Source organism: Streptomyces sp. NPDC051822 (assembly GCF_044452745.1).
In the GTDB taxonomy this organism is placed as follows: Bacteria; Actinomycetota; Actinomycetes; order Streptomycetales; family Streptomycetaceae; genus Streptomyces.
In genome coordinates this window covers 235696-292064 of sequence record NZ_JBITBZ010000001.1, presented here as the reverse complement: position 1 = coordinate 292064, position 56369 = coordinate 235696, and the positions used below count along the sequence as shown (strand labels likewise).

General features: G+C 73.1%; 56 protein-coding genes (2 of these 56 only partly in view). 40 read left to right on the top strand and 16 right to left on the bottom strand.

Features of this window, described 5'->3' with window-relative positions:
* Positions 1–1822 carry the 3' portion of a DNA polymerase III subunit alpha gene (dnaE, locus tag ACIA8N_RS01340; protein WP_030211573.1) on the top strand. It extends 1718 nt beyond the left edge of the window, so the window shows 1822 of its 3540 coding nt (coding positions 1719–3540); the start codon falls outside the window, past its left edge; it ends in the stop codon at positions 1820–1822.
* Positions 1823–1910: 88 nt separating this feature from the next.
* Here dnaE and ACIA8N_RS01335 read toward each other — a convergent pair whose 3' ends face one another.
* A complete protein-coding gene (locus tag ACIA8N_RS01335; RefSeq protein WP_365776928.1) occupies positions 1911–2084 on the bottom strand; it encodes a hypothetical protein in 174 nt (57 codons plus the stop codon).
* A gap of 251 nt (positions 2085–2335) precedes the next feature.
* Between ACIA8N_RS01335 and ACIA8N_RS01330 the strand changes: the two genes are divergently transcribed.
* From ACIA8N_RS01330 to ACIA8N_RS01315, 4 genes are all read left to right on the top strand, one after another.
* Positions 2336–3691, top strand: coding sequence for an NYN domain-containing protein (locus ACIA8N_RS01330; protein ID WP_365776926.1), 1356 nt, complete (start codon positions 2336–2338; stop codon positions 3689–3691).
* A gap of 11 nt (positions 3692–3702) precedes the next feature.
* Positions 3703–4683 (top strand): ABC transporter ATP-binding protein, encoded by a 981-nt coding sequence (locus ACIA8N_RS01325; protein ID WP_365776924.1) that lies wholly within the window; start codon positions 3703–3705, stop codon positions 4681–4683.
* A 103-nt stretch (positions 4684–4786) separates the two neighbouring features.
* Entirely contained in the window at positions 4787–5605 is an 819-nt protein-coding gene (locus ACIA8N_RS01320; protein ID WP_399415743.1) for an ABC transporter permease, read from the top strand.
* 34 nt (positions 5606–5639) lie between these two features.
* Positions 5640–6281 carry a DUF2567 domain-containing protein gene (locus ACIA8N_RS01315; RefSeq protein ID WP_365776922.1) on the top strand — a complete coding sequence of 214 codons (642 nt, stop codon included), beginning with the start codon at positions 5640–5642 and terminating at the stop codon, positions 6279–6281.
* Between the two features lie 34 nt (positions 6282–6315).
* Here the strand turns inward: ACIA8N_RS01315 and ybaK are convergent, their stop codons facing one another.
* From ybaK to ACIA8N_RS01295, 4 genes are all read right to left on the bottom strand, one after another.
* On the bottom strand, positions 6316–6813 hold the full coding sequence (gene ybaK / locus ACIA8N_RS01310) for a Cys-tRNA(Pro) deacylase (RefSeq protein ID WP_030211583.1): 498 nt from the start codon (positions 6811–6813) through the stop codon (positions 6316–6318).
* A gap of 44 nt (positions 6814–6857) precedes the next feature.
* Positions 6858–7595, bottom strand: a complete 738-nt coding sequence (locus ACIA8N_RS01305; RefSeq protein WP_365776919.1) for an LON peptidase substrate-binding domain-containing protein — start codon at positions 7593–7595, stop codon at positions 6858–6860.
* 10 nt (positions 7596–7605) lie between these two features.
* Positions 7606–8658: a hypothetical protein gene (locus ACIA8N_RS01300; protein ID WP_365776917.1), complete on the bottom strand. Its 1053-nt coding sequence runs from the start codon at positions 8656–8658 to the stop codon at positions 7606–7608.
* Positions 8659–8733: 75 nt separating this feature from the next.
* The gene (locus ACIA8N_RS01295; protein WP_365776915.1) at positions 8734–10347 is read right to left on the bottom strand and encodes an oxidoreductase; all 1614 of its coding nucleotides are present in this window, start codon (positions 10345–10347) and stop codon (positions 8734–8736) included.
* 229 nt (positions 10348–10576) lie between these two features.
* Between ACIA8N_RS01295 and hisD the strand changes: the two genes are divergently transcribed.
* The 10 genes from hisD (at position 10577) to ACIA8N_RS01245 (ending at position 18252) form a co-directional block, all read left to right on the top strand.
* On the top strand, positions 10577–11920 hold the full coding sequence (gene hisD / locus ACIA8N_RS01290) for a histidinol dehydrogenase (RefSeq protein WP_365776913.1): 1344 nt from the start codon (positions 10577–10579) through the stop codon (positions 11918–11920).
* A complete protein-coding gene (locus tag ACIA8N_RS01285) occupies positions 11917–13038 on the top strand; it encodes a histidinol-phosphate transaminase (protein WP_365776911.1) in 1122 nt (373 codons plus the stop codon). The genes hisD and ACIA8N_RS01285 overlap by 4 nt, the downstream gene beginning before the upstream one ends.
* The gene (gene hisB / locus ACIA8N_RS01280) at positions 13035–13628 is read left to right on the top strand and encodes an imidazoleglycerol-phosphate dehydratase HisB (RefSeq protein ID WP_030211590.1); all 594 of its coding nucleotides are present in this window, start codon (positions 13035–13037) and stop codon (positions 13626–13628) included. Before ACIA8N_RS01285 ends, hisB begins: the two co-directional genes overlap by 4 nt.
* Before the next feature lie 2 nt (positions 13629–13630).
* On the top strand, positions 13631–13795 hold the full coding sequence (locus tag ACIA8N_RS01275) for a hypothetical protein (protein WP_365776909.1): 165 nt from the start codon (positions 13631–13633) through the stop codon (positions 13793–13795).
* A 2-nt stretch (positions 13796–13797) separates the two neighbouring features.
* Positions 13798–14445 (top strand): imidazole glycerol phosphate synthase subunit HisH, encoded by a 648-nt coding sequence (gene hisH / locus ACIA8N_RS01270; RefSeq protein ID WP_365777631.1) that lies wholly within the window; start codon positions 13798–13800, stop codon positions 14443–14445.
* A gap of 2 nt (positions 14446–14447) precedes the next feature.
* The gene (priA, locus tag ACIA8N_RS01265; RefSeq protein WP_365776907.1) at positions 14448–15176 is read left to right on the top strand and encodes a bifunctional 1-(5-phosphoribosyl)-5-((5-phosphoribosylamino)methylideneamino)imidazole-4-carboxamide isomerase/phosphoribosylanthranilate isomerase PriA; all 729 of its coding nucleotides are present in this window, start codon (positions 14448–14450) and stop codon (positions 15174–15176) included.
* Positions 15173–15571: a RidA family protein gene (locus ACIA8N_RS01260; protein ID WP_365776905.1), complete on the top strand. Its 399-nt coding sequence runs from the start codon at positions 15173–15175 to the stop codon at positions 15569–15571. The genes priA and ACIA8N_RS01260 overlap by 4 nt, the downstream gene beginning before the upstream one ends.
* Positions 15568–16323 carry an imidazole glycerol phosphate synthase subunit HisF gene (gene hisF / locus ACIA8N_RS01255; protein ID WP_365776903.1) on the top strand — a complete coding sequence of 252 codons (756 nt, stop codon included), beginning with the start codon at positions 15568–15570 and terminating at the stop codon, positions 16321–16323. The genes ACIA8N_RS01260 and hisF overlap by 4 nt, the downstream gene beginning before the upstream one ends.
* A gap of 109 nt (positions 16324–16432) precedes the next feature.
* Positions 16433–17020, top strand: coding sequence for a helix-turn-helix domain-containing protein (locus tag ACIA8N_RS01250; RefSeq protein WP_365776901.1), 588 nt, complete (start codon positions 16433–16435; stop codon positions 17018–17020).
* Positions 17017–18252, top strand: coding sequence for an MFS transporter (locus ACIA8N_RS01245; protein WP_365776899.1), 1236 nt, complete (start codon positions 17017–17019; stop codon positions 18250–18252). Before ACIA8N_RS01250 ends, ACIA8N_RS01245 begins: the two co-directional genes overlap by 4 nt.
* 14 nt (positions 18253–18266) lie before the next feature.
* On the opposite strand, the gene ACIA8N_RS01240 is transcribed toward ACIA8N_RS01245, so the two are convergent.
* Positions 18267–18902: a TIGR03085 family metal-binding protein gene (locus tag ACIA8N_RS01240; RefSeq protein WP_365776897.1), complete on the bottom strand. Its 636-nt coding sequence runs from the start codon at positions 18900–18902 to the stop codon at positions 18267–18269.
* Positions 18903–18986: 84 nt separating this feature from the next.
* Between ACIA8N_RS01240 and hisI the strand changes: the two genes are divergently transcribed.
* From hisI to lgt, 11 genes are all read left to right on the top strand, one after another.
* Positions 18987–19337 carry a phosphoribosyl-AMP cyclohydrolase gene (hisI, locus tag ACIA8N_RS01235; protein WP_030547280.1) on the top strand — a complete coding sequence of 117 codons (351 nt, stop codon included), beginning with the start codon at positions 18987–18989 and terminating at the stop codon, positions 19335–19337.
* A gap of 11 nt (positions 19338–19348) precedes the next feature.
* Positions 19349–20839 carry an anthranilate synthase component I gene (locus ACIA8N_RS01230; RefSeq protein ID WP_365776894.1) on the top strand — a complete coding sequence of 497 codons (1491 nt, stop codon included), beginning with the start codon at positions 19349–19351 and terminating at the stop codon, positions 20837–20839.
* Positions 20840–20853: 14 nt separating this feature from the next.
* Positions 20854–21504: a TIGR02234 family membrane protein gene (locus ACIA8N_RS01225; protein WP_365776892.1), complete on the top strand. Its 651-nt coding sequence runs from the start codon at positions 20854–20856 to the stop codon at positions 21502–21504.
* Positions 21505–21640: 136 nt separating this feature from the next.
* The gene (locus ACIA8N_RS01220; protein WP_365776890.1) at positions 21641–21895 is read left to right on the top strand and encodes an HGxxPAAW family protein; all 255 of its coding nucleotides are present in this window, start codon (positions 21641–21643) and stop codon (positions 21893–21895) included.
* Positions 21896–22113: 218 nt separating this feature from the next.
* A complete protein-coding gene (locus ACIA8N_RS01215) occupies positions 22114–22566 on the top strand; it encodes a DUF2752 domain-containing protein (RefSeq protein WP_365776888.1) in 453 nt (150 codons plus the stop codon).
* A 155-nt stretch (positions 22567–22721) separates the two neighbouring features.
* Positions 22722–23531, top strand: a complete 810-nt coding sequence (trpC, locus tag ACIA8N_RS01210) for an indole-3-glycerol phosphate synthase TrpC (RefSeq protein WP_030547270.1) — start codon at positions 22722–22724, stop codon at positions 23529–23531.
* A 64-nt stretch (positions 23532–23595) separates the two neighbouring features.
* On the top strand, positions 23596–23829 hold the full coding sequence (trpM, locus tag ACIA8N_RS01205; RefSeq protein ID WP_365777629.1) for a tryptophan biosynthesis modulator TrpM: 234 nt from the start codon (positions 23596–23598) through the stop codon (positions 23827–23829).
* A 378-nt stretch (positions 23830–24207) separates the two neighbouring features.
* On the top strand, positions 24208–25446 hold the full coding sequence (gene trpB / locus ACIA8N_RS01200) for a tryptophan synthase subunit beta (protein WP_365776886.1): 1239 nt from the start codon (positions 24208–24210) through the stop codon (positions 25444–25446).
* Complete coding sequence (gene trpA / locus ACIA8N_RS01195; RefSeq protein WP_365776884.1) at positions 25443–26264, top strand: tryptophan synthase subunit alpha; 822 nt, start codon at positions 25443–25445, stop codon at positions 26262–26264. Before trpB ends, trpA begins: the two co-directional genes overlap by 4 nt.
* Positions 26265–26327: 63 nt before the next feature.
* Positions 26328–27164 (top strand): thioredoxin domain-containing protein, encoded by an 837-nt coding sequence (locus tag ACIA8N_RS01190; protein ID WP_365776882.1) that lies wholly within the window; start codon positions 26328–26330, stop codon positions 27162–27164.
* Between the two features lie 64 nt (positions 27165–27228).
* Positions 27229–28215, top strand: a complete 987-nt coding sequence (gene lgt, locus ACIA8N_RS01185; RefSeq protein ID WP_365776880.1) for a prolipoprotein diacylglyceryl transferase — start codon at positions 27229–27231, stop codon at positions 28213–28215.
* Between the two features lie 62 nt (positions 28216–28277).
* On the opposite strand, the gene ACIA8N_RS01180 is transcribed toward lgt, so the two are convergent.
* The 7 genes from ACIA8N_RS01180 to ACIA8N_RS01150 are packed head-to-tail and all read right to left on the bottom strand — an operon-like array spanning position 28278 to position 36391.
* Entirely contained in the window at positions 28278–29111 is an 834-nt protein-coding gene (locus ACIA8N_RS01180; protein WP_365776878.1) for a CoA ester lyase, read from the bottom strand.
* Complete coding sequence (locus ACIA8N_RS01175) at positions 29108–30355, bottom strand: CoA transferase (protein ID WP_365776876.1); 1248 nt, start codon at positions 30353–30355, stop codon at positions 29108–29110. The genes ACIA8N_RS01180 and ACIA8N_RS01175 overlap by 4 nt, the downstream gene beginning before the upstream one ends.
* A complete protein-coding gene (gene rbsK, locus ACIA8N_RS01170; protein WP_365776874.1) occupies positions 30352–31272 on the bottom strand; it encodes a ribokinase in 921 nt (306 codons plus the stop codon). Before rbsK ends, ACIA8N_RS01175 begins: the two co-directional genes overlap by 4 nt.
* A complete protein-coding gene (locus tag ACIA8N_RS01165; protein WP_365776872.1) occupies positions 31269–32783 on the bottom strand; it encodes an ADP-ribosylglycohydrolase family protein in 1515 nt (504 codons plus the stop codon). Before ACIA8N_RS01165 ends, rbsK begins: the two co-directional genes overlap by 4 nt.
* On the bottom strand, positions 32780–33946 hold the full coding sequence (locus ACIA8N_RS01160) for an ADP-ribosylglycohydrolase family protein (protein ID WP_365776870.1): 1167 nt from the start codon (positions 33944–33946) through the stop codon (positions 32780–32782). Before ACIA8N_RS01160 ends, ACIA8N_RS01165 begins: the two co-directional genes overlap by 4 nt.
* Positions 33912–35396: an ADP-ribosylglycohydrolase family protein gene (locus tag ACIA8N_RS01155; RefSeq protein ID WP_365776868.1), complete on the bottom strand. Its 1485-nt coding sequence runs from the start codon at positions 35394–35396 to the stop codon at positions 33912–33914. The genes ACIA8N_RS01160 and ACIA8N_RS01155 overlap by 35 nt, the downstream gene beginning before the upstream one ends.
* A complete protein-coding gene (locus tag ACIA8N_RS01150) occupies positions 35396–36391 on the bottom strand; it encodes an ADP-ribosylglycohydrolase family protein (protein ID WP_030547245.1) in 996 nt (331 codons plus the stop codon). Before ACIA8N_RS01150 ends, ACIA8N_RS01155 begins: the two co-directional genes overlap by 1 nt.
* Before the next feature lie 252 nt (positions 36392–36643).
* Here ACIA8N_RS01150 and ACIA8N_RS01145 point away from each other — a divergent pair, with 252 nt between their 5' ends.
* The 10 genes from ACIA8N_RS01145 (at position 36644) to ACIA8N_RS01100 (ending at position 49468) form a co-directional block, all read left to right on the top strand.
* The gene (locus ACIA8N_RS01145) at positions 36644–37372 is read left to right on the top strand and encodes a VIT1/CCC1 transporter family protein (RefSeq protein ID WP_365776866.1); all 729 of its coding nucleotides are present in this window, start codon (positions 36644–36646) and stop codon (positions 37370–37372) included.
* 530 nt (positions 37373–37902) lie between these two features.
* Positions 37903–42468, top strand: coding sequence for a glutamate synthase large subunit (gltB, locus tag ACIA8N_RS01140; RefSeq protein ID WP_365776864.1), 4566 nt, complete (start codon positions 37903–37905; stop codon positions 42466–42468).
* The gene (locus ACIA8N_RS01135) at positions 42461–43921 is read left to right on the top strand and encodes a glutamate synthase subunit beta (protein ID WP_365776862.1); all 1461 of its coding nucleotides are present in this window, start codon (positions 42461–42463) and stop codon (positions 43919–43921) included. Before gltB ends, ACIA8N_RS01135 begins: the two co-directional genes overlap by 8 nt.
* Before the next feature lie 154 nt (positions 43922–44075).
* Positions 44076–44795 (top strand): VWA domain-containing protein, encoded by a 720-nt coding sequence (locus tag ACIA8N_RS01130; protein ID WP_365776860.1) that lies wholly within the window; start codon positions 44076–44078, stop codon positions 44793–44795.
* A gap of 37 nt (positions 44796–44832) precedes the next feature.
* Positions 44833–45267 carry a MerR family transcriptional regulator gene (locus ACIA8N_RS01125; RefSeq protein WP_365776858.1) on the top strand — a complete coding sequence of 145 codons (435 nt, stop codon included), beginning with the start codon at positions 44833–44835 and terminating at the stop codon, positions 45265–45267.
* 5 nt (positions 45268–45272) lie between these two features.
* On the top strand, positions 45273–45647 hold the full coding sequence (locus ACIA8N_RS01120) for a VOC family protein (protein ID WP_365776856.1): 375 nt from the start codon (positions 45273–45275) through the stop codon (positions 45645–45647).
* A 90-nt stretch (positions 45648–45737) separates the two neighbouring features.
* On the top strand, positions 45738–46253 hold the full coding sequence (locus ACIA8N_RS01115) for a pyridoxamine 5'-phosphate oxidase family protein (protein WP_365776854.1): 516 nt from the start codon (positions 45738–45740) through the stop codon (positions 46251–46253).
* Positions 46254–46268: 15 nt separating this feature from the next.
* The gene (locus ACIA8N_RS01110) at positions 46269–46913 is read left to right on the top strand and encodes a TetR/AcrR family transcriptional regulator (RefSeq protein ID WP_365776852.1); all 645 of its coding nucleotides are present in this window, start codon (positions 46269–46271) and stop codon (positions 46911–46913) included.
* Between the two features lie 233 nt (positions 46914–47146).
* Positions 47147–48874 (top strand): DEAD/DEAH box helicase, encoded by a 1728-nt coding sequence (locus ACIA8N_RS01105; protein WP_365776850.1) that lies wholly within the window; start codon positions 47147–47149, stop codon positions 48872–48874.
* A 162-nt stretch (positions 48875–49036) separates the two neighbouring features.
* A complete protein-coding gene (locus tag ACIA8N_RS01100; protein WP_365776848.1) occupies positions 49037–49468 on the top strand; it encodes a ribonuclease domain-containing protein in 432 nt (143 codons plus the stop codon).
* A 62-nt stretch (positions 49469–49530) separates the two neighbouring features.
* Here the strand turns inward: ACIA8N_RS01100 and ACIA8N_RS01095 are convergent, their stop codons facing one another.
* Positions 49531–51057, bottom strand: coding sequence for a HEAT repeat domain-containing protein (locus ACIA8N_RS01095; protein ID WP_365776847.1), 1527 nt, complete (start codon positions 51055–51057; stop codon positions 49531–49533).
* Positions 51058–51174: 117 nt separating this feature from the next.
* Here ACIA8N_RS01095 and ACIA8N_RS01090 point away from each other — a divergent pair, with 117 nt between their 5' ends.
* Positions 51175–51636 (top strand): GNAT family N-acetyltransferase, encoded by a 462-nt coding sequence (locus ACIA8N_RS01090; RefSeq protein ID WP_365776845.1) that lies wholly within the window; start codon positions 51175–51177, stop codon positions 51634–51636.
* Between the two features lie 39 nt (positions 51637–51675).
* Here ACIA8N_RS01090 and ACIA8N_RS01085 read toward each other — a convergent pair whose 3' ends face one another.
* Positions 51676–52560 (bottom strand): hypothetical protein, encoded by an 885-nt coding sequence (locus ACIA8N_RS01085; RefSeq protein WP_365776843.1) that lies wholly within the window; start codon positions 52558–52560, stop codon positions 51676–51678.
* Positions 52561–52737: 177 nt separating this feature from the next.
* Between ACIA8N_RS01085 and ACIA8N_RS01080 the strand changes: the two genes are divergently transcribed.
* The gene (locus tag ACIA8N_RS01080; RefSeq protein ID WP_365777627.1) at positions 52738–53508 is read left to right on the top strand and encodes a serine protease; all 771 of its coding nucleotides are present in this window, start codon (positions 52738–52740) and stop codon (positions 53506–53508) included.
* Positions 53509–53578: 70 nt separating this feature from the next.
* Here the strand turns inward: ACIA8N_RS01080 and ACIA8N_RS01075 are convergent, their stop codons facing one another.
* Complete coding sequence (locus ACIA8N_RS01075; RefSeq protein ID WP_365776841.1) at positions 53579–55372, bottom strand: beta-galactosidase; 1794 nt, start codon at positions 55370–55372, stop codon at positions 53579–53581.
* Between the two features lie 79 nt (positions 55373–55451).
* Between ACIA8N_RS01075 and ACIA8N_RS01070 the strand changes: the two genes are divergently transcribed.
* Together ACIA8N_RS01070 and ACIA8N_RS01065 are read left to right on the top strand one after the other, a co-directional pair.
* Positions 55452–56339, top strand: coding sequence for an AraC family transcriptional regulator (locus ACIA8N_RS01070; RefSeq protein WP_030211669.1), 888 nt, complete (start codon positions 55452–55454; stop codon positions 56337–56339).
* Between the two features lie 11 nt (positions 56340–56350).
* Positions 56351–56369 carry the start of a chorismate mutase gene (locus ACIA8N_RS01065; RefSeq protein WP_365776838.1) on the top strand. The gene runs 323 nt beyond the window's last position, so 19 of the gene's 342 nt are visible here — the first part of the coding sequence; the start codon lies at positions 56351–56353; the stop codon falls past the right edge of the window.

Here is a 56369-nt window from a genome sequence, read left to right as displayed (position 1 = left end):
GTCGCTCGGCCTGCTCAAGATGGACTTCCTGGGCCTGCGCAACCTCACCATCATGGACGACGCCGTCAAGATGGTGAAGGCCAACAAGGGCATCGACCTCGACCTGCTGGCCCTGCCGCTGGACGACCCGGCCACCTTCGAACTGCTCCAGCGCGGTGAGACCCTCGGCGTCTTCCAGTTCGACGGCGGTCCCATGCGCTCGCTGCTCCGGCTGATGAAGCCCGACAACTTCGAAGACATCTCCGCCGTGTCCGCCCTGTACAGGCCGGGCCCGATGGGCATGAACTCGCACACGAACTACGCCCTGCGCAAGAACAAGCAGCAGGAGATCACCCCGATCCACCCCGAGCTGGAGAAGCCGCTCGAAGAGGTGCTCGCGGTCACCTACGGCCTGATCGTGTACCAGGAGCAGGTGCAGAAGGCCGCCCAGATCATCGCCGGCTACTCGCTCGGCGAGGCCGACATCCTCCGCCGCGTGATGGGCAAGAAGAAGCCCGAGGAGCTGGCGAAGAACTTCACCATCTTCCAGGCCGGAGCCAAGAAGAACGGCTACAGCGACGAGGCCATCAAGGCCCTCTGGGACGTCCTGGTACCCTTCGCCGGCTACGCCTTCAACAAGGCCCACTCGGCCGCGTACGGCCTGGTCTCCTACTGGACCGCCTACCTCAAGGCCAACCACCCCGCCGAGTACATGGCGGGACTGCTCACCTCGGTCAAGGACGACAAGGACAAGTCCGCGGTCTACCTGAACGAGTGCCGCCGCATGGGCATCAAGGTCCTGCCGCCCAACGTGAACGAGTCCGAGTCGAACTTCGCCGCCCAGGGCGACGACGTGATCCTCTTCGGCCTGTCCGCCGTCCGCAACGTCGGCACCAACGTCGTCGAGTCGATCATCAAGTCGCGCAAGGCGAAGGGGAAGTACTCCTCCTTCCCCGACTTCCTCGACAAGGTCGAGGCCGTCGTCTGCAACAAGCGGACCATCGAGTCGCTGATCAAGGCCGGCGCCTTCGACGAGATGGGCCACACCCGCAAGGGCCTGGTCGCCCACCACGAACCGATGATCGACAACGTGGTGGCGGTCAAGCGCAAGGAGGCCGAGGGACAGTTCGACCTCTTCGGCGGCATGGGCGACGAGGCGACCGACGAGCCCGGCTTCGGCCTTGACGTCGAGTTCTCCGACGTCGAGTGGGAGAAGTCGTACCTGCTCGCCCAGGAGCGCGAGATGCTCGGCCTGTACGTCTCCGACCACCCGCTGTTCGGCATCGAGCACGTCCTGTCCGACAAGACGGACGCGGCGATCTCCCAGCTCACCGGCGGCGAGCACTCCGACGGCGCGGTCGTCACCATCGGCGGCATCATCTCCGGCCTCCAGCGCAAGATGACCAAGCAGGGCAACGCCTGGGCGATCGCCACCGTCGAGGACCTGGCCGGCTCCATCGAGTGCATGTTCTTCCCGGCCACCTACCAGCTGGTCTCCACCCAGCTCGTCGAGGACACGGTCGTCTTCGTCAAGGGACGGCTCGACAAGCGCGAGGACGTCCCCCGGCTGGTCGCCATGGAGCTGATGGTCCCCGACCTGTCGAACGCCGGGACCAACGCACCGGTCATCCTCACCATCCCGACCGTCAAGGTGACCCCGCCCATGGTCACCCGGCTCGGCGAGATCCTCGGCCACCACAAGGGCAACACCGAGGTGCGGATCAAGCTCCAGGGCCCCCGCAAGACGACGGTGCTCCGGCTCGACCGGCACCGGGTGCAGGCCGACCCGGCGCTGTTCGGCGACCTGAAGGTGCTGCTCGGCCCGTCCTGCCTGGCCGGATAGCGGCCTCCTCCGCCCACGCGCGGCCTCCTCCGCCCACGCGCAAGGGGCGCGCCCGTCGTCACGGGCGCGCCCCTTTGCCGTGGGTGCGTCAGTTGTGGCCGAAGCGCTTCTGACGGCCCTTGCGTGCCATGTCACCCGGCGTGACCTGGCTGGCGCGCTGCTCGGCCTGGGACTCCATCGACGACTGCTGCGCCTGCTGCGTTCCGCGCTCGGCCGGCGACTGCTGCTTCTGGCTGCGGTTCTGACTGCGGTTCTTGGCCATGGGGATGCCTCCTCAAAGGGACCTAGGGCCTGTCCGGCGGATCATGGCCGGGCCCGCGACGGGCCAGGGCCGCTGTCAGACTCACATACGGCATGAACCGGCGCATGTTGGATCATTACGGAACGTGAGCATCCGGCCGAACGTGACTTCCGCCACGCCGATGATCCAGTTCCGACCGTCGAGCCCCCGCGCTTCGGGCAGACTCGAAGCGAAATCCGAAGCAACTCCGATCCCGAGGTTCCCGAAAGAGGGTGGAACACGTGGACCGCTGCGTCGTCCTGGTGGACGCCGGCTACCTGCTGGGTGCCGCCGCCAGTCTGCTCGCCGGGGAACCGGCCCGCTCCCGGATCACCGTCGACCACGCCGGGCTCATCCAGCAGCTGCGCCAGCGCGCAGAGGCCGAGACCGCGCTGCCCCTCCTGCGGATCTACTGGTTCGACGGTGCCCCCGACCGGGTGCCCCAGCCCGAGCACCGCAGACTGCGGGTGATGCCCCGGGTCACCGTCCGGCTCGGCGCGCTGACCCGGAGCGACGGACGCTGGGCCCAGAAGGGCGTCGACGCGGCCATGCACACCGAGCTGACGGAGCTGGCCAGGAACCGGGCCTGCTCCGACATCGTGCTCGTCACCGGCGACGGCGACCTGCTGCCCGGCCTGATGTCCGCCAAGGAACACGGCGTCGCCGTCCACCTCTGGGCCGTCCAGGCCGCCGACGGCGACTACAACCAGTCCGAGGACCTGGTCGCCGAGGCCGACGAGCGCCGGGTCCTCGACCGGGTCTGGATCACCCGCGCCGTCCGCGCAAAGGACCTCACCGGTATCTGCGCGCCCCCGCCCGCCCCGCGCCCCGAGATCGCCGCCATCCTCTCCGCGCCGCTGCCCGAGGCGGCCCTCGCCGCCTCCGCCGAACGCGCGGCCGAAGCGGCCGCCTCGCCCGCCCGGACCGCGGGGGAGGGCTCCGCGCCCCACGGCGACGGACACGTCCGCCCCAACGGCCACGGGCACGTCCACCCCGACGGCCACGTCGGGGACGACGAGCACACGCACGGCGCAGACGCCCCCGCCCCCACCCCGGGCAAGGGCGTCCCCACCCCCAAGGACCTGGCCGGACTGCGCGGCCCCGCCGCCGCCCCCGGCGCCCCGGGCGGCCCCGTGCCGCAGGGCGCGAGCGCGCTCCGCTGGTCCTCCGACCGGGGCTGGGTTGAGCGCCCCGCCCCCGCGCTCGGCGAACCCGCCGAGACCGCGTCCCTGCCCACCCTCGCCACCCTCACCAGCGCCGAGCAGCGCTGGGCGGACCGCGAGGAGGACATCACCACCGTCGGCGGCGACCCGTTCGAGGTCGGCCAGGTGTTCGCCCGCCGGTGGATGGAACGGCTCCCCGAGCAGAGCCACGTCCAGAAGCTCTCCACCCTCTACCCCCGCATCCCGCACCGCATCGACGGCGAACTCCTCCGCTACGCGGCACGGTTCGGCCTGCTCGCCCACAAGGACGACCAGATCGACGAGCACGACCGCTACGCCATCCGGGCCGGCTTCTGGCGCGAGATCGACGTCCGGGCCGCCGCCGAACACGCCCCCGCGCCCGGAGCGGGCCCGGCGACCCCGTAGGCTCTTCCCCCGTGAGTACGGTGTGCGTGGTGCGGGAACTGGTCAAGACGTACCCCGCCACGCGCGGCAGGCGCGGTGCGCCCGCGACACCCGAGGTGCGGGCCACCGACGGGATCAGTCTCGACGTGCGCGGCGGCGAGATCTTCGGGCTGCTCGGACCCAACGGAGCCGGCAAGTCCACCCTGGTCCGCCAGCTCACCGGACTCCTGCGCCCCGACTCCGGCGCCGTCCGGCTCCTCGGCCACGACCTCGTACGCCACCCGGAGCGGGCCTCCCGGCTCCTCGCGTACCTCGGCCAGGAGTCCACCGCCCTCGACGAGCTGACCGTCGCCCTCGCCGCCGAGACCACCGGACGGCTGCGCGGCCTCACCGCCCACGACGCACGCGCCGAGCGCGACGCCGTCCTCGACGAACTCGGCCTCGGCCCGCTCGCCTCCCGGCCCCTCAGGAGGCTCTCCGGCGGTCAGCGGCGGCTCGCCTGCTTCGCCGCCGCGCTCGTCGGCCGGCGGCCCGTCCTCGTCCTCGACGAGCCCACCACCGGCATGGACCCCGTCGCCCGCCGCGCCGTCTGGGCGGCCGTCGACCGGCGGCGCGCCGAACACGGCGCCACCGTGCTGCTCGTCACCCACAACGTCATCGAGGCCGAGACCGTGCTCGACCGGGTCGCCGTCCTCGAACACGGCAAGGTCATCGCCTGCGACACCCCGGCCGGGCTCAAGGAACGCGTCGCGGGCGAGATCCGCGTCGAGCTGGTCTGGCGCGACGCCGCACCCCTCCACCTCCCCGAGGTCGCCGCGCTGCGCGGACGCGCCCAGGAGACGGGCCGGCGCTGGATCCTCCGCCTCGCCCCCGACGCGGCCCGCGCCGCGGTCGCCACCGTCACCGGCGGGGCCGCCTTCGCCGCCCTCGACGACTTCACCCTGGCCACGCCCAGCCTGGAGGACGTGTACCTGGCGCTGGGCGGCGCGACCGACGGGCTGGTGAAGGCATGACCCTCCGCGGTCCCGGGGCCGTCGGCCCCGACCCCCGAAGCCCCCGCGTCCCGTCCGTGACCGTCAGGAGCTGTACGCAGTGAGCACCCTGCCCGCCGAGATCCTGCCGACCGGCCCGCCCTCCCTCCGGACCCGCGACGACGAGACCCACGAGGGCGAGGCCGCCGCGGCGCCCCTCGCCCCGCGCGCCCGCCTGCTGCCCTCCCTGGCCGCCGTGTACCGCGCACAGCTGTCCCGTGCCCGGGTCGCCCGCATCCCGCTGCTCTTCGTCGCGACCTTCCAGTCCGTCGGGATCATGGTCCTGATGCGCGGGGTCGTCGACGGCGGCTCCGAGGCACGCGCGGTCGTGGCCGGCTCCACCGTCCTCGTCGTCGCCTTCGTCGCGCTCAACCTGCTCGCCCAGTACTTCGGGCAGCTGCGGGCGACCGGCGGCCTCGACCACTACGCCACCCTGCCGGTGCCGCCCGCCGCCGTGGTGCTCGGCGCCGCCGGGGCGTACGCCTCCTTCACCCTGCCCGGCACCGCCGTGACCGCCGTCGCCGGCTCCGTGCTCTTCGGACTGCCGCTCGGCCACCTCTGGATCCTCGCCGCCGTCGTCCCGCTCGCCGGGGCGGCCCTCGCCGGGCTCGGCGCGGCCCTCGGACTCCTCGCACCCCGCCAGGAACTGGCCACCCTCCTCGGCCAGCTCGGCATGTCGGCGGCGCTGCTGCTCGGCGTCCTGCCGGCGGAACGGCTTCCGGAGCCCATCGGCCTGGCACGGGACCTGCTGCCGTCGACGTACGGGGTGGAGGCCCTGGCCCGCACCTTCGACCCGCACCCCGACTGGGCGGCCGTCGGCCTCGACCTCGCCGTGTGCGGGGCGGTCGGCGTGGTCTCCCTCGCGCTCGCCACCTGGGCCTACCGGCGGGCCGCCGTCCGCTGAGGCGGGCCACAGGCACACCTGGCACGATGGCTGGGTGACCGCACCTCTGACTCCGCCTCACCAGCCGCCGCCGCACGACCCCGACTGGCCGCCGCCGCCCCCGCCGATGCTCGGCCCGGCAGGGGACCCGATCACGGGCGCCGAAGTCGTGCAGGGCGTTCTGGTCACCCTCGTCTCGGCGGTCGCGGGCGCGCTCCTCGGAGTGCTCTGGCTGAACCTGGCCCCGCGCGTCCTGCTCATCTCGGACGGCGAGGGGGTCTACCTCCGCAACTCCGAGGGGGAGGCGGCGATCGGCTCCGACGGAACGTTCGTCCTCCTCGCCCTGGCCTTCGGCGTGGTCGCCGGGCTCGTCGTCTTCCTGCTGCGCCGCAAGGGCGGCGTGCCGCTGGTGCTCGGTCTCGCCGTCGGCGGCGTGCTGGGCTCCCTGCTCGCCTGGGGATTCGGGACGTACTTCGGCCCGGCGCGGGACGTGGTCGCCCACGCGAAGTCCGTCGGCCCCAACGTCGCCTTCGAGGCACCGCTCGAACTGCAGCTGGGCGCCGCCGCCATGCTGGCCTGGCCGCTCGCGGCGACGCTCGTGCACCTCGCGCTGACCGCCCTCTTCGGGCCGCGCGACCCGGAACCGGAACCGTGGGACCAGCCGAAGCCGTACGCCCAGGGCCCCGGCCCGAGCTGACGCGGCCGTACGGACGGCCGCGCCGGCGGGAACGTCAGGCGCGGCCGATCGGGGCCACGACCGCCGAGGTGAGGGCCGCCAGGTCGGCGGGGGAGAGCTCGACCTCGAGGCCGCGGCGGCCCGCCGAGACACAGATGGACGCGTGGTCCGAGGCCGAGGAGTCGAGGACCGTGCGGAGCCGCTTGCGCTGGCCGAGCGGGGAGATGCCGCCCCGGACGTAGCCCGTCGTACGCTCCGCCGCCGCCGGGTCCGCCATCGCCGCGCGCTTGCCGCCGACCGCCGAGGCCAGCGCCTTCAGGTCGAGCTGGCCCGCCACCGGGACCACCGCGACCGTCAGCTCGCCGTCGACGTCCGCCACCAGCGTCTTGAAGACCCGGTCGGGGGAGACGCCGAGGGCCTCCGCCGCCTCCTCGCCGTACGACGGGGAGGCCGGGTCGTGCTCGTAGGCGTGCACGGTGAACGCGGTACCGGCCGCCGTCAGGGCGACCGTCGCAGGGGTGCCGCCGCTGTTCTTCTTCTGCTTCTTCGCCACGCGTTCTTCCTCGGCTCAGCCCGTTGCGATGGGCCCGGATCGGCTCAGTTCGGGTAGGTCGGGCCCTGCGTCAGGTCGACCACCGGCAGCGAGGGCAGATGCCGCAGCACCGCCGTCTCCGCGCGCAGCAGCGTCAGCTCCTCACGCAGCCGGGTCGCCGTGTCGGGGGCCTGGAGCAGCCGCTGCTTGGACGGGGTGTCGAGCACCGCCGCGGCCGCGACCAGGTACGACACCACCGAGGGGTCGTCCGGCAGCTCGCTCGACGTCAGCGAGCGCTCCCGTGCCCCCGCGAGCCGCTTCTGGTAGCTCCGGAAGGCCCGCAGCACCCCCTCGGAGAGGTGGCCGGCCTCCTCGCCCTGCTCCTCGGGGATCTCCTCGGTCTCGGCGACCAGGAACGGCCCGCTCGCGTCGACCGAGAGCAGCCGGACCCGGGTCGTGCCGGTGGCCATCACCTCGAAGCTGCCGTCCGCGCGCTCACGGATCGACGCCGCGTCCGCGATGCAGCCGACCCGGTGGAAGGCCTGGATGGGGTCGGAGCCGAAGCCCGCCGCCGGGCCCTTCTCGGGCAGCGCCGTCTGGTCCGGCATGCCGGGTGCGGTCGGGGCGACCTCGCGGCCGTCCCGGATGGCGACGACGGCGAAGCGGCGCGGCTCCGAGTCGTCGATCGTGAGCAGCTCGCGCATCATGGCGCGATATCGCTCCTCGAAGACGTTGAGCGGCAGCACGAGGCCCGGGAACAGCACCGCGTTGAGCGGGAAGAGTGGCAGGCGAGCGGTGGTCACAGCGGTCAGCCTAATGGCCGCCGGGCCCGCTCCGTCCGGCCTGTCCACGTCCGGCGTCCCGGAAGGCCGACCGGCGGGCCGGCTCGCGCCGCGCCCGCTCCCGCACGGCGAGGAAACGGAGGAGGGGATCCTCCTGTACGGAGCCCCGCCCGGCACTCCGCGCGGCCCCCCACGGGAACGAGGTCGCGTGGGCCCCGATCCGGCCGAACTCCTCCCGTGCCTCCGCCCACCGACCGCGCTCGACCAGCACGTACGCGAGCAGGTTGCGGACCTCGGCCGGCCACGGGTCACCGGCGGGGAACGCCGCCGACAGGGTCAGGGCACGGTCCGCGGCCCGGTCGATCCGGGCCTCCGGCACGGCCGGGTCGCGGTCCGGCGGTACCCGGAGCCGGTCGTAGGCCGCGCGGACCGGCAGCGCCCGTACGAGCGAGTCGGGGGCGGCGTCGTCGGCCGCCTGCTCGGCGAAGTCGAAGGCGGCGCGGTGCGAGCCGTACCACTGCGCGGAGAGGTACTTGAGCGCCGCGACATGACACCCGTAGTGGTGCGGGGAGCGGCGCACGGCCTGCTCCCAGTGCGACTCGAAGACGCCGTGCCCGGCGTGCGCGCCGCGCGCGTGGTCCAGGGCGAGCCGCCACGGCACCGGGTCGTGCGGAGCCGCCTCGGTGACCGTCGTGACGAGCGGGCCGAGCTCGCGCAGCCGCTCGGCCCGGGCCGGCGACTCCCAGGCCCTGCGGAGGGCGAGCTGCGCCGTGACGAGGAGCGCGTCGGGGTCGCCGGGCGAGGCGGAGAGCCAGTGGGCCAGCCAGTCGCCCCTGCTGTACGCGAAGGTGGCGAGCCGGGTGACGTACCGGTCGCGGTCCTCCCACTCGCCGGAGTCCCGGGTGGTGGCGAGCAGTTTCGCGGCGGGATCGGGATCGGCGAGGGCGGCGGCGACCAGGGCGGGGGCGAGCCGCCCGTCCGGGGCGTCGAGCAGCACGTCGTCGTCCGGGACGAATCCGGCGGCGGGCCGCGGGGCGTACCGGGCCGGGTGGACGGCGCCGATCAGGGCACGGAACAAGGACATGGTGTGACGTATTCTCCCCCGGCCCCCGCCGCCACGGCAGCCCGCCTCACACCCCGTACACCAAACCTCCGCCGCTCACCCCCTGCTCAGCAGCCGGGTCGCGCCCGCCGCGACCGTGGTGGCCAGGATCCAGCCGAGCAGGATGAGCACCGCCGCCGCCCACTGCCACATGCCCTCGAGGCGCCAGTAGCCGTCCTGGCCGAGGTTGATCACCGGAATCAGCAGGTCCAGGGCGTACAGCGGGCCGTTCCACGCGGGGGCCTCCTCCGCCTTCAGCGGTATCGGGCGGTAGCGGGAGAACGCCACCGTGCCCGCCGCCCACAGGACCGCCATCCACAGGGCCGCCCGGCCCGGCCGGTAGCCGTACGCCACGGTCCAGTCCTGGACGTATCCCCAGAGCTTCCCCGCCAGCGGAAGCGTCTCCCGTCTGCGCCGCTGCTTGGCGAGCAGCACCTCGCGGGCGTCGGCGTCCTCCCCGCTGTTGCGCAGCACCGTCGCAAGGCGTTCGTACGGCTCGGGGGCGTACTCGGGGGTCGCCGCCGCCACCCACTCCAGGCGCCAGGCCAGCGGGAAGCGCTCGTACGGCACGAGGTTCTCGTAGACGAAGCCGCCCATCGCGAGCCCGCCGGGGCCGGGCCAGCTGGTCCACAGGTCGATCAGGGTGACGACCTTGGCGCCGTTGAGCACGACGCGCCCCTCCTCCGGGCGCTCGCCGTTGAACCTCAGCTCCGGGGTGACTATCCGGCGCAGCGAGACCTCCTCCCGGCGTGCCCCGTTCAGCAGGAACCGGGCGTGGTGCAGGTCCACCGCGTCACCGAACCGCCCGTCGTCGAGCCGCACCCCGCCGTGGAACTCCACCGGCTTGCGCCGGGCCCCCTGGGTGGGCGTCACGCCGTACGGCGGGGTGGCCGTCGAGTTGCCCGCGGTCCCCGCCGGGCCCGTCTCCTCGTACACCCAGGCCGCGTTCAGATAGAGCGAGCGCTCCACCGTCAGCTGCGGAGCGTTCAGCGCGCGGCGGCCCTGGGCGCCGCGCAGGACGCTGCCGCGCAGACTGAGCGAGACGCCCACCTTCGCCCCGCGCAGGCTCAGCTCCCCGTGCGTCTCGATCAGCTCGGCCTGCAGGTCCTGGGCGACCACGAGGCCGTCCGCGGTGATGGCCCTTCCCCGCCGGTCCGGCCACACCTGGATCTGGTTGACGAGCAGGTCCGTGCCGATCTGCGCGTCGGTGAGCCGGATGCCCCGCTGCACCCGGCAGCGCGGCAGGTGCAGGTCCCCCTCGGTGTGCAGCCGGGCCGCCTCCAGGCGCGGCAGCGCGCACTCGACCATCCGCAGCGTGCCGAAGCGGGCCTCCGGCAGCACCACCTCGCCGTCGAACCGGCAGCCGTGCAGCTCGACGTACGGCCCTATCGTCCCGCCTGCCAGGTTGAGCACGCCGGTGATCCGGACCCCGCGCAGCTTCAGCGCGGCCACCCGCCCCGATCTGGCCGGCGGTCCCGCGAGCAGCAGCAGCGCCACCACGTCGGCGCGGACACTCCGCTCCTCCCCCCATTCCCTCGTCCCGAAGGGGTCGTCCCACTCCGCGACCCCCTCCGTCAGATCGCACGTCCTCCCGATACGGAACGCCCGCCACACGGCCCGCTCCGGGCCCGTGAGACCGTCCGGCATTCCGTCCTCGTGCGGCTCGGTCACTGCCGCCCCCTCGCTTTCCACGATCCGTCTCCGCGATTCCGTGATTCCGTGATTCGAGATTCCGCGGTTCCGATTCGTACAGCCGTTCTTCCCACTGAGTGACGGGCTGAACGCTAACGGTCAGGAGTGGCGAGAGGACGCCAATGTGACGTGTATCAGTCAGTGATTGGCATGTATCAGCTGGTGATACGGACGACCGGCGTTGTAGGCCGTCTGCGAGAATTGACCCGTGATCTCTCGAATCGATCTGCGCGGCGAGGCCCTCCCCGAGGGTTCCGCCCTGCGCGACCTGCTGCCCCGTGCCGAGTTCGACGTGGAAGCCGCCCTGGAGAAGGTGCGGCCGATCTGCGAGGACGTACGGCATCATGGCGCCGCAGCGGTGATCGACTACGGGGAGAAATTCGACGGCGTCCGCCTCGAGCGCCTGCGCGTTCCCGCCGAGGAGCTCCGCCGCGCCCTGGACGAGCTCGACCCGGCCGTCCGCGCCGCCCTGGAGGAGTCCATCCGGCGCGCCCGCCTCGTCCACCGGAACCAGCGCCGCACCACCCACACCACCCAGGTGGTCCCCGGCGGCACGGTCACCGAGAAGTGGATCCCGGTCGACCGCGTCGGCCTGTACGTGCCGGGCGGCCGCTCCGTCTACCCGTCCTCCGTCGTGATGAACGTCGTCCCCGCCCAGGAGGCCGGCGTCGAGGGCGTGGCCATCGCCTCACCTCCGCAGAAGGAGTTCGGCGGCCTGCCGCACCCGACGATCCTCGCCGCCTGCGCCCTGCTCGGCGTCGACGAGGTCTACGCGGCCGGCGGCGCCCAGGCCGTCGCCATGTTCGCGTACGGCACGCAGAGCACCGCCGGCGAACCCGGCTGCGCCCCCGTCAACCTGGTCACGGGACCCGGCAACATCTACGTCGCCGCCGCCAAGCGCCTCCTCAAGGGCCGCATCGGCATCGACGCCGAGGCCGGCCCCACCGAGATCGCGATCCTCGCGGACTCCACCGCCGACCCCGTCCACGTCGCCGCCGACCTGATCAGCCAGGCCGAGCACGACCCCATGGCCGCCTCCGTCCTCGTCACCGACTCCGAGGAGCTGGCCGCGGCCACCGAGGCCGAGCTGAAGACCCAGGTCGCCGCCTCCAAGCACGTCGACGACCGCATCGTCCCCGCCCTGGCCGGCCGCCAGTCCGCGATCGTCCTCGTCGACGGCCTCGACGAGGGCCTGCGCGTCGTCGACGCGTACGGCGCCGAGCACCTGGAGATCCAGACCCGCGACGCCGCCGCCGTCGCCGACCGCGTCCGCAACGCGGGCGCCATCTTCGTCGGCCCCTGGGCCCCCGTCTCGCTCGGCGACTACTGCGCCGGCTCCAACCACGTCCTGCCCACCGGCGGCTGCGCCTGCCACTCCTCGGGCCTCTCCGTGCAGTCCTTCCTGCGCGGGGTGCACATCGTGGACTACACGCGCGACGCGCTCGCCGACGTCGCCCACCACGTGGTGACCCTCGCCGAGGCCGAGGACCTGCCCGCCCACGGCGCGGCGATCAAGGCCCGTTTCGGGTGGAAGGTGCCGGAGAGCAAGTGACCCCGAACGAGACAGTCCGCATCGACGACCTGCCCGTCCGCGACGAGCTGCGCGGCAAGTCCCCCTACGGCGCGCCCCAGCTCGACGTCCCCGTCCAGCTGAACACCAACGAGAACCCCTACCCGCTGCCCGAGCCCCTGGTGGCCCGGATCGCGGAGCGGGTCGCCGAGGCCGCCCGCGGCCTCAACCGCTACCCCGACCGGGACGCGGTCGAGCTGCGCACCGAACTCGCCCGCTACCTCACCCGCACCGGAAAGCACCCGGTCGCCGTCGAGAACGTGTGGGCGGCCAACGGCTCCAACGAGGTCCTCCAGCAGCTGCTGCAGACCTTCGGCGGCCCCGGCCGTACCGCCATCGGCTTCGAGCCCTCGTACTCGATGCACGCCCTCATCGCCCGCGGCACCGGCACCGGCTGGATCTCGGGCCCGCGCAACGAGGACTTCACCATCGACGTGGCGGCGGCCGAGAAGGCGATCGCCGAGCACCGGCCCGACGTCGTCTTCATCACCTCCCCCAACAACCCCACCGGCACCGCCGTCGAGGCCGACACCGTCCTCGCCCTCTACAAGGCGGCCCAGGCGGCCAGGCCCTCCATGGTGGTCGTCGACGAGGCGTACGTGGAGTTCAGCCACCGGGACTCGCTGCTGCCCCTCATCGAGGGCCGCCCGAACCTGGTGGTCTCCCGGACCATGTCCAAGGCCTTCGGCGCCGCCGGACTGCGCCTCGGCTACCTCGCCGCCCACCCCGCCGTGGTCGACGCCGTCCAGCTGGTCCGCCTCCCGTACCACCTCTCCGCCGTCACCCAGGCGACGGCGCTGGCCGCCCTGGAGCACACCGACACCCTCCTCGGCTACGTCGAACAGCTCAAGGCCGAGCGCGACCGGCTCGTCACCGAGCTGCGCGCGATCGGCTTCGAGGTCACCGACTCGGACGCCAACTTCGTGCAGTTCGGGAAGTTCCCCGACACCCACGCGGCCTGGCAGCGGATCCTCGACCGGGGCGTCCTGGTCCGGGACAACGGCGTACCGGGATGGCTGCGGGTCACCGCCGGCACACCAGAAGAGAACGACGCGTTCCTCGACGCGGTTCGTGAATTGATGAAGGAGCAGGAGCGATGAGCCGCGTAGGCCGCGTTGAGCGCACCACCAAGGAGACCTCCGTCGTCGTCGAGATCGACCTCGACGGCACCGGAAAGGTCGACGTGTCGACCGGGGTCGGCTTCTACGACCACATGCTCGACCAGCTCGGCCGGCACGGTCTGTTCGACCTCACCGTCAAGACCGACGGCGACCTGCACATCGACTCGCACCACACCATCGAGGACACCGCCCTCGCCCTCGGCGCCGCCTTCAAGCAGGCCCTCGGCGACAAGGTCGGCATCTACCGCTTCGGTAACTGCACCGTCCCCCTGGACGAGTCGCTCGCCCAGGTGACCGTCGACCTCTCCGGCCGGCCGTACCTCGTGCACACCGAGCCCGAGAACATGGCGCCGATGATCGGCTCGTACGACACGACGATGACCCGGCACATCCTGGAGTCCTTCGTCGCCCAGGCCCAGATCGCCCTGCACGTCCACGTCCCGTACGGGCGCAACGCCCACCACATCGTGGAGTGCCAGTTCAAGGCGCTCGCCCGTGCCCTCCGCTACGCCTCCGAGCGCGACGTGCGCGCCGCCGGCATCCTCCCCTCCACGAAGGGCGCCCTCTAGTCGTGAACGGCCTCTCCACCGTCCTCATCGTCGTCGGCCTCTTCCTGCTCGGCGGCATCTACTCCTTCGCCAAGCAGCAGATGCCCAAGGGCGTCATCGTGCTGCTCTCCGTCGGCGCGGCGATGTGCCTCACCGCCGGCGTGCTCCGGCTGAGCGTGTGGGCGTGACCATGAGCACCTCCTCCCCGAAGAAGGTCGTCGTCTTCGACTACGGCTTCGGCAACGTCCGCTCCGCCGAGCGCGCCCTCGCCCGGGTCGGCGCCGACGTCGAGATCACCCGCGACTACGACAGGGCCATGAACGCCGACGGGCTCCTCGTCCCCGGCGTCGGTGCCTTCTCCGCCTGCATGCAGGGGCTCAAGGAGGCCCGCGGCGACTGGATCGTCGGCCGCAGGCTCTCCGGCGGACGCCCGGTCATGGGCATCTGCGTCGGCATGCAGATCCTCTTCGCCCAGGGCATCGAGCACGGCGTGGAGACGGAGGGCCTCGACGAGTGGCCCGGTACCGTCGAGCCGCTGAACGCCCCCGTCGTCCCCCACATGGGCTGGAACACCGTCGACGCGCCCGCCGACACGCAGCTGTTCGCCGGCCTCGACGCCGACGCCCGGTACTACTTCGTGCACTCCTACGCGGTGCGCGAGTGGACCCTGGAGGTCGGCAACAAGAACATGCGCGCCCCCAAGGTCACCTGGGCCACCCACGGCGAACCCTTCGTCGCGGCCGTCGAGAACGGCGCCCTGTGGGCCACCCAGTTCCACCCCGAGAAGTCCGGCGACGCCGGAGCCCAGCTCCTCACCAATTGGATCGAGACCCTCTGATCATGGCTCAGAAGCTTGAACTCCTCCCTGCCGTCGACGTCCGCGACGGCCAGGCCGTCCGCCTCGTGCACGGCGAGTCGGGCACCGAGACCTCCTACGGCTCCCCGCTCGAAGCGGCCCTCGCCTGGCAGAACTCCGGCGCCGAGTGGCTGCACCTGGTGGACCTCGACGCCGCCTTCGGCACCGGTGACAACCGGCAGCTGATCGCCGAGGTCGCCCAGGCCATGGACATCAAGGTCGAGCTCTCCGGCGGCATCCGCGACGACGCCTCGCTCGCCGCCGCCCTCGCCACCGGCTGCACCCGCGTCAACCTCGGCACCGCCGCCCTGGAGACCCCCGAGTGGGTCGCCAAGGTCATCGCCGAGTACGGCGACAAGATCGCCGTCGGTCTCGACGTACGCGGCACGACGCTCCGCGGCCGGGGCTGGACCCGCGACGGCGGCGACCTCTACGAGACGCTCGCCCGCCTCGACTCCGAGGGCTGCTCCCGCTACGTCGTCACCGACATCGCAAAGGACGGCACCCTCCAGGGCCCCAACCTGGAGCTCCTGAAGAACGTCTGCGCGGCCACCGACAAGCCCGTCGTCGCCTCCGGCGGCGTCTCCTCCCTGGACGACCTGCGGGCCCTGTCCGAGCTGGTCCCGCTGGGCGTGGAGGGCGCCATCGTCGGCAAGGCGCTCTACGCCAAGGCGTTCACCCTGGAAGAGGCGCTCGCGGCGGTGCGGCCGTGACCGCCGAGGTCCGCAAGGTCGTGACCGGCGCTCCCTGGGAGGACCAGTTCGGCTACTCCCGCGCGGTGCGGCTGCCGAACGGCCTGGTCCTGGTCTCCGGCTGTACGTCGGTGGTCGGCGGCCAGATCGCCGGGGGAGGCCCCTACGAGCAGGCGATGAACTCCTTCAACGTGGCCTTCGGCGCGCTGAAGCAGCTGGACATGGGCCCGGAGCACGTCGTGCGCACCCGGATGTACATCACGCACGCCCGGGACGTGGACGAGGTCGGCCGCGCGCACAAGGAACTGTTCGACGCCGTCCGCCCGGCCGCCTCGATGATCATCGTCTCCGGCTTCGTCGACCCCAGCCTGGTCGTCGAGGTCGAGGTGGAGGCCTTCCGGGGTGATGAGGCATGAGCCTCGCCGTACGGGTGATCCCCTGCCTGGACGTCGACAACGGCCGGGTCGTCAAGGGTGTCAACTTCCAGAACCTGCGGGACGCCGGTGACCCCGTCGAGATGGCGAAGCTGTACGACGCCGAGGGCGCCGACGAGCTGTGCTTCCTCGACATCACCGCCTCGTCTGGCAACCGGGAGACCACCTACGACGTGGTGCGCCGCACCGCCGAGCAGGTCTTCATCCCGCTCACGGTCGGCGGCGGCGTCCGGGCGGCGGCGGACGTCGACAAGCTGCTGCGGGCCGGGGCCGACAAGGTGGGCGTCAACACCGCCGCCATCGCACGCCCCGAGCTGATCCAGGAGATCGCGGAGCGCTTCGGCCGCCAGGTGCTGGTCCTGTCGGTCGACGCCCGGCGCACCGCCTCGGGCTCCTTCGAGGTGACGACGCACGGCGGCCGCAAGGGCACCGGCATCGACGCCGTCGAGTGGGCGCACCGGGCCGCCGAGCTCGGGGCGGGGGAGATCCTGCTCAACTCGATGGACGCGGACGGGACGAAGGACGGCTACGACACCGAGATGATCGCGGCCGTGCGCAAGCACGTCACGGTGCCGGTGATCGCCTCCGGCGGCGCCGGCAAGCTCGCCGACTTCCCGCCGGCCGTGGCGGCCGGCGCGGACGCGGTGCTCGCGGCCTCCGTCTTCCACTTCGGCGATCTGCGGATCCCGCAGGTCAAGGACGCGCTGCGGGAGGCGGGCCACCCGGTCCGCTGAGCACGCGTGTGTGAGGGCCCCTTCGGGGGCCCTCCTTCTTCGCGAGATGCGCAGGATTATTTGTGCAATTTCCGTTGCGCAGTTTTTCCCGTGCGTCTAGCGTCGTGTCATGACCTCGTCGGAGAACCGCCGGATCACCGATCTCGGCACCCTCAAGGCCATCTCGCACCCGCTGCGGATGCGCCTCTACCGCGCCCTCTTCGTGGCCCGCACCGCCACCGCCTCCCAGCTCGCCGACCAGGTCGACGAGGCCGTCTCCCTCGTCAGCTACCACCTGCGCAAGCTCGCCGACCACGGCCTCATCGAGGAGGCCGAGACCCAGTCGGCGGACGGCCGTGAACGCTGGTGGCAGCCCGCCTCGTACGGGATCAGCGTCCAGGAGGAGGACGTCCGGAGCAGCCCCGAACTCGTCGCCGCGAGCGACGCCTTCGGCCGCACGATCAACGAACAGCGCGTCGAACTCCACCGCCGCTTCCTCGACGAGCGGCTCACCTGGTCCGACGAGTGGCGCTCCGCCTCCGTCAGCGGCGAGTGGCTGCCCCGCCTCACCGCCGCCGAACTCACCGCCCTCGGCCAGGAGCTCGAAGCCGTCCTCATGAAGCACGACCGGGCCGCCCGCGCCGCCGAAGCGGCCGGCGAGACCGAGGGCCGCGAGAACGTCGCCGTGCACCTCCACGCGTTCCCCTACCGCTCATGACGGCCACCCAGCTCGCCCCCGTCGAGCGCCCCGCCTACCGCGACCCCAACGTCCTGCGCTGGCTCGGCGCCTACACCGCCTCCACCACCGGCGACATGGTCTACCACCTGGCCCTCTCCTGGGCCGCCGTCCAGAGCGGCACCCCCGCGCAGGCCGGCATCGTGCTCGCCCTCAGCGCCGTGATGCGCGCCCTGCTCATGCTCTTCGGGGGAGTGGTCGCCGACCGGTTCGGACCCCGCCGGGTCGTCATCTCCTCCGACGCCGTCCGCTGTGTCGTCGTCCTCGGCGTCGCCGCCCTGCTCGCGCTCTCCACCCCCGGGCTCTGGGCCCTCGCCGCCCTCGCGCTCGTCTTCGGAGCCGTGGACGCCCTCTTCATGCCCGCCGTCGGGGCCCTGCCGCCACGGATCGCCCCCACCGCCCAGCTCGGCAGGGTCCAGGGCATGCGGGGCCTCTCCTACCGGATGTCGGTCCTGCTCGGAGCCCCGCTCGGCGGGCTCGCGGTCGCCCTCGGCGGACCGGCCGCCGCGTTCGGCGCGGCGGGTCTGCTCTTCGCCTTCTCGCTGCCCCTGCTCCTGGCGCTCCGCCTCTCACCGCTGCCCTCCGGCGGCGGGACGCGGGAGAAGACCACCGCCCTGCGCGACCTGACCGACGGACTGCGCTACATCCGCCGGCACCGCGTCCTCGGCCCGCTGACGATCGTCATCGCCCTGAGCGACCTCGGCTTCGTCGGCCCCCTCAACGTCGGCCTCGCGCTCCTCTCCGACCAGCGCGGCTGGGGCGCCGCCGGCATCGGCTGGGTCCTCGCCGGCTTCGGTACGGGAGCGGGCGCCGCGTCCCTGGTCCTGACCGTACGGGGCCGCGTCCCGCGCGCGGGCCGGATGCTCTCCTGGACCATCGCCCTCGGCGCGGTGTCGATCGGCGCCCTCGCGTACGTACCGGGGCTGCCGGCGGCCGTGGCCGTGTCCGTCGCGATCGGCCTGCTCGCCGGCCTCAGCGGCGCCCTGTGCGGAGCGCTCACCCAGACCGAGTGCGACCCCGCCTACCTGGGCCGGGTCACCTCCGTGACCACCTTCTTCAGCCTCGGCGTCGCCCCGCTGAGCTTCCCGCTCACCGGGGCGGCCGTCGGCCTGTGGGGCCCGGCGCCGGTCTTCACCGCCAGCGCCGCCGTCTGCGCCCTCGGCGGGCTCTACGGCCTCTCGGTGAAGGCCCTGCGCCGCGCGGAAATGCCCTGACAGACCTCTCCGGATCAGAGCCCCAGCTGCCTGGTCTCGCGCAGCCGCTCGATCGCCTCGGGCTCCCCGTCCAGCTCCACCTTCGCCGCGTCCTGGCGCCCGTACAGGTACATCATCAGCTCACCCGGCTCCCCCGAGACCGTCACCACGGGGGTGCCGCGGTGGGCCACCGCCGTCTGGCCGTTCGGGCGGCGAAGGACCAGGCCCACCGGGACCTTGCGGCCGAGGAGCCGGGCGGTGCGCTCCAGACGGGACCAGAGGGCGTCCGCGAAGACCGGGTCGAGCGGGCGCGACGACCAGTCGGGCTGGGCACGGCGCACGTCCTCCGCGTGGACGTAGAACTCGACGACGTTCGCCCCCTCGTCCACCTGCTTGATGGTGAACGGCGAGAACCGCGGCGGACCCGTACGGATGAGCTGGATCAGCTCCTCGTACGGCTTCCCGGCGAACTCCGCCATCACCCGGTCCTGCCGCTCCTTCAACATCGGTACGAGCGAACCGGCCGCCGCGTCCGGGCGCCGCTCGCGCACCACCACATGGGCCGCGAGGTCCCGGGTCCGCCAGCCCTCGCAGAGCGTCGGCGCGTCCGGGCCCGCCGCCTCCAACAGGTCGGCGAGCAGAAGCCGTTCACGTTTGGCATGGGTCGACATGCCCGCCAGCGTACGACCGCCGCCCCCGGTCCGCCCAGTGGACGCTCCGCCGGACACCACCCCGGCGCGCGGCACAATGGCGGCATGAGCAGCAATCTCGACCCGGCCGTCGCCGCCCGCCTCAAGCGCAGCCCCGACGGGCTCGTCCCCGCCATCGCCCAGCAGTACGACACCGGAGAGGTGCTGATGCTGGGCTGGATGGACGACGAGGCCCTGCACCGCACCCTCACCACCGGCCGCTGCACCTACTGGTCGCGCAGCCGCCAGGAGTACTGGGTCAAGGGTGACACCTCCGGGCACGTCCAGCACGTCAAGTCCGTAGCCCTCGACTGCGACGCGGACACCCTCCTCGTCAAGGTCGACCAGGTCGGGGCCGCCTGCCACACCGGCGCCCGCACCTGCTTCGACGCCGACGTGCTCCCCGTATCCCAGTAAGGTCCGGTGCCATGGATCTCGACACCTTCCGCAAGCTGGCGGCCGACCGCCGCGTCATCCCCGTCAGCCGCAGGCTCCTCGCGGACGGCGACACCCCGGTCGGGCTCTACCGCAAGCTCGCCGCCGAGCGGCCCGGCACCTTTCTCCTCGAATCCGCGGAGAACGGCCGCAGCTGGTCCCGCTACTCCTTCATCGGCGTCCGCAGTGACGCCACCCTCACGGTGAAGGACGGCGAGGCGCACTGGCTGGGCACCCCGCCCGTCGGCGTCCCCGTGGACGGCGACCCGCTCCAGGCCCTGCGCGCCACCGTCGAGACCCTCCACACCCCCCGCGACCTCGCGTCCGGGATGCCCCCCTTCACCGGCGGCATGGTCGGCTACCTCGGCTACGACATCGTGCGCCGACTGGAGAAGATCGGGGACTCCACCCGCGACGACCTGCGGCTCCCCGAGCTGACCATGCTCCTCACCAGCGACCTCGCGGTCCTCGACCACTGGGACGGCTCGGTCCTGCTGATCGCCAACGCGATCAACCACAACGACCTGGAGACCGGGGTCGAGGAGGCGTACGCGCACGCCGTCGCCCGCCTCGACGCGATGGAGGCCGACCTGGCCAGGCCCGTCGCCACCGCACCCACCGCCCTCCCCGCCTCCGCGCTGCCGGAGTTCTCCGCCCTCTGGGGCGGCCCGGCCTACCAGGACGCCGTCGAGGACATCAAGGAGCGCATCCGGGCGGGCGAGGCCTTCCAGGTCGTCCCCTCACAGCGGTTCGAGACCCCCTGCACCGCCTCCGCGCTCGACGTCTACCGGGTCCTGCGGGCCACCAACCCCTCCCCGTACATGTACCTCTTCCGCTTCGAGAACGGCTTCGACGTCGTCGGATCCAGCCCCGAGGCCCTCGTCAAGGTCGAGGACGGGCACGCGCTGCTCCACCCCATCGCCGGCACCCGGCACCGCGGCGCCACCCCGCAGGAGGACCACGACCTCGCCGAGGAACTGCTCGCCGACCCCAAGGAGCGCGCCGAGCACCTCATGCTCGTCGACCTCGGCCGCAACGACCTCGGGCGGGTCTGCACCCCCGGCTCCGTCGAGGTCGTCGACTTCATGTCCGTCGAGCGCTACTCGCACGTCATGCACATCGTCTCCACCGTGACCGGCGAGGTCGCCGAGGGCAGGACCGCCTTCGACGTGCTCACCGCCTGCTTCCCCGCCGGCACGCTCTCCGGCGCGCCCAAGCCCCGCGCCATGCAGATCATCGAGGAGCTGGAACCCTCCCGCCGCGGCCTCTACGGCGGATGTGTCGGTTATCTCGATTTCGCCGGCGACGCGGACACGGCCATCGCCATCCGCACCGCCCTGCTCCGCGACGGAACGGCGTACGTGCAGGCCGGAGCGGGTGTCGTCGCCGACTCCGACCCCGTGGCCGAGGACAACGAGTGCCGGAACAAGGCCGCCGCCGTCCTCCGCGCCGTCCACACCGCCAACCGGATGAACGGCACCTGAGCACGTAGGGGATAGTGGGGTACGTGAGTGCCGTACCCGTACCCCAGCCCCGGGCCGCCCGTGCGGCCGTCCCCACCGGCGGCCGCCGCAGCCTGGCCGCGGCCCTCCTCCTCGGCGCCCTCGGCGCCACCGTCGTCCTGCTCTCCGCGGGTCAGATCTGGGCGGAGGGCACCGCGTCTGTCGGCGGCGGCACCGTCCCCGTCGAGGCCGACGGCGGCACCGTCACCGGTGTGCCGACCGCCCTCGCGATCGTCGGTCTCGCCGCGCTCTTCGCCGTCTTCGCCGTCCGCCGCACCGGCCGCACCCTCGTCGCCGCGCTCCTCGCGCTCAGCGGCGCGGGCGCCGCGCTCGCCGCGGTCCTCGGCGCGTCCGACAGCTCCGCCCTGAACGCGGAGGCCGCCCGCATCAGCGGCGACACCGCCGCCGCCGTGGCCGGTCTGACGCACACCGCCTGGCCGTACGTGACCGCCGCCGGCGCCGTCCTCATCCTGCTCGCCGGCCTCTTCGCCCTGCGCTTCGGCAAGAGCTGGCCGGCGATGGGCGGCCGCTACGAGCGCTCCGGAACCCCGCGCACCGCGCGCAAGGCGCCCACGACCGACCCGGACCGGCCCGAGGACCTGTGGAAGGCCCTGGACCGCGGCGAGGACCCCACCCACGGCGCCTGACGGGCGAGCCGGCCGCGACGCGTGATCGTCCCGGTACCCCCGATTCATCCTCGCGCGCCCGCGTGCGGGACAATGAGCGCTGAGTGTCCGCGCACGCGAGACCTCACCATCGAGCAACTGCAACGAGGAGCAACTCATGGCGGGCAGCGCCCACGGACACACCCCGGCCGCCTGGACCGGTGTCATCATCTCCTTCATCGGCTTCTGCATCGCCGGAGTCTTCATGGTGGCCGCCAACCAGCCCGGCTTCTGGGCCGGCATGGGTGTCATCGTCCTCGGCGGCATCGTCGGCGGCGCGATGAAGGCGGCCGGCCTCGGCATGCCGAAGGAGTCGGAGGCCGTAGCCGCCGCCCGCGAGGCCGCGACCGCGACCGCGCGAGCCCGTTCCTGAAGCGCGACGACACACCCGGGAGCGCAGTCCGGCCGTGCCGGGCTGCGCTCCCGCGCGTCGGGGGCGAGAATCACCGGGTGGAACCGCAGCCGACGGCCGCAGCCGTGACCGACACCTCCCCCACCCGACCGGGTGAACCTGGCCCGCCGGGTGAACCTGGCCCGCCGGGTGAACCTGGCCCGCCGGGTGGGCCCGGCCCCGCCCCTGTCTCCGGTGCGGTGCCCCCGCATGCGGGGGCCTGGCCCGGCGGGCCCGTACCGCCGCCGCCACCGCGCCCGCTCGCGCGACGGCTGCTCGCGCCCCTCGCCACGCTCACCGGCGTCGCCGCCGCCTTCGCGTACGTCGGGACCGTCGACCCCAACGAACCCGGGCACTACCCGGTCTGCCCGCTGCTCCGCTTCACCGGCGTCTTCTGCCCCGGCTGCGGCGGCCTCCGCAGCGCCCACGCCTTCGCCCACGGCGACCTCCCGGCCGCCCTCGGCGCCAACGCCCTCGCCGTCGTCGGCTACGGCCTCTTCGGCGTCCTCATGGCCCTCTGGCTGATTCGCGTCATCCGCGGGGAGCCCATGCGCCTCGCGATCTCCTCGGTCTGGTGGTGGGGGATCGGGGCCGTACTCGCCCTCTTCACCCTGGTCCGGAACCTTCCCTTCGGCTCCGCGCTGGCCCCCTGAGGGTCCCGCGCGGCACCGGCAGGACCCCGAGGAGAGTCCCAGCAGGTGGGACGCCGCTCCGCTCGATGCGATGACGGAGCCGTCCTGCGGATAGGATCGATGTGGCTGAACCTGGTTCATCATCACCATCAACGTCCCGGAAGGGGGCCCCTCGCGTGAGTGTGCTCGACGAGATCATCGAAGGCGTACGCGCCGACCTCGCAGAGCGGCAGGCGCGGGTCACCCTCGACGAGCTCAAGGAGCGCGCCGCCAAGGCCCCGCAGGCCAAGGACGGCGTCGCCGCACTGCGCGGAGACGGCGTCAAGGTCATCTGCGAGGTCAAGCGCTCCAGCCCGTCCAAGGGCGCGCTCGCCGCGATCGCCGACCCCGCGGGTCTCGCCGCGGACTACGAGGCGGGCGGTGCCGCCGTCATCTCCGTCCTCACCGAGCAGCGCCGCTTCGGCGGCTCGCTCGCGGACCTGGAGGCCGTCAGGGCCCGGGTCGACATCCCGGTCCTGCGCAAGGACTTCATCGTCACCGCGTACCAGCTCTGGGAGGCACGGGCGTACGGAGCGGATCTCGCGCTCCTCATCGTCGCCGCCCTCGAGCAGGAGGCGCTGGTCTCCCTCATCGAGCGCGCCGAGTCCATCGGGCTCACGCCGCTCGTCGAGGTACACGACGAGGACGAGGTCGAGCGGGCCGTCGACGCGGGCGCCCGGATCATCGGCGTCAACGCGCGCAACCTCAAGACCCTCAAGGTGGACCGCACCACCTTCGAGCGCGTCGCCCCCGAGATCCCCGCGCACATCGTCAAGGTCGCCGAGTCCGGCGTCCGAGGCCCGCACGACCTCATCGCCTACGCCAACGCGGGCGCCGACGCGGTCCTGGTCGGCGAGTCCCTCGTCACCGGCCGCGACCCGAAGGCCGCCGTGGCCGACCTCGTCGCCGCCGGCGCCCACCCCGCCCTCCGGCACGGCCGGAGCTGACCGCGCCATGACCCGCCGCCGCGCCACGCCGACCTCCCGGGGCACCGCCCCGGGCCCGGTCGGCATGCCGTCGGCGAACCCCGTGGGGCGGCGGCGCCTGCTGCGTACCGCGGCGTCCGTCCCCGCCCACGCGCCGCTGGCCCGTGGCTGCCGGCCGCGTGGCTGCCGCGCACCCGCCCGCCGTGTCCACGGCCGCCGGGTGCGGTACGTCATCGGCTCCGAGCCCGGCCAGGTCAACGGCATGCGATGGCGTCCGCGCCTCGCGCGCGTACTCACACACGACGTCAACGCCACCTGACCCTCTCGGACGGCGCTGTCGCCCTACCCCGGTGACCAGCGGTCCCACCTCCCCCCCGTTTGGGCAATCGTCCCGCTGGGCGGGACGGGTGGGGACACGGGACGGCGCCCTCGGCGGCGCCTCGCCCCTTGTGCCCGGACCCGCACCACTCCGGGGCCGCACCCCGGGTGCGGGTTCAGGAGCGGAAGCCTGGGCCCGGCACGGGGCGCCGTCCGTTGTGCCCACCCGTTCCGCCCCAGCGGAACGACTGCCCACAACGAGGGCGCAGGGGGCGCAGCCAAGCGGCCCGTGGCGTTGGCGTACGTGAGTGAGTCGCGCGCATACCGTGACCGACTACCGCACGCGATCCGGGGCATCCGCCCCGCGAGGAGCAACCGCATGTCCAGCGAGTTCTTCATTCCGGACCCGGAGGGTCAGGTCCCCACCGCCGAGGGCTACTTCGGCGCCTACGGCGGCAAGTTCATCCCGGAGGCCCTCGTCGCCGCCGTGGACGAGGTCGCCGTCGAGTACGACAAGGCCAAGGCCGACCCCGAGTTCGCCCGCGAGCTCAACGACCTGATGGTCAACTACACCGGCCGCCCGAGCGCCCTCACCGAGGTCCCCCGGTTCGCCGAGCACGCAGGCGGCGCCCGGATCTTCCTCAAGCGGGAGGACCTCAACCACACCGGCTCGCACAAGATCAACAACGTGCTCGGTCAGGCCCTGCTGACCAAGCGCATGGGCAAGACCCGGGTCATCGCCGAGACCGGCGCCGGCCAGCACGGCGTCGCCACCGCCACCGCCTGCGCCCTCTTCGGCCTCGAGTGCACCATCTACATGGGCGAGGTCGACACCCAGCGCCAGGCCCTCAACGTGGCCCGGATGCGGATGCTCGGCGCCGAGGTCATCGCCGTGAAGTCCGGCAGCCGCACCCTCAAGGACGCCATCAACGAGGCGTTCCGCGACTGGGTCGCCAACGTCGACAGGACCCACTACCTGTTCGGCACCGTCGCGGGACCGCACCCCTTCCCCGCCATGGTCCGCGACTTCCACCGTGTCATCGGCGTCGAGGCCCGCCGCCAGCTCCTGGAGCGCGCCGGACGCCTGCCCGACGCGGCGATCGCCTGCGTCGGCGGCGGCTCCAACGCCATCGGCCTCTTCCACGCCTTCGTCCCCGACGCGGACGTCCGCCTGATCGGCTGCGAGCCGGCCGGCCACGGCGTCGAGACCGGCGAGCACGCGGCCACCCTCACCGCCGGCGAACCCGGCATCCTGCACGGTTCGCGGTCGTACGTCCTCCAGGACGAGGAGGGCCAGATCACCGAGCCGTACTCGATCTCGGCGGGCCTGGACTACCCGGGCATCGGCCCCGAGCACGCGTACCTCAAGGACAGCGGGCGCGGCGAGTACCGCGCCGTCACCGACGACGCCGCCATGCAGGCGCTGCGACTGCTCTCCCGCACCGAGGGCATCATCCCGGCCATCGAGTCGGCGCACGCGCTCGCGGGGGCCCTGGAGGTCGGCAAGGAGTTCGGCAAGGACGCGCTGCTCCTCGTCAACCTCTCCGGCCGCGGTGACAAGGACATGGACACGGCCGCCCGCTACTTCGGCCTGTACGACGGGGAGGGCTCCAAGTGACGACCGGAAACATCCAGCTCCTGAGCGACACCCTCGCCAAGGCCAAGGCCGACAACAGGGCGGCGCTCATCGCCTACCTGCCGGCCGGCTTCCCGACCGTCGACGGCGGCATCGCGGCCATCAAGGCCGTCTTCGACGGCGGCGCGGACGTCGTCGAGGTCGGCCTCCCGCACAGCGACCCGGTGCTCGACGGTCCGGTCATCCAGACCGCCGACGACATCGCCCTGCGCGGCGGCGTCAAGATCGCCGACGTGATGCGCACGGTCAAGGAGGCCCACGCGGCCACCGGCAAGCCCGTCCTCGTCATGACGTACTGGAACCCCATCGACCGGTACGGCGTCGAGCGCTTCACCGAGGAGCTCGCCGCCGCCGGCGGCGCGGGCTGCATCCTGCCCGACCTGCCGGTCCAGGAGTCCGCGCTCTGGCGCGAGCACGCCGACAAGCACGGTCTCGCCACCGTCTTCGTCGTCGCGCCCAGCAGCAAGGACGAGCGCCTCGCCACCATCACGGCGGCCGGCTCCGGCTTCGTCTACGCCGCCTCCCTGATGGGAGTCACCGGCACCCGCGCGTCGGTCGGCGAACAGGCCGCCGACCTCGTCCGCCGCACCCGCGCCACGGCGGAGCTCCCCGTCTGCGTCGGGCTCGGCGTCTCCGACGCCAAGCAGGCGCGCGAGGTCGCGGCCTTCGCCGACGGCGTCATCGTCGGCTCCGCCTTCGTGAAGCGGATCCTCGACGCCGACGGCGACGAGGCCGCGGGACTCGCCGCCGTAAGGGAACTGGCGGCCGAACTCGCCGAGGGTGTCCGCCGCGTTCCGTAACCCATTCGGATGGATCTGGGACCGGGGAGGCACGCACGTGCCTCCCCGGTTCGTTCCTGGGGTGTGAGCGAGAAGAACCGTGGTGACGGGTCAGGGAGCGCGCGGGAGCGCCTCCAACAGCAGCGTGAGCGCGAGAAGGCCCGCGAGAAGCAGCGACGCGTCCTCATCGTGTCGGCGGCGGTGGTCGGCGTCCTCGGCCTGGCCGCGGTCGTCGGCGTGATCGCCGCGGGCGGTGACAAGGACGGCGGGTCGGACAAGGCGGGCCCGGTCGTGGCACCGACCGGGGCGACCGAGGAGGACGGCAAGCCCGCCATCCCGACGGGCAGGACGGACGCCCCGTCGACGCTCGCGATCTGGGAGGACTTCCGCTGCCCCGCGTGCGCCCAGTTCGAGAACGTCATGCGGGACACGATCCACGAGCTGGAGGCGTCCGGCGCCCTCAGGACCGAGTACCACCTCGCCACCCTCATCGACGGGAACATGGGCGGCAGCGGCTCCCTGCGCGCGGCGAACGCGTCGGCATGCGCCCAGGACGCGGGGAAGTTCACCGCGTACCACGACACGCTCTACATCAACCAGCCGCAGGAGACGGACGACGCCTTCGGGAAGAACGACAAGCTCATCGAGCTGGCGGCGAAGGTGCCCGGGCTCGACACGCCCGCGTTCCGCAGCTGTGTGAACGAGGGCACGCACGACAGCTGGGTGGTCAAGTCGAACGAGGCCTTCCAGAACGGCGGCTTCCGCGGGACCCCCTCCGTCCTCCTCAACGGAGAATCGATCTTCCCGACCAAGGGAGGCGAGCAGATCTCCCCGGAGAACCTGAAGAAGTGGGTCGCCGAGGCCAACAAGGGCAAGAAGCCCGGCACGGCCGCCCCTTCGGCGGGGCAGTCCGCAGGTTAGTTACCCATACGTTGCCGGGTGGGCTGCCGTCCCGCCCGCCCGGCAGGGTAGCGTCGGTCCTGCCATGGACCTTGCCTATATTCCCAGCCCGTCGACCGGCGTGATCAACCTCGGACCGATCCCGCTGCGCGGCTATGCCTTCTGCATCATCATCGGTGTCTTCGTCGCCGTCTGGTACGGCAACAAGCGCTGGATCGCCCGGGGCGGCACCGCCGGCACCGTGGCCGACATCGCCGTCTGGGCGGTGCCCTTCGGCCTCGTCGGCGGACGCCTCTACCACGTGATCACCGACTACCAGCTGTACTTCAGCGAGGGTGAGAACTGGGTCGACGCCTTCAAGATCTGGGAGGGCGGCCTCGGTATCTGGGGCGCCATCGCGCTCGGCGCGGTGGGTGCCTGGATCGGCTGTCGCCGACGGGGCATCCCGCTCCCGGCGTACGCCGACGCCATCGCCCCCGGAATCGCCTTCGCCCAGGCCATCGGCCGCTGGGGCAACTGGTTCAACCAGGAGCTGTACGGCAAGCCGACCAATCTCCCCTGGGCCCTGGAGATCTCCGAGAGCGCGAACCGTGAGGCCGGGACGTACCACCCGACCTTCCTGTACGAGTCGCTCTGGTGCATCGGTGTCGCCCTCCTGGTCATCTGGGCCGACCGCCGCTTCAAGCTCGGCCACGGGCGCGCCTTCGCGCTCTACGTCGCCGCCTACTGCACCGGCCGGGCCTGGATCGAGTACATGCGCGTCGACGAGGCGCACCACGTGCTCGGCCTGCGGCTGAACGTGTGGACGGCGATCGTCGTCTTCGTCCTCGCGGTGGTCTACATCGTGATCTCGTCGCGGATCCGCCCGGGCCGCGAGGAGATCGTGGAGGCCAAGGCCGACAAGGCCGACAAGATCGCGAAGGCCGACGAGGCCGACGAGGCGGATGCCGCTGCGGCCGCGGACGACGCGGACGCTGAGTCCGAGGATGCCGCGGCCGACGAGGACGCCGACTCCGCCAAGGACGCGGAGCGCGGTGCCGACAACGGCGCGGGGTCCGCCGCCAAGAGCTGATCCTTTCCAGCCGGCCGGAGGGCCGTCGGGACCGAGAGGTCCCGGCGGCCCTTCTTCATTCCTCAGCCCGTCCGGGCCGCCAGCGCGAGGACGCGGTGGGCGCCCTCCACCACCGCGGCGTCGACGAAGCGGCCGTCCGGGAGGGCCTGGGCGCCCCGCTCCGTCGCGGCCGCCGCGACGACCTCCCGTGCCGCGTCGATCTCCTCCGGCGTGGGGAGGTAGGCGCGCTCGATCACCGGGAGCTGGCGGGGGTGGATGGCCGCCCGGCCGAAGAAGCCCAGGGCCCGGCCCCGGGCGCAGCCGGCCGCCAGTCCCTCCAGGTCGCCGATGTCGGGGTGGACCGACTGGGCAGGGGCCGGGAGGCCGGCCGCGCGGGCCGCGACCACCACCCGGCCGCGCGACCAGTCGAGGCCGCTGTCCTCCCGTACCCCCAGGTCGGCGCGGAGGTCCGTCTCGCCGAGCGCGATGCCCCGCACGGCGGGATGGGCCGTGGCGACGGCGTACGCCTGCTCCACGGCGAGGGCGCTCTCCAGGAGCGGGTAGAGGGGGAGACCCGGGGCGGCTTCGGCGATCCGGTGGATGTCAGGGGCGTGTGTCACCTTGGGTACACGGAGACCGCAGAGGCCGGGGAGGGGGGCCAGGGTGGGGATGTCGTGCGGGGAGTGGACGCGGACGTGCACCGGGACGGGGTGGATGTCCGTGAGGAGATCCGTCGTGGCGTCGAGGGCGTACGCCTTGCGGTGCGGGGCGACCGCGTCCTCCAGGTCGACGATCACGATGTCGGCGCCCGAGGCGAGGGCCTTGCGGACTACCTCGGGCCGGTCGCCGGGGGCGTACAGCCAGGTGAGGGGGGTGCGGACCAGGCTGAGACCGTCGACCCCCGCCAGGGTGCTCATACCGCCCCCTGGTCGCGGAGGCGGTCGATCTCGGCGGGGGTGAGGCCGAGTTCGGAGAGGACGGCGGTGGTGTCGGCGCCATGGGGGCGGCCGGGCCAGCGGATGCCTCCGGGCGTCTCGGAGAGGCGGAACAGGACGTTCTGCATCCTGATCGGGCCGAGTTCGGGGTCCTCGACCTCGGTGACGGTGCCGAGCGCCCGGTACTGCGGGTCGTCGACGACGTCCCGGATGTCGTAGACGGGGGCGATGGCCGCCTCCGCCTTCTCGAAGGCCGCCATCGCCTCGTCGCGGGTGCGGCGGGCGATCCACGCGCCGACCGCCTCGTCCAGGACGTCGGCGTTCGCGGCCCGTCCCGCGCCGTCGGCGAACCACGGCTCGTCGATCAGCTCCGGGCGGCCGACGAGCCGCAGTACCCGCTCGGCGATCGACTGGGCGGAGGTGGAGACGGCGACCCAGGAGCCGTCGGCGGTCCGGTAGGTGTTGCGCGGGGCGTTGTTGCGGGAGCGGTTGCCCGTCCGGGGCTGGACATAACCGAGTTGGTCGTACCAGAGGGGGTGGGGGCCGATGACGGCGAGCATCGGTTCGATGATCGCCATGTCGACGACCTGGCCGCGGCCGGTCGTCGTCCTGGCGGTGAGCGCGGTCATCACCGCGTACGCCGTGGCCAGGGCGGCGATGGAGTCGGCCAGGCCGAAGGGGGGCAGGGTGGGCGGGCCGTCGGGTTCGCCCGTGATGGCCGCGAAACCGCTCATCGCCTCGGCGAGGGTGCCGAATCCCGGCCGGTGGGCGTACGGGCCGAACTGGCCGAAGCCGGTGACGCGGGCGAGGACCAGACGCGGGTTGACGGTGGAGAGCTCCTCCCAGCCCAGGCCCCAGCGTTCCAGGGTGCCGGGGCGGAAGTTCTCCACGATCACGTCGGCGTCGGCGGCGAGTGCCAGGAGGGTGTCACGGCCTCCCGGCGAGGACAGGTCGAGGGTGATCGTCCGCTTGTTGCGGCCGAGGACCTTCCACCAGAGGCCGATGCCGTCCTTGGCGGGGCCGTGCCCACGGGACGGATCGGGCTTGCGGGGGTGCTCGACCTTGACGACGTCGGCGCCGAAGTCGCCGAGCATCGTGGCCGCGAGAGGGCCGGCGAAGAGGGTCGCGAGATCCAGGACGCGCAGCCCGCGCAGGGGCGGAGCGGGGGCCTCGGGCGCGTTGGCCGGTGGGTGGACGGTGGTGTGGACGGCTGCGTGGACGGTCATACGGGGTCGGCCTCCAGGGTGTCGGGGGAGTGGAAGGCCGCCTCGATCTCGACGCGGTACGGCATCGAGGTCGACGCGCCCTCGCGCCGGACGGAGAGCGCGGCGGCGGCCTGTGCCCAGGCCAGGGCCTCCGGGGCGGGGCGGCCCTCGCCGAGGGCGACCGCGAGCGCGCCCACGAAGGTGTCGCCGGCACCGGTCGTGTCCACCGCCCGGACCCGGGGCGCGGGCACCAGGACCGGATCGGCGCCCCGTGCGGCGTACAGGCTGCCGGCCGCGCCCAGGGTGACGACCACCTCGGGGACGTCCCGGAGCAGGGCCACGGCGGCCTCGCGCGGGTCGGTCAGTCCGGTGAGCGCGGCGGCCTCGTGCTCGTTGGGCACCAACAGGTCCACGGCGGCGAGCAGTTCGGGGGGCAGCGGCTGGGCGGGGGCCGGGGTGAGGACGGTGCGGACGCCCAGCCGGCGGGCGGTCGCGGCGCCCTCCACGACGACGGAGAGGGGGAGTTCGAGCTGCAGGAGCAGGGCGTCCGCGGTTCCGATGAGCGCCTCGTCGCCGTGGGAGAGGGAGGTGACGGTGCCGTTGGCGCCGGGGACGACGACGATCGCGTTGCCGCCCTCGTCGTCGACGACGATGTGGGCGGTGCCGGAGGCGCCCTCGGCGGTGCGCAGGAGATCGGTGTCCACCGAGCAGTGCTCCAGGGTGGCGCGCAGCCGTGCTCCGAAGTCGTCCGCGCCGACGGCTCCGATCATCGCCACCTCTGCGCCCGCGCGTGCGGCGGCGACGGCCTGGTTGGCGCCCTTGCCGCCCGGGATCGTGTGGAAGGAGCGGCCGGTGACGGTCTCTCCGAGGGCCGGGGCCCTCGGTACGTAGGTGACGAGGTCCATGTTCGTGCTGCCGAGTACGACGATGCTGGTCATGGGCGTACTGCCTCCCGGTGGGTCAGTTCGGCCAGGGTGTCGAAGCCGACGCCGTCGAAGGACGGGACGGAGGTCGAGAGACGGTTCTTGAGCGGGGCGGTCCACCGCTCGGGCAGCCGGTCGGGGTGCCCGGCGAGCAGCCCGGCGACCGAACCGGCGGTGGCTCCGTTGGAGTCGGTGTCCCAGCCGCCGGACACGGCCGCGCAGACGGAGCGGGAGAAGTCGCCGTCGGCGTGGGTGAGGGCGGCGGCGAGCAGCGCGGCGTTCGGGACGGCATGCACCCAGTGGTACCCGCCGAGTTCCGCGTGCAGCCGGTCGACGACGGTGTCGAAGTCGGTCGTCTCGCGGGCCAGTCCGATGCCGCGGCGGACGGCCTCCGCGAGGCGGGAGCGCGACGGGATCACGCCGAGGCCGGCGGCGAGCGACTGGTGGACGTCGGCGGTGCCGGTCGCCGCGGTGGCGAGGACGGCTGCGACGAACATGGCGCCGTAGACGCCGTTCGCGGTGTGGGTGAGCACCGCGTCCCGGTACGCCTGCGCCGCGGCGGCGGCCGGGTCGCCCGGGTGGGTCCAGCCGTGGACGTCGGCCCGGATCTGGGCACCGATCCACTCGCGGAAGGGGTTGCGGTGGACGGCGGTCAGCGGGGGTTCGACGCCGTCGAGGAGGTTGCGGTAGGCGACGCGCTCGGCCGTGAAGGTGCGGCCGGCGGGTAGCTCGTCGAGCCAGAGGCGGGCGACGTCGGCGGTGGTGAAGTCGCGGCCGTACCGCTGGAGCAGCAGCAGGTTGAGCAGGGGGTAGTTGAGGTCGTCGTCCTCGGGCATGCCGTCGATGTTCTCGGCTAGGGAGGTGGTGGCGGAGCGACGGTTCCAGGGGTGGGCGGCGAGCAGGCCCTGGGGTACGCCGCGGGCGGTGAACCAGGTGCAGAGCGGCCAGTTGCCGGTGGCGCGGGCGAGGGCGCGGAGGGCGGAGAGGGGGAGCTTCTCGACGGGCTTGCCGAGCAGACAGCCGGCGGCGCGGCCGAGCCAGGCGGCGTGCAGCCGGTCACGGAGGCCGTCGGGGGCTTCGCCCCCGAGCCCTTGGCGCCTCGGCGCTTCGTCGGGGGCGGTACCGGGCAGTTCGGATGCGGGCAGGTCCTGGTGGGTGTCGTGCGGGCGGCCGGCACCCGGCAATGGGGGCTGTGCCCACCCGTCCCGCCCTGCGGGACGACTGCCCACAGCGGTGCCTGTGGGGGAGTGGGGGGGCGTCAGGGTCTGGATGTCCGGGAGGGGGGTCGGTTCGCGGTCGGCCAAGGGGGTCGGGAGGGACGCCAGGGCGGTCAGGAGTTCTTCCGCCAGAGGGCGGAGGTCGGGTCGGGGTGTCGTGGACGCGCCTGCCGTCTCCGGGGCCGGGGGGCCGCCCGCCGCCGCCCAGCGGGCCGCGAGGGCGGTCGCGTCGCGGCCGTCCTCCCTCGCCTGGCGCAGTTCGTGGCCCACCAGGTCCTCCGGCTGGACCCAGGTCAGACGGAGGTTCACCGGTCCGCGCTCGTCAGGGCCGCGAACGCCGACGCGTGGGCACGGCGCCGTTCCGTGTCCTCGGCGAACACCTCGCGGGTCACTTCGGCGAGCACCCTCCCCGGGGCGTGCAGGTCGAGGCGGCTCGCGTCCGCCACCCGCTTCGCCCAGTCGGCGGGCACGGCCTGCTCCCCGTGCAGCGCGCCCACGATCGCGCCCGCCATCGTGGCGATCGAGTCGCAGTCACGGCCGTAGTTGACCGCGCCCAGGACCGTACGACGGTAGTCGCCCTCGCCGACGAGGAGCATGCCGAGGGCGATCGGGAGCTCCTCGATCGCGTGCAGACGGGAGGGCCGGCGGGCACCGAGGGAGGGGGAGCGGTAGTCGGGTCCCACCGAGTCGAAGGGGGCCACCGCCCTGCGGAGCGGGGTCAGCGCCGATTCGAAGTCCGTGTGGCCGGCCGCCACTTCCGCGACCGCCTCGATCGCCGACCGCGTGCCGTCCTTCGCGAGGGCGAGGGCCGTCCCCACCACCGTGGACGGCGTGGCGCCCGGTGCGCACGCCGCGGCCACCGCCGCCGCGAACACCCCCGCCGCCTCGCGGCCGTACGAGGACTGGTGCGCGCCCGCCACGTCCAGGGCCTCGGCGTACGCGGCCTCCGGATGGGCGGCGTTGACGAGCCCGACCGGCGCCATGTACATCGCGGCGCCGCAGTTGACGATGTTGCCGCTGCCCGCCTCGCGCGGGTCCACATGGCCGTAGTGGAGCCGGGCCACGATCCACTTCTCGGCGAGGAAGATCCGCTGGAGGGGGAGCGCCTCGGCCTCCAGCTCGGGGATCCAGACCGGGGAGCCCATGAGTTCGGGGACGAGATGGTCCGCGACCGCGTACGCGTCGAGATGGCCGCGGACCCGTCCGTACACCCGGACCAGGGCGTGGGTCATCAAGGTGTCGTCGGTGACGTGCCCGTCGCCCTTGTGGTACGGGGCGACGGGGCGGGCGGTGCGCCACTCCTCGCCGTTCCAGGGGCCGACGATCCCCGTCACCCGACCGCCGTGGCGCTCCACGATCTGCTCGGGCGTGTAGCCCTCGACGGGGCCGCCGAGCGCGTCGCCGACGGCGGCCCCGAGGAGACTGCCGGTGATCCGGTCATCCAGGCTGGGCACATCCAGTGTGGGTGTCATGTCGGAATTGTCCACCCGGGACGGCTGGTTCCGTGGCTGCGAGGAGCCCGGCGAGTTCGACCAGATCCGTCCCCGCGAGCCGGGGCAGCGCACAGCCCGCGAGCGTCCGGCACGCGTCGCGCCACGTCGCCGGCACCGAACGGCCCCCGCCGAGCGCCCCGGTGAGCGCGCCCGCGAGCGCGGGGGCGGAGTCGGCGACCCGGGACAGGCAGACGGCGGCCGGTACGGCGGCCGTCATCGCGCCACGGGCGGCGGTGGCGAGGGCGAGCGCGACCGGGACGGTCTCCGCGGCGGCGATGCCGTAGCTGTAGACGTGGTCCACGATCTGGTGCTCCAGGAGCGGGACCAGCTCGAAGGCCGAACCGGCGGTCTGGGCCAGCTTCACCGCGTACCGGGCGTTGCGGCCGATCTCCGTGACGGGCGGGAGTTCGACGAGCGCCGCCTCGACGCTCTCGTCGACCGTCGCCCCGCCGAAGGCCGCGGCGACGGCCGCCGCCATCGCGCGGGCGCCGTGCACGCCGTCGCCGTCCTGGGTGTACCGGGCGTCGAACTCGGCGAGTTCGGCGGCGGCGCGCGGGTCGCCGGGGTGGACGAGCGCCAGGACCACGGCCCGCACGCAGGCGGCGTCGTCGAAGAAGTGCGGGTTGTCGTGGCCGGTCGCCGGCGGGCGCAGACCCGTGGCCAGATTGCCGAGCCCCGCGCGGACGGAGATCCGGGCGCGGAGCGGGAGGACGGCGGACTCGACCTCGGGGGCGCGCTCGGCCGCGGCGGCGACCTGTCCGGCGAGGGCGTTCCAGGCGAGGTCGACGGCGGCGCGGAGGCGGCGCTCCTGGGTCAGGCCGGCGAAGACCTGGCCCGAGGCGGTGAGGACCGCCTCTGCGGTGAAGGCCGCCCACTCGGCGTCGTCGGAGGGGCCGAGGCGCAGGGGTTCGGGTGGTTGGTTGAGGGCGATGGGGACGGGCAGGGTGGTCGTCGCGTTCTGCTCGGCGAAGGTGTCGAGCTCGCGGGTGAGCCGGCGGGTCCACTCGGGCATGCGGGCGGCGCGGTGGCGGGCGGCGGGCCATCCGGCGGCGTCGCCTGCGGCGAGCCCGAGGAGGAGGCCTTCGACTGCGTCGCGGGCGGGTCTGCGGGGGGTGTCGGGGGGTGGGACGGCGCCCTGGGTGCCGGCCCCCTTGTGGGTGCCGGTCCACGAACCGGTGCCGCGAACCGGGGCGGGTCCCTGGGGGGCCAGGTCCGGTGAGCCGGAGCCCGGCACCAGGGGCGCCGTCAGGTCCTGGTGGGCACCGGGCAGGAGGCCGGGACCCGGCAACGGGGGCTGTGCCCACCCGTCCCGCCCTGCGGGACGATTGCCCACAGTGGTGGTGACGGTGCCGGTGGCGTCCGACCCTGGTGCTGTGCCCACAGCAGCGGCGGCGGCCGTGGTCGTCGGTGTGTTCGGATCGGGGGTCATCAGGATTCGCCCTCCGGGGTCAGCAGGTCCGCGACGTCCAGGACGTGGTAGCCGCGCATCGACGGGAGGCAGCTGCCCGTCACCGGGGTGATGGCCGTCGCCCAGGACTCGGGGATCGCGCGCATGCCGCCCGCCGCGCCGGCCAGCGCGCCCGCCACCGCCGCCGTCGTGTCGGCGTCGCGGCCCATGTTGACGGCGGTCAGGACGGCCGTACGGAAGTCCCCGCGGGCCGCGGCGAACGCGCCGAAGGCCAGGCCCACGGCCTCCGGTGCCAGGTCCGTCCAGGGGTAGCCGCCGATGACGACCGCCGAGCGGACCTGGCGTTCACGGGTGAGCGGGTCCGGCTGGACCCGTTGGGCGGCGACCACCGCGCGCCGCAGCGAGCGGGCCGTCCAGGAGTCCATCGGGACGACCGAGAGGGCCGCCGCGATCACGGACGTGACCGTCTCGCCCGCCATCGCCGCGGCGACGCCCGCCGCGACCGCCTGGCCGCCGTAGATGCCCTCGCCGTCGTGGCTGACGCTGCCGTCGATCGCGACGAGCCGGGCCGCCTCGGCCGGGCGGCCGGCGGCGAAGACGCCGAACGGGGCGGCGCGCATCGCGAGACCGTCCGACCAGGCGTGGCGGTGCTGGGCGGAGATGGGGGCGGCGAGCCCCCGGCGCAGGTTCTCCAGGGTGCCGCGCTCCGAGAAGCCCGCACCGCGGAACGGGCCTTCGTCGAGGTCGGCGATCCAGTGGTGCCAGGCCCGTTCGACGTGCCGGACGGTGAGGGCCGAGCCGTGCCGGGCGAGGAGCAGCGCGGAGAAGATGGCGTACTCGGTGTCGTCGGTGCCCGCGGGGCTCTCGGTCACGAAGCCCTCGATCCGGCCCCAGCGGCGGCGGATCTCGGAGGGCCGCATGTTCTCGGCGGGCGCGCCGAGCGCGTCGCCGACGGCGAGGCCGAGGAGCGCCCCTCTCGCCCGTTCACGCGTGTCGCATGCCGTGGTGGTCACCATCTCGCGGCCCCTTCCTCGGGAGAGGCGCACCCATGGCGCCCCGATGCCTGGATCTGTGCCACGGCGGGCCGCGAACTCGCCGAAGAAACGTCTCTGTCACCCGCCTGACACCCCGCCAGAACCGGTGCCCGCACCAAGGCGGACCTTAGTAAGTACGGCCTGCCTTGCTGGCGCGCCCCTTACATCGCGCGTATTTTCGAGGGTGTTGGGGGCGGCGGGTGCGACCCGGCCCGCCGGAACGAGGGGAGAGCCATGTCCATCATCGAAGCTCAGGCACCACTGCACGAGGCCCACCGCGACAACCACACGCACCGGGACGTCAACGGCGGTTGGCTGCGTCCCGCCGTGTTCGGCGCGATGGACGGCCTCGTCTCCAACCTCGCCCTGATGACCGGCGTCGCCGGAGGCTCGGTCTCCCCGCAGACCGTCGTCATCACCGGGCTCGCCGGACTCGCGGCCGGAGCCTTCTCCATGGCCGCGGGCGAGTACACCTCCGTCGCCTCGCAGCGCGAGCTCGTCCAGGCGGAACTGGATGTCGAGCGTCGCCAGTTGCGCAAGCACCCGATCGACGAGATGGAGGAGCTGGCCGCGCTCTACGTCTCCCGCGGTGTCGAGCCCGCGCTCGCCCGCGAGGTCGCGATGCAGTTGTCGAAGGATCCCGAGCAGGCCCTGGAGATCCACGCGCGCGAAGAGCTGGGCATCGACCCCGACGACCTGCCGTCGCCGATGGTCGCCGCCGTCTCGTCCTTCGGCTCCTTCGCGCTCGGCGCGCTGCTGCCCGTACTGCCGTACCTGCTCGGGGCGACCTCGCTCTGGCCCGCCGTGCTGCTCGCGCTCGTGGGGCTCTTCGCCTGCGGCGCCCTCGTGGCCCGGGTGACCGCCCGCGGCTGGCTCTTCAGCGGCCTGCGCCAGCTCGTCCTGGGCGGTGCCGCCGCGGCCGTCACCTACGGCCTCGGCATGCTCCTCGGGGCCGCGCTCTAGCCCCGGTCCGCGCCAGGAACGGATTCCGTACGCGCAGAGACGCCCGAGAGGCCCCTTCAAGGGGCCTTTCCGGCATTTCGGGGCACCCTTGTGGGAGGAAAGGGGCGGAATGGTTGTGACGTATATCCCTGGTCCGAACCGCCGCGGCGATGAGACACTATGCAGGACGCCACATATGTAGCCGGTTACTCGGCGGTTTCGATCCCGTGACCAACGGGAATGAGGCATGAGCGTCGCTGGGCAACGAAGCCCACACAGTGACGGGTCGCCGTAGGCCCGGAGATCATCCGGGCCACCCCGATCCGTCCCCCGCGGGACGGCATCCGTGCCCGCACCCCACAGGTGAACCCGCACCACCGCTCCGTGTCGGTGGTGTCCGCATGTTGGAATGAGCTATCCGCTTCGCGAGAAGACAGCCATCATGTAACCTGCACGAAATTTCGCGGAGGGCCAGCGTCGTCCCTCGGCAGCAGCTCCCCCAGACGTGGTCTGGGAGGTGCCCACCAGCCACGACGACGACGGGAGAGCCGATGCGTTCCGACGCCTGGTCGCCCATGGACGGTCGCCCTGCTCCGCAGGGAATGTACGACCCCCGTAACGAGCACGACGCCTGTGGTGTCGGGTTCGTGGCCACCCTCACCGGTGTAGCAAGCCACGCGCTGGTCGAGCAGGCGCTGACCGTACTGCGCAACCTCGAACACCGCGGCGCCACCGGCTCCGAGCCCGACTCCGGCGACGGCGCCGGAATCCTGCTCCAGGTCCCGGACGCCTTCCTGCGCGAGGTCGCCGGATTCGAGCTCCCCGAGGCCGGCGCGTACGCCGTCGGCATCGCCTTCCTCCCTGCCGACGGCTCCGCACAGGCCGTCTCGCAGATCGAGACGATCGCATCCGAAGAAGGCCTGAACGTCCTCGGCTGGCGCGAGGTCCCCGTCGCCCCCGAGCTGCTCGGCGCCTCCGCCCGCTCCACCATGCCGGTCTTCAGCCAGCTCTTCGTCGCGGACGCCGAAGGCGCCGCCACCGGCATCGCACTGGACCGCAAGGCCTTCGTGCTGCGCAAGCGCGCCGAACGCGAGGCGGCGACCTACTTCCCGTCGCTCTCCGCCCGCACCATCGTCTACAAGGGCATGCTGACCACCGGCCAGCTGGAGCCCTTCTTCCCGGACCTGTCGGACCGCCGCTGCGCCACCGCCGTGGCCCTGGTCCACTCCCGGTTCTCCACCAACACCTTCCCGAGCTGGCCGCTGGCCCACCCGTACCGCTTCGTCGCCCACAACGGTGAGATCAACACCGTCAAGGGCAACCGGAACTGGATGACCGCCCGCGAGGCCCAGCTCGCCTCCGACGTCTTCGGCGAGGGCTCGCTGGACCGCATCTTCCCGGTCTGCACCCCCGACGCCTCCGACTCCGCCTCCTTCGACGAGGTGCTGGAGCTGCTCCACCTCGGCGGCCGCTCGCTGCCGCACGCCGTCCTGATGATGGTCCCGGAGGCGTGGGAGAACCACGAGACCATGGACCCGGACCGCCGCGCCTTCTACCAGTACCACTCCACGATGATGGAGCCCTGGGACGGCCCGGCCTGCGTCACCTTCACCGACGGCGTCCAGGTCGGCGCGGTCCTCGACCGCAACGGTCTGCGCCCCGGCCGCTACTGGGTCACCGACGAGGGCCTCGTCGTCCTCTCCTCCGAGGTCGGCGTCCTCGACATCGACCCCGCCAAGGTCGTCCGCAAGGGCCGCCTCCAGCCCGGCAAGATGTTCCTCGTCGACACCGCTGAGCACCGCATCGTCGAGGACGACGAGATCAAGGCCGCCCTCGCCGCCGAGCACCCCTACGCGGAGTGGCTGGAGACCGGGGAGATCGAGCTCTCCGACCTCCCCGAGCGCGAGCACATCGTGCACACCCACGCCTCGGTCACCCGCCGCCAGCAGACCTTCGGCTACACCGAGGAAGAGCTCCGCGTCATCCTCGCCCCGATGGCCCGCACCGCCGGCGAGCCGCTCGGCTCCATGGGCACGGACTCGCCCATCGCGGCCCTGTCCGCCCGCCCGCGGCTGCTCTTCGACTACTTCACCCAGCTCTTCGCGCAGGTCACCAACCCGCCGCTCGACGCCATCCGCGAAGAGCTCGTGACCTCCCTGCGCTCCTCCCTCGGCCCCCAGGGGAACCTCCTGGAGCCGACCCCGGTGTCGTGTCGCAGCGTCACGCTGCCCTTCCCGGTGATCGACAACGACGAGCTGGCCAAGCTCATACACATCAACGCCGACGGCGACATGCCCGGCATGAAGGCCGTCACCCTCTCCGGTCTCTACCGCGTCTCCGGCGGCGGCGACGCCCTCGCCGCCCGCATCGAGGACATCTGCGCCGAGGCCGACACCGCCATCGAGGGCGGCGCCCGCCTCATCGTGCTCTCCGACCGGCACTCCGACGCCGAGCACGCCCCGATCCCCTCGCTGCTGCTCACCGCGGCCGTCCACCACCACCTCATCCGCACCAAGCAGCGCACCAAGGTGGGCCTGCTCGTCGAGGCCGGTGACGTCCGCGAGGTCCACCACGTCGCCCTGCTCATCGGCTACGGCGCCGCGGCGGTCAACCCGTACCTCGCCATGGAGTCCGTCGAGGACCTGGTCCGCGCCGGCACCTTCATCGAGGACCTGGAGCCCGAGCAGGCCATCCGGAACCTGATCTACGCCCTCGGCAAGGGCGTCCTCAAGGTCATGTCCAAGATGGGCATCTCCACCGTCGCCTCCTACCGCGGCGCCCAGGTCTTCGAGGCCGTCGGCCTCGACGAGACCTTCGTCGCCACGTACTTCAACGGCACGGCCACCAAGATCGGCGGCGCCGGCCTCGACGTCGTCGCCAAGGAGGTCGCCGCCCGCCACGCCAAGGCGTACCCCGTCTCCGGCGTCCCCTCGGCGCACCGCGCCCTGGACATCGGCGGCGAGTACCAGTGGCGCCGCGAGGGCGAGCCGCACCTGTTCGACCCGGAGACCGTCTTCCGCCTCCAGCACGCCACGCGCAACAAGCGGTACGACATCTTCAAGCAGTACACGGAGCGGGTGAACGAGCAGTCCGAGCGCCTCATGACGCTCCGCGGCCTCTTCGGCATCACCGCCGACCGCCCGTCGATCTCCATCGACGAGGTCGAGCCGGTCTCCGAGATCGTCAAGCGCTTCTCCACCGGCGCCATGTCGTACGGCTCCATCTCCAAGGAGGCGCACGAGACCCTCGCCGTCGCCATGAACCGGCTGGGCGCCAAGTCCAACACCGGTGAGGGCGGCGAGGACCCGGACCGCCTCTACGACCCGGCCCGCCGCTCCGCGATCAAGCAGGTCGCCTCCGGCCGCTTCGGCGTCACCAGCGAGTACCTGGTCAACGCCGACGACATCCAGATCAAGATGGCCCAGGGCGCCAAGCCCGGCGAGGGCGGCCAGCTGCCCGGCCACAAGGTCTACCCGTGGGTCGCCAAGACGCGTCACTCGACGCCCGGCGTCGGCCTCATCTCGCCGCCGCCGCACCACGACATCTACTCCATCGAAGACCTCGCCCAGCTGATCCACGACCTCAAGAACGCCAACCCGGTCGCCCGCATCCACGTGAAGCTGGTCTCCGAGGTCGGCGTCGGCACGGTCGCCGCCGGTGTCTCCAAGGCCCACGCGGACGTCGTCCTCATCTCCGGCCACGACGGCGGAACGGGCGCCTCCCCGCTGACCTCCCTGAAGCACGCGGGCGGCCCCTGGGAGCTCGGCCTCGCCGAGACCCAGCAGACCCTGCTGCTCAACGGCCTGCGCGACCGGATCGTCGTCCAGACCGACGGCCAGCTCAAGACCGGCCGCGACGTCGTCATCGCCGCACTGCTCGGCGCCGAGGAGTTCGGTTTCGCGACCGCGCCGCTCGTCGTCTCCGGCTGCGTCATGATGCGCGTCTGCCACCTCGACACCTGCCCGGTCGGCATCGCCACGCAGAACCCGGTCCTGCGCGACCGCTTCTCCGGCAAGGCCGAGTTCGTCGTCAACTTCTTCGAGTTCATCGCCGAGGAGGTCCGCGAGCTCCTCGCCGAGCTGGGCTTCCGCACCCTCGAAGAGGCCGTCGGCCACGCCGAGCTGCTCGACACCAGCCGCGCCGTCACCCACTGGAAGGCGCAGGGTCTCGACCTGGAGCCGCTCTTCTACGTGCCGGAGCTGCCCGAGGGCGCGGTCCGCCACGCCCTGATCGAGCAGGACCACGGCCTGGAGAAGGCCCTCGACAACGAGCTGATCCAGCTCGCCGCCGAAGCCCTCAACGCCGCCTCGGCCGAGGAGGCCCAGCCGGTCCGCGCCCAGGTCGCCATCCGCAACATCAACCGCACGGTCGGCACCATGCTCGGCCACCAGGTGACGAAGAAGTTCGGCGGCGCGGGCCTCCCGGCCGACACCATCGACATCACCTTCACCGGCTCCGCCGGCCAGTCGTTCGGCGCCTTCCTGCCGAGCGGCGTCACCCTCCGCCTGGAGGGCGACGCCAACGACTACGTCGGCAAGGGCCTCTCCGGCGGCCGGGTCATCGTCCGCCCCGACCGGGGCGCCGACCACCTCGCCGAGTACTCGACGATCGCGGGCAACACCATCGGCTACGGCGCCACCGGCGGCGAGCTGTTCCTCCGCGGCCGCACCGGCGAACGCTTCTGCGTCCGCAACTCCGGCGCCCTGGTCGTCTCGGAGGGCGTGGGCGACCACGGCTGCGAGTACATGACCGGCGGTACGGCGGTCGTCCTCGGCGAGACCGGACGCAACTTCGCGGCCGGCATGTCGGGCGGTGTCGCCTACGTCGTCGACCTCGACCGGGACAACGTCAACTCCGGCAACCTGGGCGCGATCGAGGCCCTGTCGGACTCCGACAAGGTGTGGCTGCACGACGTCGTGCGCCGTCACCAGGAGGAGACCGGCTCCACGGTCGCCGAGAAGCTCCTCGCCGACTGGGACGCGAACGCGGACCGGTTCAGCAAGATCATCCCCACCACGTACAAGGCAGTGCTCGCCGCCAAGGACGCCGCTGAGCTCGCCGGTCTCTCCGAGGCCGAGACCACCGAGAAGATGATGGAGGCGGCGACCCATGGCTGACCCCAAGGGCTTCCTGACCACCGGTCGCGAGGTCGCCCAGACCCGCCCCGTGGCCGAGCGCGTCCGCGACTGGAACGAGGTCTACGTTCCCGGCTCCCTGCTGCCGATCATCAGCAAGCAGGCCGGCCGCTGCATGGACTGCGGCATCCCGTTCTGCCACAACGGCTGCCCCCTCGGGAACCTGATCCCCGAGTGGAACGACTACGCCTACCGCGAGGACTGGTCGGCGGCGCAGGAGCGCCTGCACGCCACCAACAACTTCCCGGAGTTCACCGGCCGCCTGTGCCCGGCTCCCTGCGAGTCCGCGTGCGTGCTCGGCATCAACCAGCCGGCCGTCACCATCAAGAACGTCGAAGTCTCCATCATCGACAAGGCCTGGGACGGGGGCGACGTCAAGCCGCAGGTGCCCGAGCGCCTCTCCGGCAAGACCGCCGCCGTCATCGGCTCGGGCCCGGCGGGTCTCGCCGCCGCCCAGCAGCTGACCCGGGCCGGCCACACCGTGGTCGTGTACGAGCGCGCCGACCGCATCGGCGGCCTGCTGCGCTACGGCATCCCCGAGTTCAAGATGGAGAAGCGGCACATCAACCGCCGCATCGAGCAGATGCGCGCGGAGGGCACCAAGTTCCGCACCGGCATCGAGATCGGCCGCGACCTCACGTCGACGGACCTGCGCAAGCGGTTCGACGCCGTGGTCATCGCCGCCGGCGCCACCACCGCCCGCGACCTGCCCGTCCCCGGCCGCGAGCTGAACGGCATCCACCAGGCGATGGAGTACCTGCCGCTCGCCAACAAGGTCGTCGAGGGCGACTTCGTGGCGCCGCCGATCACCGCCGAGGGCAAGCACGTCGTCGTCATCGGCGGCGGCGACACCGGCGCCGACTGCGTCGGCACGGCCCACCGCCAGGGCGCGGCCTCGGTCACGCAGCTGGAGATCATGCCCCGACCGGGCGAGGACCGGAACGCCGGCCAGCCCTGGCCGACCTTCCCCATGCTGTACAAGGTCACCTCCGCGCACGAGGAGGGCGGCGAGCGGGTCTACTCCGTCTCCACCACCCACTTCGAGGGCGACGAGGACGGCAACGTCCAGTTCCTCCACCTCGTCGAGGTCGAGTTCGTCGCGGGCAAGCTGACCCAGAAGCCGGGCACGGAGCGCAAGATCCCCGCCCAGCTCGTCACGCTCGCGATGGGCTTCACCGGCACGGACGTCGAGAACGGCCTGGTCGCCCAGTTTGGTCTGGACCTCGACGAGCGGGGTAACATCGCCCGTGACGCGGACTTCGCCACCAACGTCGACGGCGTGTACGTCGCCGGTGACGCGGGTCGCGGCCAGTCCCTCATCGTGTGGGCCATCGCCGAGGGCCGATCCGCCGCCCGTGGCGTGGACCGCTACCTGACCGGAGCCAGCTCCCTGCCGGCCCCGATCCGCCCGACGGACCGTTCGCTGACGGTCTGATCCCGCCGGATCACCCCAGAGACGTCCCGTACAACGACGTACGGAACTGAGCGCGGCGCCCCCCGAATGTCCCCGACCGGACGACTGGGTGGGCGCCGATGCGCGTCCCGGGCCCTAAACTTCCGCCTGTGGCGAGCCGGAGGGGGACACGTCCATGGCACTGAGTCTGCGGAAGGTCGAGGAGACCGCGCCCGCCCTGGTGAACCTCTACAAGGAGGCCGGGGCCTCGCTGCGGCGGCACGGGATCAGTGGGCAGCGCGTCGCCGTCTACCTGGTCGTCGACTACTCGGGGTCGATGAAGCCGTACTACAGGAGCGGCGCCGTCCAGGCCCTCGCCGACCGCGTCCTCGGGCTCTCCGCACAGCTCGACGACGACGGACGCGTGCCGGTCGTCTTCTTCTCCACCGACATCGACGCCGAGACCGACATCCGGCTCGACGACCACGCCGGCCGGATCGACCGGATCGTCGCCGGACTCGGCCACATGGGCAAGACCAGCTACCACCTCGCCATGGACGCCGTCATCGACCACTACCTGGACAGCGGCTCCACCGCGCCCGCGCTCGTCGTCTTCCAGACCGACGGCGGGCCGATCAACAAGCTCGCCGCCGAGCGGTACGTGTGCAAGGCCGCCCGGCTGCCCCTCTTCTGGCAGTTCATCGGCTTCGGAGACCCCTCCAGCCGGCAGTTCGAGTTCCTGCGCAGGCTCGACGAGCTGGCCGTCCCCGCGAAGCGCCCCGTCGACAACTCCGGCTTCTTCCACGCCGGCCAGGACCCGAGCCGGATCCCGGACGCGGAGCTGTACGACCGGGTCGTCGCCGACTTCCCGGCCTGGCTCGCCGCCGCCCGGAACCAGGGCATCGTCCGCTCATGACACCGCTCACTGCCACCTTCTGTGGCCGGGGGGCGCCGTGAAGATCGGAGAACTGGCGCGCGAGACCGGGGTGAGCGTGCGGCTGCTCCGCTACTACGAGGAGCAGTGCCTCCTCGGCTCCGAGCGCACCCCCGGCGGGCACCGGCTGTACGGTCCCGACGCCCCCGCCGTCGTCCGCCGCATCCGGGCCCTGCTCGGCGCCGGACTGCCGACCCGGGTCATCGCCGAGGTCCTGGACTGCGTCTGCGGCAGCGAGGCGGAGATCGAGCCCTGCCTCAGCCCGATGCTCGTCGCCCGGCTCGACGCCATCGACGAGGAGATCCACGACCTCCAGGGCACCCGCTCCTCCCTCGCGGCGCTCGTGGCGGCGACCGAGGGCGGACCACTCGCCCCCGCCGGCCGACCGCCGGCCGACCGCCGACCGACCGGCGGGAAAGCGGTGGTCCGGGGCGGGGGCCGCAGGCGATCATGAGACCCATGACTTCTCTCGTACGACACGTGACCATCGACTGCGCCGACGCCGACGCGCTGGCCGCCTTCTGGGCGCAGGCCCTCGACGCCGAGGTCACCGCGGAGGACGGGGTCGGCGACCCCGAGGTCGTGTCGCCCGGTGCCGCCCTCCTCTTCATCCAGGTGCCCGAGGCGAAGGTGGTGAAGAACCGCGTCCACTTCGACCTCCAGCCGCAGGACCGGACCCGCGACGAGGAGATCCAGCGGCTGCTCGGCCTCGGCGCCACCCTCGTCGACGACCGGAGGAACCCGGACGGCACCGGCTGGGCGACCCTCGCGGACCCGGAGGGCAACGAGTTCTGCGTCGAGCGCAACGCGGCGGAGCGCGCCGCCACCTCCTGAGGCGGCCAAGGCGGTCAAGGCGGTCGGTTCCCGGGAACGTCCGGAGTAATCCGGACAGTGTCTGTCGGGTATCCGGTGTCTCCTGGTCGTATGGGAGACACCGGAACCACCTGGTCCGCCTTCGAGGCGGCCGAACCCGAACTGGCCGCGACCGTACGCGCACGCTTCGGGCAGTACACCCACCACGCCCTCGCCACCGTCCGCAAGGACGGCTCGCCCCGGCTCAGCGGCATCGAGGCCGACTTCCGCTTCGGCGAACTCTGGCTCGGCATGATGCCGAACTCCCGCAAGGCCCTCGACCTGCGCCGCGACCCCCGCTTCGCCCTGCTCGCCAACCCCGGCTCCGGCACCGACATGGGCGGCGGGGACGTCCGTGTCTCCGGGCGGGCGGTCGAGGTCACCGACCCCGCGACCGTCGACCGGTACGCGGCCGAGGCGGGCGCGCCCCTGCCGTTCCACCTCTTCCGGGTGGAGCCGACCGAGGTCGTACGGACCTGGGTGGACGGCGACGAGATGGTCCTCCACAGCTGGGCCCGGGGACGGCCGACCCGGACGTACCGGCGCGGCAACGACGACAGCCCGCCGCGCCGGGTGCCGCCCGCGTAGGACCAGAATGGGCGTGTGTCAGCGACCAAGAAGAAGACCCAGGCGAGTGCCGCGCCCGAGCGGCGCCGCGAACTCCTCGACACGGCGGCCGAGGTGTTCGCCGCCCAGGGGTACAACGCCACCACCGTCCGCAAGATCGCGGACGCCGCCGGGATGCTCGCCGGCAGCCTCTACTACCACTTCGACTCCAAGGAGTCGATGCTCGACGAGATCCTCTCCACCTTCCTCGACGAGCTGTGGCAGGGGTACGACGCCGTCCTCGCCGCCGGGCTCGGCCCCCGGGAGACCATCGAGGCCCTCGTCACCGAGTCCTTCCGCGAGATCGACCGGCACCGTGCCGCCGTCGCCATCTACCAGAAGGAGTCCCGGCACCTCACCGACCAGCCCCGCTTCCACTACCTCACCGACTCGCAGCACAAGTTCGAGAAGGCCTGGCTCGGAACCCTGGAGCGGGGCGTCGCGGCCGGAGTCTTCCGCGCCGACCTCGACGTCCGCCTCACCTACCGCTTCGTGCGCGACACCGTCTGGGTCGCCGCGTCCTGGTACCGGCCGGGCGGACAGCACAGCCCCGAGGAGATCGCCCGCCAGTACCTCTCGATGGTCCTCGACGGGGTCGCCGTGCGCCCGGCCCGGCCGGCCGGAGGGCCCGGCGGGCTGTGAGGTCGCCCACGTCGCACCGCTCTGGGCAGGTCTGATCCGTCCGGGCATCGGTCGGGAGGGGCGGGAAGGTTCCCGGGCGCACTATTGTTCCGGTAGAGACATCCGGGGCCCGTATCACGTGTTCCGGTAGACATCCGGAGCCCGTATCGCGTGTTCCGGGTAGAGCAGCCGGGGCCCGCACCGTGCAGGTGCGGGCCCCCGCTGTGCCGCGAGCACCGGCCAGAAAGGCACGCATGACCCGCTCCGAACGCCCTCACAAGCGCAGCCCCCGCACCGCCCAGGCGAAGTCCACGTCACAGCCGAAGGCCTCCCGCGGAGGGCGCCGTCCCACCGCGCCGCCGCCGCCCAGCGAGTTCACGCCGCCGGAGACGGTGACGCCCGCGCTGCCCGCGGTGGCCGCCTTCGCCGACCTCGACATGCCCGAGGGCCTGCTGCGGACCCTGGGTGAGCAGGGCGTCACGGAGCCGTTCCCGATCCAGGCCGCGACCCTGCCGAACTCGCTGGCGGGCCGTGACGTGCTGGGCCGTGGGCGTACCGGATCCGGGAAGACCCTCGCCTTCGGGCTCGCGATCCTCGCCAGGACCGCGGGCCGCCGCGCCGAGCCGACCGCGCCGCTCGCGCTCGTCCTGGTGCCCACGCGCGAGCTGGCCCAGCAGGTGACCGACGCCCTCACGCCGTACGCCTCCGCGCTGAGGCTGCGGATCACCACGGTCGTCGGCGGCATGTCGATCAGCCGGCAGTCCTCCGCGCTGCGGCGCGGCGCCGAGGTCCTCATCGCCACCCCCGGCCGGCTCCACGACCTCATCGAGCGGGGCGACTGCCGCCTCGACCAGGTCGCCGTCACGGTCCTCGACGAGGCCGACCAGATGGCCGACATGGGCTTCCTCCCGCAGGTCACGAAGGTGCTCAAGCAGGTCGAGCCGGGCGGGCAGCGACTGCTGTTCTCGGCCACCCTCGACAAGAACATCGACAAGCTCGTCAAGATGTTCCTCGACGACCCGGTCGTGCACTCGGTCGACCCGTCGGCCGGCGCCGTCACCACCATGGAGCACCACGTCCTGTACGTGGCCGACGAGACCGACAAGAAGGCCGTCACCCTGCGGATCGCGGCCCGCGACGGCCGGACGATCCTCTTCATGGACACCAAGCGGTCCGTGGACCGGCTGGTCAAGCGGCTCCTCGCCAACGGCGTACGGGCCTCCGGCCTGCACGGCGGCCGTTCGCAGCCGCAGCGCAACCGGACCCTGGACCAGTTCAAGACCGGGCAGGTGACCACGCTCGTCGCGACGAACGTGGCGGCGCGCGGCATCCACGTCGACGACCTCGACATGGTCGTGAACGTCGACCCGCCGATCGACCACAAGGACTACCTGCACCGCGGCGGCCGCACCGCCCGCGCCGGCGAGTCCGGCAGCGTCTTCACCCTGGTCCTGCCCGAGCAGAAGCGCGACATGGGCCGGCTGATGACGAACGCGGGCATCAGCCCCCGTACGGCGCAGATCAAGTCCAGCGACGAGCAGCTGATCGAGCTGACCGGCGCGCGGGAGCCCTCGGGCGTCCCGGTCGTCATCGAGACACCGCAGCCGACCCCGCCCCGCAAGGCGACGGGCGCCGCGGGCAGCGGCAGCGGCGGCGGCAGCCGTCGCCGCCGCCGTCCGGCCCCCGCCGGCGGGACGGCCGCTACGGGCTCCGGCTCCGGTCGCTCCGGCGCCACCGGCACGGCCTCGGGCCGCGCCGCAGGTTCCTCGGGCCGCGCCGCCGGTTCGACGGGCCGCGCCGCCGGTTCCACCGGTGGTTCCGGGCGTGGCACGGGCTCCGGCCGGGCCGCGGGCGCCGGTACGGGCGGCGGGCGCGGAGCCGCGGCCGGTGCCGGTCGCGCCGGACGTCAGGCACCGGGCGCCGGGCGCTCGCGGAGCGCGGGCGGCTCGCGCGGCTCCAGGCCGAGGCCGACCGACTCGTAACCCGAAGCAGCGCACCCGAAGCAGCGCACACCGGGGTCCTCCACGAGGGCCCCGGTGGTGTGTGCAGACGGTTCGCACATTCCGTGGGGACCGGTGAACTTCCGGAAAACTCAAGGGCGTTGGGCTTTCGCGGGCCGATCTACGCGCGTCATCATCTGAGTCATGCGAATCCCCCCTCGATTCACCCTCGCCGGCGGCGTCGCCACCGCCCTCCTCTCCTCCCTCCTCCTCGGCGCCCCGGCCACCGCCGTCGCGGCACCCGCGCCCGGCCCCGCCGCCGTCGTGTCCTCGGCCGCCGCCACCGCGGCCGTCGGGGACATCTGCTACTCCGACCTGCCCAGCCAGGCCCACGACACCCTCCGCCTGATCGACGCGGGCGGCCCCTTCCCGTACCGCCAGGACGGCACCGTCTTCCAGAACCGGGAACGGATCCTGCCGGCCCACTCGCTCGGCTACTACCACGAGTACACCGTCAAGACCCCGGGCGTCACCACCCGCGGGGCCCGCCGGATCGTGACCGGGGACGCGGCGCGGGAGGACTACTACACGGCCGACCACTACGCGTCCTTCGACCTCATCGACCACGACTGCTGAGCCGTCGCTGAGTCGCCCGGAGCCGCCCTGAGCGGCTCCGGAGCCGTGAACCCGCCGAGCCGTCAGACGCGGCGCGGAAACGTCCACTCCAGGCGGGTCCTGACCCGGGGGTCGCGCACGTGCTCGAGGGCGGCCAGCGCCGTCTCCCGCGCCGCGCCCTCCGGGTCGCCGTCCGCGAGGGCCGACGCCAGCGCGTCCACGGCGCGCGGGTCCTGCCGGATCGCGAGCCCGCGCGCCGCCTCCGCCGCCGTCTCCGGATCCGGGTCGCCGAGCCGCTCGGCGAGCCCCTCCCGTACGAGCGGGGTGTCGTCGGGCAGTTCGGCGAGCGCGAGCGTCGCCCAGTCCCGCACCCGCGCGTCACCGTCCTGGCTCAGCGCGAGGAGCACCCCGAGCGCCTCCATGTGCCCGGCCGGCACGATCCCGGCGAGGGCTCCCGCGACCGCCCGCCGTACCGTCGGGTCGGAATGCCCCGCCGCCGCGAGGAGCTCCGGCACGGCGGCCGGGTCCGCGCACTGCCCGAGCGCCGTCACCACCGAGAGCACCGGCTCCCGCGACCGCACGGCCGTCTCCGCCGACCCCACCGACCCGGCCGTCTCCCGGGTCTGCACCCCCGGCGCCGCCCACTCCGCCGCGAGCCGCCGCAGCACCGGGACCGCGCTCGGCCCGAAGCCGGGCAGGGCGCCGAGCACCCGCGCGCCCAGGGCCCGGCGCAGCGGATCGCGGTACGCGCACCACGCGGCCGCCGCCACGAACGTCTCCTCGTCGGCCCGCCCCGCCAGTTCGGCCACCGCCGTCGCCCAGTCGTCGAGCTCCGGATCGCCGCAGCGCAGGGCCCGCGCCGCCAGCTCCTCGTGCGAGGTGCGCAGTCCGAGCGCCGCCTCCAGGAGCGTGGCGATGGCCGCGTGACCGGTCTGGCGGTCGTCACCGCGCCCGGGGGCGCCGTTCTCCCGCAGCAGCTCCACGACGACGGTCACTCCGCCGTCCTCGCGGACCCGGCGCACCACGGCCTCGTACGTCTGCCCGCCCTCGTTCCCCGCCACGAGCCCGCGCCGCAGCTCGGCCGCGATGTCGGCGCCGATCCACCGCCGTGCCTCCCGCAGCGCGGCCTCGCGGGCCTGTGCCCCGTGGTCGAGGAGCGCCCCTACGCACCCGGTGGAGCCGCGCCGCGCGGCGGCCACGAGCGGCAGGACCCCGTCGGGCCCGCGCCGGTCGGGGTCGGCCCCGTACTCCAGGAGCACCCGGGCCGTGTCGGCGTGCCCGAGCCGCAGCGCCCACGCCAGGGCCGTGAAGCCGTACGTCTCCTCCTGGTCCGGGTGCGCGCCCGCCGCGAGCAGCGCCCGCGCCACCTCGGTGTGCCCGCCGACGGCCGCCCCGCACAACGGCAGTTCGTCGCCCTCCTCGCCACTGCCCCGGCCCGGATCCGCCCCGGCGGCGAGCAGCACCCGTACGATTCCGGCCTCGGCGCCGACGGCCGCCCGGTACAGAGCGGTCTCCCCGTCCTCCCGGCCCTCGGGGTCGGCCCCGTCCCGCAGGGCACGTACGGCCCCGTCCTCGTCCCCGTCCCGGATGGCGTCGAACAGCGTGCTCATGCGCCGACCCTGACCCGCCGTCCGGGTCCGGCGCAAATCCGATTCCGGGCCCGCGCGCCCGTCCGAAGGGGACCGGCGCTCCCCGTCCGCTCGTACGGCCGTGCCAGAATCGGCCGCATGACGCATGATCACGACGGCGCGGCGCTGAGCGTCGGCCACGGCGACACCGCACTCGCGAAGCTCCTGGAGCAGGGGCTCGACGCGTTCAACTTCGCGGCCACGGGCACCACCGCCGAGGACCAGGGCGAGCTGTCGGTGAAGGCCGTCGACGAGAACGGCGACCTCATCGGCGGGCTCACCGGCTGGACCTGGAGCGGCCTGTTCGGCATCGACATGCTGTGGGTCCGCGAGGACAGCCGGAAGGACGGCTGGGGGAGCAGGCTCCTGCGCGCGGCCGAGGACGAGGCCCGGCGGCGCGGCTGCGACCGGGCCACCGTGTCGTCCTTCACCTTCCAGGCCCCGGAGTTCTACCGGCGCCACGGGTACGTGGAGACCGGCCGCGTCCTGGGCATCCCGGGCGGCGCCGAGGACGTCCACTTTCACAAGAGCCTGGCCCGGGACGCCGACGGGGCCTCCTAGGGTCCGTCGTTCGGGTCGGATCGGTCCGCGCGGCAGGTGCTACCCCGCGCACTCCAGGACCGTGCGGCACACCCCGCACCGGGCCCGCAGGGCCCGGCCCGCCGGGATCCTCAGGCGGCCGCGGCAGACCGGGCAGCGGAACGAGACGCCGGTCGCCGGGGCCCCGCCGTGGAAGGCGTACGGGGCGCCCTCGCCCGCCCGGCCCCGGCGCCGCTCCCAGGCGTACCGCCGCTGCTCGGCCCAGCCCGCCCCGGTGAGCGGCGGCAGGGTCCGCTCCCGGTCCGCCCGCGCCCGGCCCCGTACCCACGCCTCGTACGCGACCGCGCTGGTGAACCACGGTGACGGGTCCTCGCCGAACACCGCGGCCCGCTTGGCGAGGACGTACCCGAACTCCTCGGGGGTCAGATAGCCCAGTCTCTGGCTCTCCACCCCGTCCTGCCGGTACGCGTCGAGCAGCAGCCAGCCCGCGCCGAGGTAGGCGGTGACGACATCGGTGAGGATCTCGTTCTCGTGGGTGTCGGGGAAGGCGAGCCCGAGGCGGTGCAGCAGGACGTGGGTGATCTCGTGGGCGAGGGCGGCGCCGATGTCCCTGCGGCGGGTCCGGAAGCGGTCGTTGAGTTCCACGAAGTACGCGGGTCCCGCGGCGAGTTCGACGGCCGCCGCGTACTCCATCGGCCGGAAGGCCACCACCATGTGCGCCGCGGGCAGCCGCAGGTGCCGCACGAGCGCGCGGGCCACCCGCTGGGTGCCCGGATGGAGGTCCTCCTCGTCGCCGACGGCCACGTCGGCGGCGGGGACGCTCGCCGGGTAGCGGTGCACGCCGTCGGGGGAGAGGTGCCGGTAGAGCGCCGTGAGCGAGGCCTCCACCGTGGCGAGGTGCGGGAAGCCGTGGGCGGCGCGGTCGCCCTCCCGGCGGTTCGTCATGCCGACACCCCCTTGCCCGTCCACTGTACGGTTCCGCGCCTCGATCTGGCCGAAAAGGCTTTCTTGTGGGGGGAGTTGGGCGCTGTCCATAATCCGGACATGACTTGACGGGCGCATGTCATGGCTCGTCGGGCTCAACCCCCCATGAAAGAAGGAACACACGTGAAGCAGAATCGAATGGTCCGCGCGCTCCAGAAACTCGCCGCCGCCGGCGCGGTCGTCCTGGCCGCCGTCAGCCTCCAGCCCACCACCACCGCCTCCGCCGCCCCGGCGCCCGTCGTCGGCGGCGTCCGCGCCGCCCAGGGCGAGTTCCCCTGGATGGTCAGGCTCTCCATGGGCTGCGGCGGCTCCCTGATCACCCCGCAGGTCGTGCTCACCGCCGCCCACTGCGTCAGCGGCTCCGGCAACAACACCGGCATCACCGCCACCGCCGGCGTCGTCGACCTGCAGAGCAGCAGCGCCATCAAGGTCCGGTCCACCAAGGTCCTCCAGGCCCCCGGCTACAACGGCAAGGGCAAGGACTGGGCACTCATCAAGCTCGCCAGCCCCATCACCTCGCTGCCCACCCTGAAGATCGCCGAGACCACCGCGTACAACAGCGGCACCTTCACCGTGGCCGGCTGGGGCGCCGCCCGCGAGGGCGGGTCGCAGCAGCGCTACCTCCTCAAGGCCAACGTCCCGTTCGTCTCCGACGCCTCCTGCCAGGCCTCGTACGGCAGCGACCTCGTCCCGAGCGAGGAGATCTGCGCCGGCTACACCCAGGGCGGCGTCGACACCTGCCAGGGCGACTCCGGCGGCCCGATGTTCCGCAAGGACAACGCCGGAGCCTGGATCCAGGTCGGCATCGTGAGCTGGGGCGAGGGCTGCGCGCGCGCCGGCTACCCCGGCGTCTACACGGAGGTCTCGACCTTCGCCGCCGCGATCAAGTCCGCCGCGGCCACGCTGTAACCGCACCACCTGAACGGGTGCCCCGGAGCGGCCTCCGCTCCGGGGCGCCCCTCGTTCAGCGTGCCCTCGTTCAGCGTCCCTCCGGCAGGACGCCGAACTCGACGCCCGGCACGCCGTCCCCCTCCAGCTCCAGGACCCACACCTCGTTCGCGCCCTCCCGCAGCACCGGACCCGGAACGAACAGCGACTCCTGCGGACCCGCCGACGCCCAGTACCGGCCCAGGCAGAAACCGTTCACCCACACGAAGCCCCGCGTCGCACCCGGCAGCCGCAGCACCGCGTCCCCCGCGCCCGCCACATCGACCGTGCCCCGGTAGAGACCCCGGCCCACCCCCTCCGGGACCTCCTGGACCTCCCGGACCTCCGGGATCTCCCGGAAGGGCAGCCCGCCGACCCCGGCCACCGTGAACGCGTCGAGCCGCAGCCCCCTGGCCCGTACCCCGTGCAGATACTGCCGCTCGTGCCGCACCCCGCCCGTGATCCCCTTCGACTCACCGAGCCGGGGACCGTAGTTGACCCGGCCCAGCGACTCCACCCACAGATCCACCACCGCCGACCCCGCCACCGGCTCGGCGAGCACCGACTCCTCCGCGTCCAGGACCCCCGCCGGAACCCCGTCGACGTACACCACCGCCCGGTCCCGCAACCCCGTCACAGACAGCGGATACGGCTGCCGCGGCCCCGGCACCGTCAGCCGGTAGCGGACCAGACCCCGGTCCACCCCCAGCTCCTCGAAGGTCGGCGGGACGGGCGACACCGTCTCCGCGCCGCCGAGCACCCCCAGAACCCCCTCCAGCGACACCCAGCCGTCGAGCGCACCGGAAACCGGCACCCCAAGCCGGGCCGGCGGCTCCGGCGGCTCCGGCAGCGGCCCCTCCGCATACCGCGCGAGGACCTCACGGAAACGCCAGAACTTCTCCGTCGGCCGCCCCGCCTCGTCGACCGGCGCGTCGTAGTCGTACGAGGTCACCGTCGCCCGCAGCGGCCCGTCGTGCAGCTCACCCGCCCGGTTCGCCCCCGCCCAGCCACCGAAGTTCGTCCCCCCGTGCGCCATGTACACATTGACCGACGCCCCGCACTCCAGGATCTCCCGCAGCGCCCCCGCCGCGTCCTCCGCGTCCCGCACCGCGTGCTCCGTGCCCCAGTGGTCGAACCAGCCGCACCAGAACTCCATGCACATCAGCGGCCCCTTCGGCTGATGCCGCCGCAGCGTCGCGAACCCCTCCCGCGCGCCCGAGCCGAAGTTCGCCGTCGCGAGCACCCCCGGCACCGAACCACCCGTCAGCATGTGGTCCTCCGGCCCGTCCGAGGTGAACAGCGGCACACTCACCCCACAGCCCCGCAACAGCTCCGCCACCCACTCCAGATACGCCAGATCGCTGCCGTAACTCCCGTACTCGTTCTCCACCTGCACCAGGACCACCGGCCCGCCCCGGTCGACCTGCCGCTCCACCACCTGCGGCAGCAGACGCCGGAACCACGCCTCCACCGGCCCCAGGAAATCCGGATCCAGCGTCCGCACCCGCCGCCCCAGCGGCCCCGTCAGCCAGTGCGGCAGGCCGCCGTTCTCCCACTCGGCGCAGACGTACGGCCCCGGACGCACGATCGCCCGCATCCCCGCAGCCGCCACCGCGTCCAGGAACCGGCCGAGCGCCCCCACATCCGCGTACCGGCCCCGCTCCGGCTCGTGCAGATTCCACGGAACGTACGTCTCCACACAGTCGAGGCCCATCGCGCGCAACATCCCGAGCCGGTGCTCCCACAGCTCCTCGTGCACCCGGAAGTAGTGCAGCGCCCCCGAAAGGAGGCGCACCGGCCGCCCGTCGAGCAGAAAGTCCTCGTCACCCACAGCGAACGTGCTCATGACCTCACCCTCACCCCCTGGCGGCGAACCGGTCCATGGACAAAGATCGTCGCAGTTTGGACGTTACGGAGGCCCGGCGATGTACCACACCTGGATGCGTTACTTCACGCCCAGCCCCGTCCACCACCGCCTCGGCCTCGTCTGCCTCGGCGTCGGGCTCCAGCACGGCACCCTGCCCACCGTCGGCCCCCGCACCCTCGACCATCACGTCGCCGTCGTCGTCTCCGCCGGCAGCGGCTGGCACCGCGGCGCCGACGGACGCCGCACCACCGTCACCGCCCCCGCCCTGCTCTGGCTGACCCCCGGCACCCCCCACCACTACGGCGCCGACCCCGGCACCGGCTGGGACGAGGCCTTCGTCGACTTCACAGGACCCGCCACCACCACCTACACCGAACTCGGCTACATCGAACCCGACCGGCCCGTCGTCCCCCTCTCCGACGCCGCCCCCGCCCGCGACGCCATCAGCCGCATCGCCCGCGCCGCCCGCCCCGGCAACCCCCTCCTCGAAGTCGAGACCGGCGCCGCCGTCCACGAACTCCTCGTCGCCCTGCGCCGCGCCCGCGCCGACACCAACGCCGACGGCGACCCCGTCCTCGCCGCCCTCGCCCGCGACGCCTTCCAGCCCCTCTCCGTCGCCGAACACGCCGCCCGCCACGGCATGACCGCCGCCGAACTGCGCACCGCCGTCCGCCGCGCCGCCGGCTGCAGCCCCAAGGACTACCTGCTCACCGTCCGCCTCGGCCGCGCCAAGGAACTCCTCGCCGCCACCGAACTCCCCGTCGCCGCCGTCGCCCGCCGCGTCGGCTACGACGACCCCGCCTACTTCTCCCGGCTCTTCACCCGACGGGTCGGCACCGCCCCCATCCGCTTCCGCGAACAGCAGGGACGCTCCGTCCACGGCGGCTGGAGCAACCGCGTTCCGGATCCCGAACACCCGCCGACGATCCTCCCCCGATCCGTCTAAGCTCGCAGATCATGAGTGACTCCCCCCGCC

Coding starts and splice junctions, on each gene's coding strand:
- ACIA8N_RS01160 (WP_365776870.1), bottom strand. CDS start 33,946: ATGACACCCACACTGGATGTGCCCAGCCTGGATGACCGGATCACCGGC.
- ACIA8N_RS01070 (WP_030211669.1), top strand. CDS start 55,452: ATGTACCACACCTGGATGCGTTACTTCACGCCCAGCCCCGTCCACCAC.
- ACIA8N_RS01240 (WP_365776897.1), bottom strand. CDS start 18,902: ATGTCGACCCATGCCAAACGTGAACGGCTTCTGCTCGCCGACCTGTTG.
- ACIA8N_RS01115 (WP_365776854.1), top strand. CDS start 45,738: ATGGGAGACACCGGAACCACCTGGTCCGCCTTCGAGGCGGCCGAACCC.
- ACIA8N_RS01230 (WP_365776894.1), top strand. CDS start 19,349: ATGGATCTCGACACCTTCCGCAAGCTGGCGGCCGACCGCCGCGTCATC.
- ACIA8N_RS01220 (WP_365776890.1), top strand. CDS start 21,641: ATGGCGGGCAGCGCCCACGGACACACCCCGGCCGCCTGGACCGGTGTC.
- ACIA8N_RS01120 (WP_365776856.1), top strand. CDS start 45,273: ATGACTTCTCTCGTACGACACGTGACCATCGACTGCGCCGACGCCGAC.
- ACIA8N_RS01135 (WP_365776862.1), top strand. CDS start 42,461: ATGGCTGACCCCAAGGGCTTCCTGACCACCGGTCGCGAGGTCGCCCAG.
- ACIA8N_RS01130 (WP_365776860.1), top strand. CDS start 44,076: ATGGCACTGAGTCTGCGGAAGGTCGAGGAGACCGCGCCCGCCCTGGTG.
- hisF (WP_365776903.1), top strand. CDS start 15,568: ATGAGCCTCGCCGTACGGGTGATCCCCTGCCTGGACGTCGACAACGGC.
- ACIA8N_RS01250 (WP_365776901.1), top strand. CDS start 16,433: ATGACCTCGTCGGAGAACCGCCGGATCACCGATCTCGGCACCCTCAAG.
- ACIA8N_RS01175 (WP_365776876.1), bottom strand. CDS start 30,355: ATGACCGTCCACGCAGCCGTCCACACCACCGTCCACCCACCGGCCAAC.
- trpM (WP_365777629.1), top strand. CDS start 23,596: ATGCCGTCGGCGAACCCCGTGGGGCGGCGGCGCCTGCTGCGTACCGCG.
- ACIA8N_RS01155 (WP_365776868.1), bottom strand. CDS start 35,396: ATGACCCCCGATCCGAACACACCGACGACCACGGCCGCCGCCGCTGCT.
- ACIA8N_RS01335 (WP_365776928.1), bottom strand. CDS start 2,084: ATGGCCAAGAACCGCAGTCAGAACCGCAGCCAGAAGCAGCAGTCGCCG.
- ACIA8N_RS01075 (WP_365776841.1), bottom strand. CDS start 55,372: ATGAGCACGTTCGCTGTGGGTGACGAGGACTTTCTGCTCGACGGGCGG.
- hisH (WP_365777631.1), top strand. CDS start 13,798: ATGAGCACCTCCTCCCCGAAGAAGGTCGTCGTCTTCGACTACGGCTTC.
- ACIA8N_RS01105 (WP_365776850.1), top strand. CDS start 47,147: ATGACCCGCTCCGAACGCCCTCACAAGCGCAGCCCCCGCACCGCCCAG.
- ACIA8N_RS01090 (WP_365776845.1), top strand. CDS start 51,175: ATGACGCATGATCACGACGGCGCGGCGCTGAGCGTCGGCCACGGCGAC.
- ACIA8N_RS01300 (WP_365776917.1), bottom strand. CDS start 8,658: ATGTCCTTGTTCCGTGCCCTGATCGGCGCCGTCCACCCGGCCCGGTAC.
- hisB (WP_030211590.1), top strand. CDS start 13,035: ATGAGCCGCGTAGGCCGCGTTGAGCGCACCACCAAGGAGACCTCCGTC.
- ACIA8N_RS01145 (WP_365776866.1), top strand. CDS start 36,644: ATGTCCATCATCGAAGCTCAGGCACCACTGCACGAGGCCCACCGCGAC.
- ACIA8N_RS01150 (WP_030547245.1), bottom strand. CDS start 36,391: ATGGTGACCACCACGGCATGCGACACGCGTGAACGGGCGAGAGGGGCG.
- ACIA8N_RS01100 (WP_365776848.1), top strand. CDS start 49,037: ATGCGAATCCCCCCTCGATTCACCCTCGCCGGCGGCGTCGCCACCGCC.
- gltB (WP_365776864.1), top strand. CDS start 37,903: ATGCGTTCCGACGCCTGGTCGCCCATGGACGGTCGCCCTGCTCCGCAG.
- trpB (WP_365776886.1), top strand. CDS start 24,208: ATGTCCAGCGAGTTCTTCATTCCGGACCCGGAGGGTCAGGTCCCCACC.
- ACIA8N_RS01085 (WP_365776843.1), bottom strand. CDS start 52,560: ATGACGAACCGCCGGGAGGGCGACCGCGCCGCCCACGGCTTCCCGCAC.
- ACIA8N_RS01095 (WP_365776847.1), bottom strand. CDS start 51,057: ATGAGCACGCTGTTCGACGCCATCCGGGACGGGGACGAGGACGGGGCC.
- lgt (WP_365776880.1), top strand. CDS start 27,229: ATGGACCTTGCCTATATTCCCAGCCCGTCGACCGGCGTGATCAACCTC.
- ACIA8N_RS01180 (WP_365776878.1), bottom strand. CDS start 29,111: ATGAGCACCCTGGCGGGGGTCGACGGTCTCAGCCTGGTCCGCACCCCC.
- rbsK (WP_365776874.1), bottom strand. CDS start 31,272: ATGACCAGCATCGTCGTACTCGGCAGCACGAACATGGACCTCGTCACC.
- ACIA8N_RS01080 (WP_365777627.1), top strand. CDS start 52,738: ATGGTCCGCGCGCTCCAGAAACTCGCCGCCGCCGGCGCGGTCGTCCTG.
- ACIA8N_RS01245 (WP_365776899.1), top strand. CDS start 17,017: ATGACGGCCACCCAGCTCGCCCCCGTCGAGCGCCCCGCCTACCGCGAC.
- priA (WP_365776907.1), top strand. CDS start 14,448: ATGGCTCAGAAGCTTGAACTCCTCCCTGCCGTCGACGTCCGCGACGGC.
- hisI (WP_030547280.1), top strand. CDS start 18,987: ATGAGCAGCAATCTCGACCCGGCCGTCGCCGCCCGCCTCAAGCGCAGC.